The organism is Nocardiopsis sp. N85 (assembly GCF_028882275.1).
In the GTDB taxonomy this organism is placed as follows: Bacteria; Actinomycetota; Actinomycetes; order Streptosporangiales; family Streptosporangiaceae; genus Nocardiopsis; species Nocardiopsis lambiniae.
The window spans coordinates 803911-860553 of record NZ_JARBUT010000001.1; the positions used below are offsets into that span (position 1 = coordinate 803911).

Consider the following 56643-nt stretch of genomic DNA (forward strand, 5'->3'; position numbering starts at 1 on the left):
CGGATGGGCCGAGTACGAGGCCCGCACGAGCGCCTTCGTGCCCCTGCCGCCCCGGCGGTCCTGAGTCCGACGCGCGATCCCCGCCGGAGGCGTCGCGCTCCACCGGGGACGGCACCGGCCGGACGGGGCGGATGTCCGGGGCGGACGGGTCCGCCTCGGTGATCGGGTCCGCGGTGACGCGGGGCACGGGGACGTCTCGGATCCGGGCCGGGGCCGTGGCGGTGTCGACCGGGGCGCGGGTCGGCGCCTGGGGAAGCGGTGCCGACCCGCGCCACCGGGAACTTCCCTGAGGTTAGCCTGCCCTTGTCCTTCGCGGTGATCGTTCGGGAACATCGGCGGATCCCGCCGGGCCCCGGCTCCGCCCGCCGCTGTCCACCCGGCGGTGTCCATTCGGCGGTGTCCATCCCGAAAAGGGGGGACGCGTACGGTCGGGCGGCGCTCACACGTCGACCCCCCGGTCCGAGTGAGCGCCGCCCGGACCGGCCGGGGCGGTCGCCGCCACCCGCGCGCCGACCGCCGGGAGCCCCTGTCGCCCCGGCGGCCGACCCGCTTCGGGGTCAGACGGGGGTGATGCCCTCGACGACCTTCAGCACCTCGTCGTGGTCGCCCACCGGCTCGACGTACTCCTCGGAGTACTCCTCGTCCCACTCCGGGGCCCACAGGAACACGGTCAGCACGACGCCCGGCTCGGGCACCCACAGGGCGTCGGTGTCGGTGTAGAAGCCCGTCCCCGACTCCAGCTCGCGGACGTCCTGGCCCTCGAAGTACTCCTCGACCGTCACGTCCTGGAACTCGGTCAGGTAGGACTCCACGTCCTCGACGCGGTCGTCGCGCTGCACGCTCACGGTCAGCCCACCGCCCCACAGCGCGAACCGGTCGGCCGGATCACCGTTCTGGTCGGGCCAGGTCTCCAGTTCGATGCCGTCGGGGTCGATCCACACCCGGCTCGTTTCGAGGGGCCACTCCTCCTCGTCGTCCTCCCAGACGGAGTCGAACGGCTCACCGCCCGCGAACTCCGGCACGTAGCCGATCTCGAACCCGTCCAGCGGCCCCTCGGCCGGGGTGTACCCCTCGGCCTCCAGGTAGGGCAGGGCCTCCTCCAGGGTGATGCCCTTGACGTAGGGGCCGGTGCACTCGCCCCAGTCCCGCGGGGGGTCGACGGGGTCGGCGAACGCGCCGCTCAGAGGGAGCAGTACCGCGGCCGTCACCGCGCTCGCGGCCATGGCCGATCCCGTGGCGGTCAACAGGGTCCTGGTAGAAGAGCGCATGAGAGTCCTTCCTTCGCCGGCGGGCGTCGCCGTCACCCCTTCTGTCGCTCCCCGACACCCCCTCGGTTCGTGACGGAACGTGAAACCCCGGGTTCTGGCCGGATGCGGACACGCCGCCGCCCGGGGCGCGCGGGCCCCGGGCGGCGAGAAGGCGCGGATCAGACCGTGGGGATCGCCCCGCCGTCCACCCGGATGATCGACCCGGTGATGTAACCGGCCTGCTCGCTCGCCAGGAACGCCGCCACCGCCCCGTACTCCTCGACCCGGCCGTACCGGCCCACCGGGATCGTCGCGGCGGCGTCGCGCTCGACCTCCGCCGCGGTGCGCCCCTCCCGCTCGGCGCGCGCCCGGTCCAGGGCGTCGGTGCGGGCCGTGGCGATCCGGCCCGGGACGATGACGTTCGCCGTCACCCCGTCCGCGGCCACCTCACCGGACACCGTCTTGGACCAGGAGTGCAGGGACGCCCGCAGCGTGTTGGACACCCCCAGGGTCGGGATGGGCGCGATCGGCCCGGACGAGGTGCTCGTGATGATCCGGCCCCAGCCGCGTTCGCGCATGCGGCCGACGACGGCGTCGGTCAACCGGATCACCGGCAGCACCATCGCCCCGTACATCTGCTCCCACAGTTCCGGGTCGCGCCCGAGCGCGGGGGAGGGCGGCGGGCCGCCGGTGTTGTTGACCAGGATGTCCACCGACCCCAGCGTGTCGGCCACGTGCGCGGCCACCTCCTCGGCGCGGCCGTGGTCGGCCAGGTCCCACTCCACCGACATCGCCGACGTCCCGTGGGCGTCGCAGTCCTCCACGACCTTCGTCAGACGCTCCCGGTCACGACCGGTGACCGCCACGTTCACACCCTCGGCGGCCAGGGCCACGGCGATCGCCCGACCCAGTCCCGAACTCGCCGCCGTCACCAACGCGGTCCTGCCCGCGATCCCCAGATCCATTGTGCTCCGTTCCCCTTCCGGGGGTCCCACGCCCCCGCACGACCTTCGCGGCGTTCCGGCATCCTCCCAGCCGTGCGTCCCCAAGGGAACCCGTGGGCGCGCCCCGGCCGCCTCAGCCCACCACGACCCCCTCCCCGTGTTCCGCGACGATCCGCGCCCGGTGCGCCGCCAGGCGGGAGGTGCGGTTCACGGTCACGGCCCCGACCGTGCGACCGTCCCGGTGCTGGGAGATCTCCACACGGCGCCGCTCGGGGTCGTACTCGTGCACCTCGACCCGGTCGGCCGCACCGGGCAGCCCCACCGCCCGCACGCGCACCCCGTACTGGTCGGACCAGAAGGAGGGCGGCGGCACCGGCCCCGGGGGCGGGCCGCCCACCAGGGTCGCCGCCGCCGTGTCGGCGTGGTCCACCGCCCCGCTCCAGTGCCCGATCACCAGGTGGGAGGGCGCCCCCGGGTAGGGGAGGGGGTGCGGCGCGGCCGCCGCGTCCCCCACCACCACGATCCCCTCCACGGGGCGGCCCTCCTCGTCCAGGGCCCTGCGGCGATGGTCGCAGCGCAGCCCGCCGGAGTGCGTTCCCAGACCCGATCCCCGGGTCCAGTCGGTGGCGGGGCGCGCCCCCAGGGCCGTGACCACCGTCCGCGCGCGGATCCGGGTGCCGTCGGACAGTTCGACCCCGGTCACCCGTCGCGACCCGGAGAACCCGGTCACGGTCACCCCGGTGCGCAGCGACACCCCGGCCTCGGTCTGGAGCCGGGCGACCAGCGCGCCCACCTCGGCGCCCACCGTCCGTCGCATCGGAAGTCGGTCCCGGCACACCAGGGCGACCGGTGCCCCCGCCTCCCGGGCGGCCGACGCGATCTCGCACCCCAGGAACCCGCCGCCGACCACCAGCAGGGGGTCGCCCTCGGCCAGGGCCGCGCGCAGCCGGGCGGCGTCGTCGAGTCCCCGCAGGGTGAGCACGCCCTGTGCGGGGGTCGGCCCTGGCCAGGGGACGGCGGTGGCGCCGGTCGCGATGACCAGTCCCTCGTAGGACTGCGCGGAACCGTCGTCCAGGAGCACCCGGCGGGCCGCCCGGTCCAGCCGGACCGCCGCCCGCCCCGACCGCACCTCCACGTCGGCCGGCACGGGCAGGGCGGCGGCCTCGGGCGCGAGTCTCCCGGTCAGCACCTCCTTGGACAGCGGGGGTCGGTCGTAGGGGGCGTGGGGCTCGTTCCCGATGAGGACGAGCCGTCCCGCGAACCCCCGATCGCGCAGCGCCGTCGCGGTCCGCAGACCGGCGATCCCCGCCCCCACGACGACGATGGAGGAGGGGCCGCCGCTCACGCGGGGCCTCCCTCGACCGTGACGGCCCGCACCGGGCAGGCCGCCGCCGCTCGGGCGACCTCGGCGGCCGGGGTCGCCTCCGGTGCCGGGTCGTACACGAGGTTCTCGTCGTCGTCGAAGGAGAAGACGCCCGGGGCGGCGAAGACGCACTGGCCGTGGTTCGCGCAGCGGGTCCGGTCGACGTGGATTCTCACGGGTGCACTTCCTCTGTCCGCGGTTCGTGGAGGGGGACGGGCGGGTTGAAGCGGGAGGGGTCGGGCGGGTCGGGGGCCAGGAGGCCGGCGGCGTCGGTGGCCACGACCCGTTCCACGGTGAACTCGATCGTGCGTCCGGTCCCCTCCGGATCCCCGTCCCACACGATCCGGGCGGCCCCGCTCAGCCGTAGCACCGCGCCGGTCCCCCAGTCGGGGAACAGCAGGCCGGCCCGGGGCCGGACCCACAGGTTGCCCAGGGTGTTGAACATGGCGTTGCCGACGTAGTCGGGCCAGGAGAGCACGGTGGACGAGTGGACCCGGACGAAGCCCGGGGCGCCGCCCCGGTGGTTGGCGTCGGCGTCACCTGTGGCGTCGGCGGTGGCGACGAAGAACGTGTCGGCGCGGCGCACCAGGTCCCGCTGATCCCCGGTCAGCCGTGTCCCGGCGCGGGACGCGACCGGGGGGCCGGAGCCCGCCGGGGCGGGGTCCCGCTTCTGGATGTACTTGGGGCAGTTGGCGTAGACCTGATCGGTGGTCACCCGCAGCCCGTTCCCGTGGGGTCGGGAGACGCCGTTGATCCGCATGCGGCGGCGGGTGGCGGGGTCGATGGCCAGCGCGCCCACCCTGGTCCCGTCCCGGCCCAGGGCGTCGGCGAGCGGGTCGTCGGCGGCGGGTCGGGACGCGACGTCCAGGGTGCGGGGGCCGGGTGCGTCCAGGAACCCGGACGGTCCGGTGAGCAGGGAGCACCACGGGTCTTCGGAGGCGTCGAGGGCCCCGACGACGAGCCAGGTGCGTTCGGCGAGGAAGTCGGCGGCGACCTCCGGGATCTCCCGTCGGCGGGCGCCCTCGGAGAAGAGGGCCTGGTCGGCCAGCCCGGCCCGTTCCTGGACCGCCCGTTCGCCGTGGTGGTAGGGGGACCCCATGGTCCGTCCCCTTTCGTTCGGTGCGGCGGGCGTCGCCCGGCCGGGCGACGCCCGCGACCCGCGATGGGTCTAGAAGAAACCGCAGGTGGGGGCGGAGGCGACGGGGGCCTCGGCGGACTCGGCGCCGCTCGGGGCGTAGATCTCCAGGCGGATGCCGTCGGGGTCGTGGAAGAAGACGCCACCGGAGGCGGCGCCCTCGCCGTGGGGCACGACCCCGTCGTAGGCGAACTCCACGGCCAGTTCCAGCAGCCGCGCCTCGGCGGTGCGGACCTCGTCGATGGTGTCCACCTCGAAGGAGAGGTGGTGCAGGCCTGCGGCGTTCGAGCGGAACCCCTCCTCGGCCTGCCGCCACAGGGTCAGCACCAGGGAGCCGTCGCGGCCGAGGAACGCGGACTCGCGGCCCTCCTCCTCGCCGCGTCCCAGGACCTTCAGGTCCAGGATCCGCACGTAGAAGTCGATCGAACGGTCCAGGTCGGTGACGTTGAGACCGATGTGGCCGGTGGTGGGACGGGGGTAGGTCATGGCACGCCTTTCGTCGAGGGGAGGGGCGATGAGATCTTTTCTAACCCCTGAAAAAGACTTTAGGGGTTAGTCAGCGCGGAGGTCAACCCTCTAAAGTGATTTCAGGGGTTAGGTGGCGGCTGGTAGCATCCCGCCAACGCCCGCGCGCCCGGACCCGCGACGGGAAGGACGGGGGAGTGACGATGACCGTGTCGAGCAGACCGCTCGTGGGCGAACCGATCGCCATGGACCTGATCAACACCAGGTGGGTCTCCGGCGGCACCCGCCACGACCTGCTCGACGGCCCGACCGGTCTGGCCCGGTGGCTGACCGAGGCCGGACTGGGCACCCGGTTCGACGCCGACCCCGCCGCCCTGCCCCCGCTCCTGCGCGCCCGCGACGCCATCGCCGTGCTCGTCGCCGCCCCCGACGACCCCGGGGCCACCGCCGAACTCAACGCGATCCTCGAACACGGCACCGTGCGCAGGACCCTCGCGGAGGGCGCCCCCCGCACCGCCGTCGCCTTCGACGCGCCCGCCTGGGGCCCGGCCTGGACCGCCGCCGACGGCTACCTCGACCTCCTCGCCGCCCCCGACCGCATCCGCCGCTGCGCCCACCCCGACTGCGTCCTGTACTTCTACGACACCTCCAAGAACGGCACCCGCCGCTGGTGCTCCATGGCCGGCTGCGGCAACCGTGCCAAGGCCGCCCGCCACCACGCCCGCGAACGGACCGGCCGCGGCGCCTGAGCACATGAGGAACGCCCGGACCCGACACGGGTCCGGGCGTGCGCGCGGGGCTCAGGCCTCGTTCGGCACCACCACGGCGCGACCGGAGATCTCCCCCGCCTCCAGCCGCCGGTACGCCTCCAGGGCGTCCTCCATGGCGAACCGCTCCACCTCCGGACGGATCCGTCCCGCCCGGTACATGTCCACGACCTCCCAGAGCTCCCCCACCGTGCCCCAGTAGGTGTTGGTGACGTAGGACTCGTACGGGTTCGTGAAGAACGAGAACTCGTGCGTGCCGCCCGCGATGCCCACCACCGACAACCGGCCCCCCTGCGCCATCGCCCCGGCCGCCGCCGCGATCGTCGGCGTGATCCCCACGAAGTCGAACGCCGCGTCCACGCCCCGGCCCCCCGTGATCTCGCGGATCTCCTCCACCTGCCGGTCGCCGCCCCCGACGGTGACCGCCCCGTTCCTCTCCGCCCGCGCCCGCGCCTCCGGCTTGACGTCGGTCGCGATCACCGTCGCCCCCGTCAGCGCCCCGAGGATCTGCACGCCGATCTGCCCCAGACCGCCCAGACCGATCACCAGGGCGTGGCGACCCCCGCCCGCCAGGTGCGGCAGCGCCTGCTTGATCGCGTGGTAGGGCGTGAGCCCGGCGTCCGCCAACGGGGCCGCGTCCACCGGGTCGGCGTCGCCCAACGGCACCAGGTGGTGGGCGGGCACCGTCATGTACTCCGCCATGCCGCCGTCGCGCCCCAGGCCCACCGCCAGGTAGGGCATCGTCGCGGCGTTCTCGCAGTAGGTGTCCCGGCCCCGCGCGCACATGCGACAGTGACCGCAGCCGATCGGCCCGTACACCAGGTGGGCCGCGCCGACCTCCACCCGGTCGCTCACGCCCTCGCCGAGTTCCTCGACCCACCCGGCGTTCTCGTGACCCAGCACGAACGGGGGCCTCTGCGCCCCCGGGGAGCCCTCCTTGAAATGCCGGTAGACGCTCACGTCGGAGTGGCAGGCGCCCGCGCCCGCCACCCGCAACAGCACCTCGCCCGGTCCGGGCCTCGGCTCGGGCGCGTCGGTGAGCGAGGGGAACCGTTCGTAGTTCTCGAAGACCACGGCTCGCATCGGGTGCCCTCCTGGCTGTCGATGACGCCGGGCCCATCGACGGGACTCTCGGTACCCGGCCGAACACCCGACGCTATCAACGCGGTCCACGGGCGTCCGTCAACGCGGATCCCGGAATCGGTCCGCACTTCTTGACCCGTTCCACCCGAACGCGCGATGAGTCCGGCCGCCCGCCCGGGTCCGTACACGTGAACGAATCCACGAGGCCGGAGGACACCGTGACCGCACCCCCGCACACCACCCGACCCGACCGGCGCGCCCTGGTCGGCCTGGCCGTGCTCGCCCTGCCCACCCTGCTGCTGTCCATCGACATGAGCGTGCTCCACCTGGCGCTGCCGCACATGGTCGCCGACCTGAGCCCCACCGGCCCCCAACTGCTGTGGGCCGTGGACGTGTACGGGTTCATGATCGCCGGCCTCCTCGTCACGATGGGCACCCTGGGCGACCGCATCGGCCGCAGGAGACTGCTCCTCATCGGCGCCGCCGTCTTCGGCGCGGCCTCCGCCCTCGCCGCGTTCTCGCCCACCGTGGAGGTCCTCATCGCGACCCGCGCCCTCATGGGCGTCGCCGGGGCCACCCTCATGCCCTCCACCCTCGGCCTGATCAGCGGCATGTTCCCCGACCCGCGCCACCGGGCCGCCGCCATCGCCGTCTGGACGAGCTGCTTCATGGGCGGCACCGCCCTGGGTCCGATGGTCGGCGGCGTACTGCTCCACTGGTTCTGGTGGGGATCGGTGTTCCTGCTCGGCGTGCCCGTCATGGCGCTGCTTCTGGTGTGCGGACCGCTCCTGCTGCCCGAACAGCGCGCCGACCACCCCGGCCGCCTCGACCTCGTCAGCGTCGTCCTGTCCCTGGCCGCCGTCCTCCCCGCCGTCTACGGACTCAAGGTCCTCGCCGACGGCGCCCCGCCCACCCTCCCCCTCCTCGCCATCGCCGCCGGCCTGATCGCGGGCGTCGTGTTCGTCCGCCGCCAACTCCACCTGGCCGACCCGCTCCTGGACCTGCGCCTGTTCCGGGCGCCCGCCTTCGGAACCGCCCTGGCCGTGATGATGGGCGGCGCCGTCGCCATGGGCGGCACGTTCCTGCTCATCAGCCAGTACTTCCAGCTCGTCGCCGGGTACCCGCCGCTCATCGCCGGACTGTGGCTGGTGCCCCCGTCGGCGGCGATGATCGTCGCCACCCTCCTGGCCCCGCCGCTGGCCGCCCGGGTCGGCCGCGCCACCGTCATCGGCGGCGGCATGTTCGTCACCGCCGCCGGATTCGTCGTCCTGTCCCTGGCGCCCGTCCAGGACGGGGCGTTCGTCGTCATGATCGGCCTGCTCCTGGCGTCGATCGGGCTCGGGCCCGGTGCCGCGCTCATCGCCGACATCGTCGTGGGATCGGCGCCCCCCGAACGGGCCGGCGCCGCCGCCTCCCTGTCCGAGACCAGCGGCGAACTCGGCATCGCCCTGGGCGTGGCCCTGATGGGCAGCCTCTCCGCCGCCGTCTACCGCGCCGGAGTCGAGCCGCCGGCGGGGGTCCCCGAGGAGGCGGGGCACACCCTCGCCGGGGCCGTCGCCGTCGCCCGGGACCTGCCCGCCGACCTCGCCGCCGCCCTGCTCGGCCCGGCCCGGGAGGCGTTCACCGCCGGGCTCAACCTCGCCGGGGTCCTCGGCGCGATCGCCATGGCCCTGGGCGGCGCGGCCGCCCTGGTCCTGCTGCGCACCGCGGAAGAACCGGCCGAGACCGATGAGTCCGGGGACGCCGCCGGGTCGGTACGGGTGAACGAATGAGATCCGATCCCCGAGGAGGGACCATGGCCAATCTCGACAGCATGCTCCTGGCCAGCACCGACCCCGACCGACTCCACGACTGGTACGCGGCCGTCCTGGAGCCCCACTCCGACGACGACGTCGACTCCTACCGGGTGCTCCGCTTCGGCCACTTCCACCTGCTCATCGACCGGCGGGACGACATCGGCCCCAAGGCGACCGACGCCACCCGCATGATCATCAACTTCGACGTGGAGGACGCCCGGGCCGTCGCCGCCCGCATGGACGCGCGCGGCACCGAGTGGCTGGCCCCGCTGGAGGACCGCGACGGCAGCCTGTTCGCCACCGCGATCGACCCGGACGGCAACCACGTCCAGATCATCCAGCTCGGCGAAGCCCACCGCGCGGCCATGGCCGCGTCCGACTCCTAGGAGGGGACATGTTCGACGGGAACCGGGCCTTCGGGTCCTTCGCGGTACCGGACACCGACACGGCGCGCGAGTTCTACGGCGCGACCCTGGGGCTGACCGTGCGACCGGTCGAGGGCATGGAGGAGGAAGGGCTGATCCGGATCCACCTCGCCGGGGAGCAGTCCGTCCTCGTCTACCCCAAGCCCGACCACGTGCCCGCCACGTACACCGTCCTCAACCTCGTCGTCGACGACATCGTCGCCGCGGTCGACGGGCTCGCCCGTCGCGGCGTCGGGACGCTGCGCTACGAGGGCTTCGATCAGGACGAGAGGGGGATCGCGCACGGCAGGCCGTCGGTCGCCTGGTTCACCGACCCGGCCGGGAACGTGTGTTCTGTCATACAGGAGGCGTAACGTGTCGGCCGTGATGGAACAGCAGACCGACCAGGAATTCGTCCGGCTCGCCGACCCCTACCGGCGCGAGCTGTACGCCCACTGCTACCGGATGCTCGGCTCGGTGCACGACGCCGAGGACCTGGTGCAGGAGACGTACCTGCGCGCGTGGAAGGCCTACGACGGGTTCGAGGGCAGATCCAGTCTGCGCACCTGGTTGCACCGCATCGCCACCACGGCCTGCCTCACCGCGCTGGAACGGCGTCGTCGGCGGCCCCTGCCCACCGGGCTGGGCGGGCCCGCCGACGACCCGTCGGCCCAACTGGCCGACGGGCCCGAGGTGCCCTGGCTCGAACCCGTGCCCGACGCCCTCGTGGGCGCCGACGACCCGGGCACCGTGGTCGCCACCCGCACCGGCGTGCGCCTCGCCCTGATCGCCGCCCTCCAGTACCTCCAGCCCCGCCAGCGCGCGGTGCTGGTGCTGCGCGACGTGCTGCGGCTGAGCGCCGCCGAGGTCGCCGACATCCTCGACACCTCCGTGCCGGCGGTCAACAGCCTGCTCCAGCGGGCCCGGGCGCAGCTGTCCCGCAACGCCCCGGTGGAGGAGGAGATCGTGGAGCCGGCCGAGGGCAAGGCGATCCTGGCCCGGTACGTGGCGGCCTTCGAGACCTACGACGTCTCGGCGATCACGGCGGTGTTCACCGAGGACGCGGTGTTCGAGATGCCGCCGTTCCGCACCTGGGTCCAGGGCGGCGCGCACATCGCGGAGCTGATCTCCACGCACTGCCCGGCCGAGCGGGCCGGCGACATGGTGCTGGTGCCGACCTCGGCCAACGGGCAGCCGGCGTTCGGGCTGTACATGCGCGACCGGGAGGGTGTGCACCGGGCCTTCGGGATCCAGGTCCTGGACCTGGCGCCCACCGGCGTGCGGCACACGGCGATGTTCTTCGACACCGCCCTCTTCCCGCACTTCGGCCTGGCCGACCGCCTGTAGACCGTGTTCCCCGCGCTTCGGAGGCCTTCGCGGCACCGGTGGGGCGCGCGGTACGCGGGGGCGGAGCGTCCCCGGGTCTTCGCCCCCGGCCTCGTGGGACGGGGGAGTCCGCGGACGGCCCCGGCGCGCGGTGGCGGTGAAGCCGACGCCCTCCTCGACCGGTCCGGGGTGACCCTCGGTGCGGGTCCGGTGCTCCGGGCGGGGGCCACCGTCCGCCCGGCGGGGAGCGCGCGGCCGGTATCGGGACGTTCGCGCGGGTGGACCCGGACGGCGTCCGGGAGAGGTCGCCCGCCTCCCGCGCGGGGCCGGGTCCGCGCGGGAGAAGGGGGGTTCCCCGGATCGGGTGCGCGGGGTAGCGTGCCCCCGTCTGGGAGCGCTCCCAGATCCCCCGAAAGGAGCGAGCACGTGTTCCGTCCCCTCCTGTGCGCGGCCCTGATCGCCGCGCTCGCCCTGACCGCCACGCCGGTTCTCCCGGCCGCCGCCGAGTCCGAGGACTGTGCGGCCGAGGCCACCGTGACCTCCTCGTGGGGGAGCGGGTTCACCGCCCGGATCGAGGTGACCAACCGGGGCGACGCCCCGATCTCGGGGTGGACCGCCACCTGGACGCATCCGACCGGTCAGGCCACCACGGCCGGATGGAACGCCGACTTCGAACACCGCGAGGGCACGGTCGTCGCCCGTAACGTGGGATGGAACGCAGACCTGGCCCCGGGCGGCACCGCCGAGTTCGGCGTCCAGGGGACCACCACCGGTGGGGCGGTCGAGTTCACCGGACTCGACTGCGGATTCGACACGGAAGACGAAGGCGGGGACGCGGTGCGGATCATGGCGTTGGGCGATTCGATCACGGGGTCCCCGGGGTGCTGGCGGGCCCTGTTGTGGCGGGACCTGGTGGACGCGGGGCGGAAGGTCGACTTCGTGGGCACGCTGCCGGGCGACGGGTGCGGGTTCGCCTACGACGGGGACCACGAGGGGCACGGGGGATACCTGGTCACGAACGTCGCCTCGCAGGGGCTGCTCGTGGACTGGTTGCGGCGTAGCGACCCGGACACGGTGCTCATGCACTTCGGCACCAACGACGTGTGGAACGGGATCCCGGCGGCCGACATCCTCGCCGCGTACGACACCCTGCTGGCGCAGATGCGCGCGCACGACCCGAACGTCCACCTGCTGGTCGCGCAGATCATCCCGATGGACTCCGACCGCAGCTGCGCGACCTGTGGGCAGGGGGTGCGGGACCTCAACGCGGCCATCCCGGGCTGGGCGGAGGCCAACGCGACGCCGGAGTCGCCGATCACCGTGGTGGACCAGTGGACGGGGTTCGACACGGACGCGGACACCTACGACGGGGTGCACCCGTCGGCGAGCGGCGACCGCAGGATCGCGGACCGCTGGTTCGCGGCACTGGCCCCGTGACCGGCGGCGGGCCCGGACCGTTGCCGCGATCCGCACTCCGACCGTTTCCCCGGTCCGGGCCCGCCGCTAGGCTCCCGTGCGTGACCCTCCCGGCTCGCACCGTCGCGGTCGTCCGCCGCCGCTCCCATCGGTCCGACGGCCGAGAGTCCGCGCGGGCCGGGGTCATCGATCCATGAGCGCGGTGCCCTCCGGTGCCCGTCTCGTATCGCAGCGACCCGTGAAGGAGTCCGAGATGCGCGTTTCCCTTGTGACCGGTCTGGCAGCGTCAGCGGTGGCGGCGGTGGTGGCCGGGTGCGCGCCGACGGCGGAGCTCTCCGCGCACGCGGAACCGGAGGGTCTGCCCAACGGCGGGTTCGACTATCAGCTCGGTGGGGGATACCCGCCGCCCGAGGACGTGGGGATCGTGGTCCGGGACTCCACCGATGAACCGGAGCCGGGCATGTACTCCATCTGCTACGTCAACGGGTTCCAGACGCAGCCGGGGGAGGAACGGGAGTGGCTCGATGAGGGTCTGGTCCTGCTCGACGAGGCGGGGGAGCCCGTGATCGACCCGGGGTGGCCGGACGAACGGCTTCTGGACACCTCCACGGACGAGAAGCGCGGCCGGATCGCCGCACTCCTCGGCGCGACCATCGAGGGATGCGCGGACGACGGGTTCGCGGCGGTCGAGTTCGACAACCTGGACTCCTACCTGCGGTCCCAGGGGTGGTTGACCGTGGAGGACAACTTCGCCCTTGCGGAGGAGTTGGTCGCCATCGTCCACGATCACGGATTGCTCGCCGCCCAGAAGAACGCGGCGGAGGAGACCGAGCGGGGACTTGCGGCGGGGTTCGACTTCGCGATCACCGAATCCTGCGCGGCCTGGTTCGAGTGCGACGCCTATACCTCCGCGTACGGGGACGAAGGTGTGCTCGACATCGAATACCCGGACACGCTGGAGAACGCGGGTCTGACGTTCGAGGACGTGTGCGCGGATTCGGAGAGCCCGTCCAGGACGATCCTGCGCGACCTCGATCTGGTTTCCGAGGGCGCGGAGGGATACCTGTACGAGCGCTGTTGATCACGGATCGTAGGTGACCGCTATGGTCACGGTTCCGTCGCCGTTCCGGGCTTGAAAGGTGCCGTCATGTGCGGACATTCCGCTCAGACGTGTTGGTGGTGTCGGGCTCCGGCCATCCGGAAACGGCGAGGATCGCTACTGAACGTATGCGGAGAGTCTCCGAGTGGTGCACAATGAAGGCGTCGGTGTTCCCTTCCTGGAACTTTCACGCACCGACGGACCCCGGGGGTGCTCAGCGCTTCCGGGGTTTTTGCTTTCCAGGGATTATGGGGAAGTGGGAACTTTGGTCATTATTTGTGTATGAAGTGTCTTTTTGGGGCCTGTGTCTGATTTCCGAGAAGTTGCAAAATCGCTTGGTTTCCGCTGGAATCTTCCCAGGTCATTTACTCTGCTCCCCGCGCACGCGGGGATGGTCCCATGCTGTTCAGGGACACGTACCTGAACTCGTACTGCTCCCCGCGCACGCGGGGATGGTCCCGACGAACAGGGACGTACCCAGGGGGAAGCACCCTGCTCCCCGCGCACGCGGGGATGGTCCCCTGCTCGACGGTGGCGGGTTCGGTCTGGAGTCCTGCTCCCCGCGCACGCGGGGATGGTCCCGGCCCCGGGCGGACGATCCTCCGCCCGTACCGCTGCTCCCCGCGCACGCGGGGATGGTCCCGATTCCATATAGTGAAATAGCAGCGTTGCAGACTGCTCCCCGCGCACGCGGGGATGGTCCCCGGTGGCGCTGGCCAGAGGGCCGCCAGGGGCACTGCTCCCCGCGCACGCGGGGATGGTCCCCTGTGGGTCGTGTGGATGCGGGGGTACGCGACCTGCTCCCCGCGCACGCGGGGATGGTCCCGCGGCGCGCTCGCGATCGACGTCGATCACCGGCTGCTCCCCGCGCACGCGGGGATGGTCCCGGGTGGGCCTACGGCGCCTATTCGGAGATCGTCTGCTCCCCGCGCACGCGGGGATGGTCCCCATCCGGCTCCCCCACAGACTCCGCACGCCAGCTGCTCCCCGCGCACGCGGGGATGGTCCCCACCCCCGCATGATCTCCTCGGTCGTCACTTCCTGCTCCCCGCGCACGCGGGGATGGTCCCCGGGTGGTCTTGGAGTAGTAGCGGCGGGCGGGCTGCTCCCCGCGCACGCGGGGATGGTCCCCCCGGGGAGTCCACCGCCGAAGCGGCCAGTTGCTGCTCCCCGCGCACGCGGGGATGGTCCCGTGGCCGCGCTCACTTCGGTATCGGTTTGTGGCTGCTCCCCGCGCACGCGGGGATGGTCCCAGCGGCAGGCCTACCTCGCCGACGCCCCGCCCCTGCTCCCCGCGCACGCGGGGATGGTCCCGTCGAAGCCAAGGTGGAATTGGTCGGTCGCGTCTGCTCCCCGCGCACGCGGGGATGGTCCCGCCGCCTCACAGGTGCGCCGGGACCTGGTCGTCTGCTCCCCGCGCACGCGGGGATGGTCCCGGGTTCGCCCAGTCGTGCGACCAGATGAAGGGCTGCTCCCCGCGCACACGGGGATGGTCCCCCTGCTCCAAATGCGCAAGGGCGAGCCGGTCGCTGCTCCCCGCGCACGCGGGGATGGTCCCACAGCATCGCCGGTGTCCGCGTCCACAGCGAACTGCTCCCCGCGCACGCGGGGATGGTCCCAGCGCCCTGGCCAGCGCTTTCTCCTTCGCGGGCTGCTCCCCGCGCACGCGGGGATGGTCCCTCCTCCTGGGAGTCCGTGAGGTCACCGGTGGCCTGCTCCCCGCGCACGCGGGGATGGTCCCACAAAATACATGCGCGGAGCGCGTGTCAACGCCTGCTCCCCGCGCACGCGGGGATGGTCCCTGGTGGCCACCGTCACGGCGAACGGTTTGGTGCTGCTCCCCGCGCACGCGGGGATAGTCCCACTGCGGAGGTGAGGAACTGGCGTATGCAGTTCGCGGCCTTGCAGGGCATGGCCGCCGGCCCGGATGACACCCTCGCGAGGATGCAAGCCGAGCTTAGGAAGTTGAGAAGCGATGACTAACCCCGCCGTGTGGCACAAGAGCACTTACTCGGACGGCGGCGCCAACTGCGTCGAGGCGCGTGAGTCCGTCGCAGGTGCGGACGTCCGTGACACACAGAACCGTTCTGCCGGGCACCTGAGCTTCGATCGGGTGGAATGGGCCGCCTTGGTGCGGGCCGTCGGTCGCTGACCTCGCCTCCGTACTCGACCCCCGCGCTTCGCGCGGGGGTTCCCCACACCCGGAGGGCCATCCGGGCGTGGGGCGGACACGGCTGCGCGAAGCGGGCCATGTCGGTCTGCTCGGGCGCTTTACCACATTCATGCTCATCGCGCAGAGAGACCAATGGGTAATGATGTGGCCAGCCCTGGTCAGCACAGACTTTCGAATTCTCCTGCGGGGAAGGGCCGAAAGGGGCTATCAATGTCCGCATGACGAATGAGGGGCACCTCGAACCCTGGGTGGCCGGCCTTTCCTCCGCCGCGCGCGTCGTGTGGGCCAAGCACGACTTCGACACCAACGACTGGCTCCCGCTGTACCGCCACATGGCCGACAGCGCCGCCGTCGCCACCCTGCTCTGGGACGAATGGCTCCCTCCCCAGGTCCGCCGCCTCATCGCGGACGCCCTCCCCGGCGGTGAAGACGATGCCCGTCTCCTGACCGTCTGGCTCTGCTGCGTCCACGACATCGGCAAGGCCACCCCCGCCTTCGCCGGCCAGGTCGACGTCCTCGCCGACGACATGCGAGCGAACGGCCTCGCCACACCCTCGCGCAAGCAGCTCCCCGACCACTCCTACGCCCCCCACGGCCTGGCCGGACAGCTCATCCTCCGGGACTGGCTCGTCACCCGCCACGGCTGGACCGAACGCGCCACCCATCAGCTCACCGTCGTCGTCGGCGGTCACCACGGCGTCCAGCCCACCAACACCGGCATCCTCGCCGCCGACAAACGCCCCGGTCTCCTGCGCACCCCCGGCAACGAGCAGGCCTGGCTCGACGTCCAGAACGAGCTCCTCGACGTCGCCGCCGACCGCACCGGCGTCACCCCCCGCCTCGCCGCCTGGCGGGACGCCAAGCTCCCCCAACCCGTGCAGGTCCTGCTCTCCTCCCTCGTCATCACCGCCGACTGGATCGCCAGCAATCCCGACCTCTTCCCCCTCTTCCCCAACGCCGGAACCCGCTCCCGGGACCCCGTCCGCACCCGCGAGGCCTGGCGTCTCCTCGATCTCCCCGCCCAGTGGCGTCCCCGGGAACCCCGAGGAACCCCCGCCGAACTCTTCGCCACCCGCTTCGCCCTCCCCCCGGGCGCCAACCCCCGCCCCGTCCAGGAACAGGCCGTCGAAGCCGCCCGCGCCATGCCCGCCCCCGGCCTGATGATCCTCGAAGCCCCCATGGGAGAGGGAAAGACCGAGGCGGCCCTCACCGTCGCCGAGGTCTTCGCCGCCCGTTCCGGCGCCGGTGGCTGCTTCGTCGCCCTCCCCACCATGGCCACGAGCAACGCCATGTTCGACCGCTTCCTCAACTGGCTGGCCCACGTCCCCGGCATGCCCCAAGAGGCCGCCTCCGTCTTCCTCGCCCACTCCAAGGCCCACCTCAACGAGGACTACCTCGCCCTCATGGGCGGCGGCGTCACCCTCGACCTCGACCGGGACGGGGGCGACGACCGGGACTCGACCTCGCTCATCGCCCACCGCTGGCTGCGCGGCCGCAAGAAGGGCATGCTCGCCTCCTTCGCCGTCGGCACCGTCGACCAGCTCCTCTTCATGGGCCTCAAGACCCGCCACCTGGTCCTGCGCCACCTCGCCCTCGCCGGAAAGACCGTGGTCGTCGACGAGGCCCACGCCTACGACACGTTCATGAACACCTACCTGGACCGGGCCCTGACCTGGCTCGGTGAGTACGGCGTCCCCGTCGTCGTCCTCACCGCCACCCTCCCCGCCCGGCGCCGCCGCGAACTCGTCGCGGCCTACACCGGCGACCACGGTGGCCACGACCACGTCGAACAGGCCCGCGCCCACCCCCTCATCACCACCGCGACCCCCGGCGCCCCGGCGAACGTCCTCGCGCCCCCCGCCTCCGGCCGCGGGACCGACGTCCTCGTCGAACCCCTCGCCGACGACCTCGACACCCTCGGGGCCCGTCTCACCGCCGAACTCGTCGACGGCGGCTGCGCCCTGGTCATCCGCAACACCGTCGCCCGCGTCCACGAGGCCGCCGCCCACCTGCGGGACATCTTCGGCGAGGGCACGGTGACCGTCGCCCACTCCCGCTTCCTCGACCTGGACCGCGCCGCCAACGACGCCGACCTCGTCGCCGCCTACGGTCCTCCCGGCCGAGGCGCGGACCGCCCCGCCAGGCACATCGTGGTCGCCACCCAGGTCGTCGAGCAGTCGCTGGACGTCGACTTCGACCTCCTCGTCACCGACCTGGCCCCCATCGACCTCGTCCTCCAGCGCATGGGTCGCCTCCACCGCCACCCCAGGGGCGACGACCAGGCCGAACGCCCCGAACGCCTGCGCCGCGCCCGCTGCCTGATCACCGGCGTGGACTGGACCACCACACCGCCCGAACCCGTTCGCGGTTCGCGCACGATCTACGGCGCGCACGTCCTCCTGCGCTCCCTCGCCGTCCTGCGCTCCCGCCTGGAAGCGCGCACCGACGCCGAGCGCACCGTCCGTCTCCCCGACGACATCAGCCCCCTGGTCCAGGACGCCTACGCCGATGACGACGCGCTCATCCCGCCCACCTGGAAGGACGAGGCCGAGGAGGCGCGCACCGCGCACGAGGTCACCCACGTGGTCCGACAGGAGAAGGCCGACGTCTTCCTGCTCGACGAGCCGAAACGCCCCGGCCGCGCTCTCATCGGCTGGGTGGACGCCGGTGTCGGTGACGCCGACGACTCGCACAAGGGCCGTGCCCAGGTCCGCGACACCACCGAGAGCCTGGAGGTCCTGGTCGCCCGTCGTTCCACCGACGGCACCGTCACCACCGTCCCCTGGCTCCCCGACGAGCGTGGCGGCCTGGAACTGCCGACCCACACGGCCCCGCCCTCCGACGCGGCCCGCGCCCTGCTCGCCTCCGCGCTGCGCCTGCCCTACCAGTTCACCGTCGGCGCCGCCATCGACCGGGCCATCGAGGAACTCGAAGCCGACATGGTCCCCGCCTGGCAGACCAAGGACGCCCACTGGATCGCCGGGGAACTCGTCCTGTTCCTCGACGAGAACGACCGGGCCGAACTGGCCGGACACCACCTGCACTACACCCGGACCGACGGATTGAAGGCCACCCGTGCCGAATGACGCCGACACCGCACCGCCCACCTTCGACCTCACCCTGCGCCCCTGGATCCCGGTCCTGCGCGCGAACGGCACCGAGACCGAACTCTCCCTCACCGAGGTGTTCGCCCAGGCCACCGATCTGCGCCGACTGGTCGGCGACGTGCCCACGCAGGACTTCGCGCTGCTGCGACTGCTGCTGGCGATCCTGCACGACGCCCTCGACGGCCCGGCGGACCTCGACGCCTGGGAGGAACTCTGGGAGGAGGGGATCCCGGCCGACACGGTCGCCGACTACCTGCACAAGCACCGCGAACGCTTCGACCTGCTGCACCCTTTCACCCCGTTCCTCCAGGTCGCCGATCTGCGTACCGGTAGAGACGAGTACTCCTCACCGGACCCGATCGTCGCCGACGTCCCCAACAACGCCCGGTTCTTCACCATGCGCGCCCTCGGGGCCACGCGTCTGACCTTCGCCGAAGCGGCACGCTGGCTGGTGCACGCCCACGCCTACGACACCTCCGGCATCAAGTCCGGCGCGGTCGGCGATCCCCGGCTCAAGGGCGGAAAGGTCTACCCGCAAGGCGTGGGATGGGCCGGGAACCTCGGCGGGGTACACGTCGAAGGGGACACCCTTCAAGAGACCCTGCTGTTCAACCTGGTCACCTTCGACACCGGCAAGTCGCACCGCAAACCCCACCTGGACCGGCCCGCCTGGCGCCTGGACCCCGATACCGCCGAACCCCTCACCGGGACCGATGCCGCGGCCCGCCCGCACGGCCTGCGGGATCTCTACACCTGGCAGGCCCGCCGCCTGCGCCTGCATCACGACGGCGCGTCCGTGAACGGTGTCCTCCTCGCCTATGGGAACCCGCTCACCCCGCGCAACCTGCACCAACGCGAGCCCATGACCGCCTGGCGGCGCAGCCCCGCCCAGGAGAAGAAGCTCAAGGAGGCCATCGTCTACCTGCCTCGCGACCACGATCCCTCCCGTGCCGCCTGGCGCGGTCTGGGAGCGCTGGTCACCGGGGAGACCCGGGGGCGAGAGCAGCGCAACGAGGCGGCGGGCGAGGTGATCCCCCGCATCCTCGACTGGTTCGCCCGCTTGGCGTGGGAAGGGCCGTTGAGCAAGGACTCCCTGGTCAGGGTCCATCTCGTCGGAGTCGCCTACGGCACCCAGCAGTCCGTCATCGACGAGATCGTGGACGACGCCGTCGCCATGCCGGTCGTCCTCCTCTGCGAACGGGACGGGGCGCTCGGGCGGACGGCCGTCGACGCGGTCACGGACGCCGAGAACGCCGTCACCGTCCTGGGCGACCTGGCCACCGACCTCGCTCGGGCCGCGGGCAGGGAGACCGATCCGTCGCGGAGCGCCGCCCGTGACCAGGGGTTCGACGCACTCGACGAGCCCTTCCGCGCCTGGCTCCGTGGTCTGAAGCCGTCGGACGACCCCGGCCACCCCATGGAGCAGCGCCGACGATGGCAGGTCCGGGCGTACCGGATCCTCTCCGAGATCGGCGACGACCTGGTCCGGGCCTGCGGAGAGGCCGCCTGGCAGGGCAGGGTCGTCAGCACGTCCCGGGGCGACCTGTGGCTCAACACCTCCCGAGCCGACCTGCTGTTCCGTGCCGGTCTGCGCAAGGTGCTCCCCCTGTCCACCTCCGAGGACCCGGATCCGGGCCCGGACGCCCCCGAACCCTCCAACAGCCCCGGCGACGACGCCTGAAACGGACAACGGAGACACAGCGGTGACCACCACGACCACCACCGAGTACATCCACGACCTCCACGACCTCGGGGCCTTCGTCGATGAGCGCATCCGCCCGATCCAGGGCGGCTACATGAAGGACCGGCCCGAGGCGGTGGCGATCCTCGCCAAACTGCGCCGGGGCGCGGGCAAATCCCTCACCGCCGTGCCCGAACTGCTCGGCCTCACCCTCGACCACGACTTCTACGAGAAGTTCCCGCCGGGCCACCCCCACATCGACGCCGCCGAGGCCGCCGCGCACGAGGCCCTGACCCTGTACGCCCTGCACCAGCAGTCCAAGCGGGAGCAGGGCATGCACAAGCGCGGACGCGACCTGGGCGGTGCGGTGCGGCGCCTCATGCCGGGCGGCACCATCGACGAGCCCCTGCGCAAGCGCTTCGTCCAGGCCGGGAGCGCGCTGGACGACGGTGTCCGCCTGGACCGGCTCCGGGGCATCGTCAAGCTTCTGCGCGCCTCCGACGTCCCCCTCGACTACGGCCTGCTCGCCGACCAGCTCTACCGGATCCGGGCCTTCAAGACCGGGCCCGCTCGCGTCCGCGCGGAGTGGGGACGCGGGTTCCAGTCCTACCGCCCGCCGGCCGCCGATCGGGAGGGCGAGGCCGGACCGGCGACGGCCCCGACGGACGACTGACGGGACCGCGCCCCCTCCCTGCCTCTCCCGAGATCCCCTCTGCCTTCCGCGCGCCGCGCCCCCTGCCCGCACTCGGCGCGGCAGAGCGGAACACGACAGCACCACACCGACGAGACCACGAGGAACCGACGACCATGAGCCGCACCATTCTCGACGTGCACGTGTTGCAGACCGTGCCGCCCAGCAACCTCAACCGGGACGACACCGGAACCCCCAAGACCGCCGTCTACGGCGGTGTCCGCCGGGCCCGTGTCTCCAGCCAGGCGTGGAAGCGCGCCACCCGCCTCGCCTTCGACGCCCTCCTCGACCCCCAGGACCTGGGCACCCGCACCAAGCGCGTCGCCGAGCTGGTCGCCGCCCGCATCGTCGCACTCGAACCCGACGTGTCCCAGGAGGAGGCCCTCGCCCTCGCCGCCGAGACCGTGCAGGTCGCCACCGGCTCCAAGATCGAGGTGCCCAAGCGCAAGGCCGACGCCGCCAAGAAGAAGGGTGAGAAGGAGCCCGCCCCGGAGTCCTCCTACCTCATGTTCCTCAGCGCCCGCCAGCGCGACGGCCTGGCCGCCCTGGCCCTCGAAGGGCGCGAGGACATCAAGGCGTTCCTCAAGGACAAGGACGCCAAGGCCCGCGCCAAGTCCGTCGCCGACACCCACCACTCGGTGGACATCGCCCTGTTCGGCCGCATGGTCGCCGACGGCGCGGACATCAACGTGGACGCCGCCGCCCAGGTGGCCCACGCCATCAGCGTCCACGCGGTGGAGAACGAGTCCGACTACTACACCGCCGTCGACGACCGCAATGAGGACTCCGAGCCCGGCGCGGGCATGATCGGCACCGTCGAGTTCAACTCCGCCACCCTCTACCGCTACGCGGCCGTCGACGTCGACCTGCTGCGCAAGAACCTGGGGGAGGGGCTGCGAGAGGACGAACCCGCCACGGAGCCGCTGCGCCGCGCGGTGCAGGCGTTCGTGCGCGGGTTCGTGGAGTCGTTGCCGACCGGCAAGATCAACACCTTCGGCAACCACACCCTCCCGGACGTGGTGATCGTCAAGCTGCGCGGGTCGCGGCCGATCAGCTTCGTCGGGGCCTTCGAGGAGCCCATCGAGGCCGAGAAGGGCTACATCGGGGAGGCCTGCGAGAACCTCGCGAACCACATCCGCGATGTCGAGAGCGCCTACGGGGCCGACGAGGACGTGGACAGCTGGGTGGTCCGCGTGGGAACGCGCACCGCCAAGCTCGCCGACGTCGGCGCTTCCGTCACCCTTCCCGAACTGGTCGAGCAGGTCGGCGAGGCGGTCGTCCGGCGGCAGGTGTCCGGCGCATGAGCGTGCTGCCCCTCGTCCTGGCGGGACCGCTCCAGTCCTGGGGGGCGGCGTCCCGGTTCGCCCGGCGCACCACGGAGAACGCGCCCACCAAGAGCGGGGTGATCGGACTGCTGGCCGCCGCCCTGGGGCGGGAGCGCACCGCGGACCCGTCCGACCTGGCGGCGCTCCGTTTCGGGGTGCGCGTCGACCAGCCCGGGGTGCGGGTGCGCGACTACCAGACGGCCCGGCACCTGGTCACCGACGTGTCGATGCCGGTGTCGGAGCGCTTCTACCTGGCGGACGCGGTGTTCGTCGCGGCGGTCGAAGGCGACCCGGAACTGATCGACGCCCTGTACGACGCCGTTCGGGCCCCGGTGTTCCTGCCCTACCTGGGACGGCGCTCCTGCCCGCCGTCCCGGCCCCTGGACCTGGGCCGGCCTTCGCCCGGCCGGGTGGAGGACGTGCTGAGGGAGCAACCGTGGCAGGCCGCCCCCTGGTACCGGCGGCGTTCGCGTGACCGGTCGCAGGTGGAACTCACCACGCTGGTGGACGCCGAGGGGGGAACGGACGGGGATCTGCTGCGCGATCTCCCCGTGAGCTTCGATCCCGCGCACCGGCGTTACGCGATGCGCGCGGTGACCGCCGATGCGGTGAGGGTGCCCGACCCGGACGCGCGCCGCGAGCGGACACCCGACCACGAACCCCTGCTCGCGCTGGGAGGAGACTGATGTACCTCACCCGATTCCGCTTCAACACCAACAGCCCGGGAGGGCGCAGACTGCTGTCCTCACCGCAGGTCCTGCACGCCGCCGTGATGGGGTGCTTTCCCGAGATGCTGCCCTCCGAGCCGGGCGGGCCGCGCGTGCTGTGGCGGGTGGACCGCAACGCGCGGGCGGAGGTGTTCCTGTACGTGGTGAGCCCGACCCGGCCACTCATGGACCATTTGGCCGGGCAGGCCGGATGGAAAGACCTGGACGACCCGGAACGGGTGTGGAAGAGCCACGACTACGCGGGGTTCCTCGACCGGCTCGCCGAGGGGCAGACGTGGGGGTTCCGGCTCACCGCCAACCCGGTGCACAGCATTCGGCGCAAGGACGGGGAACCCACCAAGGTCACCGCGCACGTCACCCCGCGCCACCAGGCCGGGTGGTTGTTGCAGCGGCAGGACGCGTGCGGGTTCGCGATCGTGCGCAAGAACCCGGATCAGCGGCTGCTGCCGGGTGAGGACGAGTACGAGCTGACCGTGCACGACCGGAACGCGGCGGGGTTCGACAAGCCCGACCCCCGCTCGGAGCGCCAGGGGAAGCGGATGCGGGTGCCGATCGTCAGGGCGACCTTCGACGGGCGGCTCACCGTCACCGACCCCGACGCGCTCCGTCGGGTGCTGTCCTCCGGCCTCGGCCGGGCCAAGGCGTACGGGTGCGGGCTGATGACCCTTGCCCCGGTGGGGGATCAGCGGTGACCGCCACGGCGGGACGGCGCGGGGTCTCGACGCCGTGGGAACTGACGAGGGTCGATGAGCGCATTTCGTTCGTGTACCTGGAGAAGTGCCTGGTGCATCGGGAGGACAACGCCATCACGGCGCAGGACGGCGAAGGCGTGCGCCATCTGCCGTCGGCGACCATCGGGGCCCTGCTGTTGGGTCCGGGCACCCGGGTCACCGACGGTGCGATGAAGCTGCTGGGGGAGTGCGGGGCGACCGTCGTGTGGGTGGGCGAGTACGGGGTGCGCTTCTACGCGGCGGGGCGGGCGCTGACACGGTCGTCGCGGTTGGTGGAGGCCCAGGCCACGGAGTGGGCCAACCCGCAGAAACGGTTGGCCGTGGCACGGGCGATGTACCGGAAGCGGTTCCCGGACCTGGACGTCGAACGGTACGGCCGCCGACAGCTCCTCGGGCATGAGGGCAAGCGTGTTCAGGCCGCTTACCGCGCGGAGGCGGAACGAACGGGGGTGCCCTGGCACGGAAGGCGTTATGTGCCGGGGGACCACGACCGATCGGATACGCCGAACAAGGCGATCACCTCTGCGGCGCAGTGCTTCTACGGGGTGGCGCACGCGGTGACGGCGGCGTTGGGGTGCAGCCCGGCTCTGGGGTTCGTGCACTCGGGTCACGAGCGCGGGTTCGTCATGGACATCGCGGATCTCTACAAGGTGGGGATCGGGATTCCGGTGGCCTTCGAGGCGGCGGCGCAGGGGGACGAGGACGTCGACGGGGTGACCCGTCGGCTGCTGCGGGACCACATCAACAGGAAGGGGCTGCTGAAGCGTTGCGTGGAGGACGTGAAGGAGCTGCTCTTGGGGGATGCGGGAGCGGCCGTGGAGGAGAAGGACGAGGTGGGTCTCGTCGGTGACCGAGGGCTGCTGTTGGAGGCGGGACACAACTATGAGTACGAGGTCGTGTGGTGACGGTTCTGGTACTGACCAACTGCCCGAAGGGGCTGCGGGGGTTGCTGACCCGGTGGCTGTTGGAGATCTCTTCGGGGGTGTTCGTGGGGAGACCGTCCCGGCGGGTGCGTGACCTCCTGTGGGAGGAGGTGCGGCAGTACGCGGGGCAGGGGCGGGCGTTGCTGGTGTACGCGAACGATTCCGAGCAGGGGTTCGGATTCAAGACCTTCGAGCATCACTGGGAGCCGGTCGAGCATGAGGGACTGACCCTCATGAACCGCCCGTCCGAGGCCTCGTCGTCGCCTTCGGTGACTCCGCCGAAGAAGGGCTGGAGCAAGGCCTCGAAGCGCCGCAGGTTCGGCCGCTGATCAGCACTTGAGTCATATGGGCTTTTTGTTCTCGGTGTCTGAATTTCGAGAAGTTGCAAAATCGCTTGGTTTCCATTGGAATCCGCGCAGGTCATTTACTGTGCTCCCCGCGCATGCGGGGATGGTCCCAGATTTCGGTAGCGCGTCGTCTCGTCTGGCTCGTGCTCCCCGCGCATGCGGGGATGGTCCCTCGGGCTTCGTGAGGAAACCGTGCGCGTGTGGGTGCTCCCCGCGCATGCGGGGATGGTCCCACGTGTGTCACGTCCAAGGAATGGAACATCTTGTGCTCCCCGCGCATGCGGGGATGGTCCCGACACCACCCGCGCGATGGGAGGAGAGGCGTGGTGCTCCCCGCGCATGCGGGGATGGTCCCGGCTCAGCCCGCACCGCGACCGGCTGGGAGGAGTGCTCCCCGCGCATGCGGGGATGGTCCCGAGTCCCTACGCCATCGGCAGGGGCAGCGGATGTGCTCCCCGCGCATGCGGGGATGGTCCCGCCCGTGGTCAGCAACGTCGACACGGGCGAGAGTGCTCCCCGCGCATGCGGGGATGGTCCCAGGACGGTGAGCAGCACGGCTAGGAGGCTGGTGTGCTCCCCGCGCATGCGGGGATGGTCCCGGGATGGGGATCTCCAGCACTCGGGCAGCGATGTGCTCCCCGCGCATGCGGGGATGGTCCCGATGCCTGACCAGTGGCGTAACGCCATCCCCGGTGCTCCCCGCGCATGCGGGGATGGTCCCGCCACCGCCGTCCGTAGCCAGAAGACCAACGAGTGCTCCCCGCGCATGCGGGGATGGTCCCTCCGCGATCGTTGGGGTGGTGAGCTCTTCGCCGTGCTCCCCGCGCATGCGGGGATGGTCCCACCCCTGTCAGGACTACGACGTGACCGGGTTCGTGCTCCCCGCGCATGCGGGGATGGTCCCGACCTCACCCCCGGCACCCGCGTCACCACCCCGTGCTCCCCGCGCATGCGGGGATGGTCCCCATGGCCTACGGAGACGACCGCACCCAGCACGGTGCTCCCCGCGCATGCGGGGATGGTCCCCATGGCCTACGGAGACGACCGCACCCAGCACGGTGCTCCCCGCGCATGCGGGGATGGTCCCCATGGCCTACGGAGACGACCGCACCCAGCACGGTGCTCCCCGCGCATGCGGGGATGGTCCTCAGGCGACCACCACCCACATACCCGGCGACGTGTGCTCCCCGCGCATGCGGGGATGGTCCCCGGGCCCGAGGAGTGAAGTCAGGTCAGGATGGGTGCTCCCCGCGCATGCGGGGATGGTCCCGTTCAGCACGGGGAGATCGGTGGTCCCGGACGGTGCTCCCCGCGCATGCGGGGATGGTCCCCGGGGGGGACCGGCCCGGGGCTTGAGCAGATGTGCTCCCCGCGCATGCGGGGATGGTCCGCACACCGGCACATCCGCCTTCACCACGGTCTGGTGCTCCCCGCGCATGCGGGGATGGTCCCGGCTCTGAGATCGACGCTAAGCCGTCGGAGCTGTGCTCCCCGCGCATGCGGGGATGGTCCCCAGGCGAGGCGGAGAGCGACGATGACGAGGGCGTGCTCCCCGCGCATGCGGGGATGGTCCCCTGGAGGGGGTAGCCGTCGAACGGGCCACCGAGTGCTCCCCGCGCATGCGGGGATGGTCCCCCCCGCTCCTCCTCCTCCTTGGGAGCCGCGCCGTGCTCCCCGCGCATGCGGGGATGGTCCCGGCATGGGCTAGAACCCATGGCGGGACGTATCGTGCTCCCCGCGCATGCGGGGATGGTCCCCGGGGCGGCCTTCTCGCGCGGCGTTTCGGCCCGTGCTCCCCGCGCATGCGGGGATGGTCCCCTGATGGCGATCCTCGCCGCCCAGGACGTGCCGTGCTCCCCGCGCATGCGGGGATGGTCCCAGTCCCACCAGTTTCGACAGGTGTGGAACGTCGTGCTCCCCGCGCATGCGGGGATGGTCCCTGGGTCCGGGTGGCCCAGGTGATCGCCGGGATGTGCTCCCCGCGCATGCGGGGATGGTCCCACCGCGCACCGCACCTGCCCGTGGGTCGGCAGGTGCTCCCCGCGCACGCGGGGATGGTCCCGCGCTTGAGGTCGGCCTCGGAATCCCGCCTCAGTGCTCCCCGCGCATGCGGGGATGGTCCCGATCCGGCGACCGGTCGAGCGTGCGAGCCGATGTGCTCCCCGCGCACGCGGGGTGGTCCCCCGGGAGGGGCTCCGTCACCCGTGGGGTGCCCTCGGCGGAGTCCGGGCGATCCGGGAACGGTCCCCGCCCGTTTCCGGGCGGGGACCGTCGGTGCGGGTCAGACACCGCCCCGTTGGCCGGGCGGGCCTTCCTCGTCGTCCGGGTTGAGCGACTCGCCGGTGCTCCGGTTCCAACCGGTCGGGTACTTCCTCCGTTCCTCGGTCGGCTCATCGGAGCGGGGGACCCTCCGATCGTCCGCCAGGTTGCGGCGGACCACGAAGATCACCAACAGGACCACCGCCACCAGCAGAACCGCGGCGATCACCCATGCCCATTCCATCCTCGTCACCTCTCTCATCTCACGTGCGTCGGGGGCTCACCCGAGGTGGGCCCCTCCGATTCCGTTCACGGTGCCCCTTGGGGCGAGAACCGCAGGGCGGTGTGGTCCAGCAACGCCGGTACGTACGCCGACACCAGCGGGGCGGCGTCGAGGCGCGTCGGTTTCCCCCTCCGGGTCAGGGCCCGCAGGAACAGCGACGTCGTCGCCAGCACCACGTCCCGGCCCGGACACTCGGCGGGGCCGTGGCTGAACGGCACGAGCCCCGGTTCGGCCTCGGCGCGTCCGTCCAGCCAGATCTCCGGGGTGAACGCGTCGGCGTACGGCAGCCGGGGGTCGCGGTGGAAGTACGAGCTCACCACCACGAACGCCGTCCCCTCCTCGAACGTCATCCCCCGCCACTCCGTCGGCCGAACGCCCTCCCGCAGGATGGCCAGCGTGGTCGGCCACAACCGCACCGACTCCTGGACCGTGGCCGCCAACCGGGCCGGGTCCGCCACGATCCCCTCGAAGTCCGTGCTCTCCGCGTTCAGCAACGCCAAGGCGCGGAACGAGGCGATGGCCGTGGCGTCGAAGGCGAACAGCCAGTGCGCGACCTGGTCCTCCGGCCGCACCCGATCGTCGTCGGGGAGTCGCGCGGCCAGGCTCCCCGGCTCGGCGTGGTCGATCCCCTCGCGGACCCGGTGCAGGAACTCCTCGCGGGCCTTGCGGTCGATCGGCATGGCGTAGGACCAGTCGGCGCGAGAGCGCAGATGCCGCAGCAGGGCGGTGGTGAGGTGGTCCGTGGCCGCCCACGAACCGAAGATCACCCGCCGGGCCAGGGCGTCGAACGACGCCGAGAACCGCGGCCAGTCCAGCGCGTTCACGTCCCCGAGCGCGTGGAGGAGGACCTCGGCCTCCTCCTCGACGTGGGCGGACAGGGTGTCGATGTCGGGGTGGACCCGTCCCGTCGCCAGCGCCTGCTCGTTGGCCTCCCGCCGGGGCTCGCGGGCGTCCGAGTCGGACGCCAGGACCCCGTGCGGCTGGAAGTGCGCCAGTGCCCCCCGTTTCTCCCGGCCCGCCGGTGAGAACGGGTCCGGTGTCCCCTCCAGGAGTCGGCGCACGTCCTCGGGCGCCAGCACGATCGCCATCCGTCGACCCGCGATGTTCAGCGGCAACGGCCCGTCGCCGTGTCGTTCGCGCAACTCCCGCAGGAGCGCACTCAGCCTGTGGTCGGTTTCGAGGGCGGCGGCCGCCGCCTCCCACCGGGGTCTGCGGATGATGACCCCTCTGGCCACCAGGGTCGACAGCAGCGGGAGTAAGCGCATCATCTCCATCGGGGCGGGTGCCCGGTTCGTGGCCATCGTCTTCCTCACCTTCCGCACGTGTTCGTGCACGAGGCGACTACCCCGAAGCCCGGAGAGCGAACATGCCCGCGCTCGGGCTCCGGTCCGCTACGCGTCCGCCCGACTTCTCGTCCCCTCACCTGGTCGGGGGGTCACCTCCCTCCGGGGGCGGCCCGTCGTCGCCCGCCGGTCCTTCCCCGGGTTCCTTCCGGGCGCTGCCCGCGCCCGGGCTCTGATCCCAGCCGGTCGGGTACCTGCGGCCGTCCGGACGCTCCTTCCAGTAGTCCGGCGAACGCACCGCCCGCTGTTTGCGGATGGTGTCCCGGCGGATCACCCAGATCACGAAAAGGATCACCAGGACCGCGATCGCCACGGTCGCGAGGACCCCCAGGGGTCCGGCCGGCACCGATGTCTCCATGGGTTCCTCCCGCCCTCGACGTGCCGTTCAGAGTGCCGCGAGGAGATCGCGGCACGCGTCCTCGCAGCGGCGGCACACCTCGGCGCACACCCGGCAGTGCTCGTGGTGTCCGGCGTGCCGCTCGCATTCGTTGCCGCACCTGCGACAGGCCTGGGCGCAGGCCTCCAGGACCGTCTTCAGGAGTGCGTTGTCCCGTGCGGTGCGGCGGGACAGCAGGCGGTGGGTGGTCTCGCACAGGTCCGCGCAGTCCAGGTCCGAGCGGACGCACGCGACGAGGTCGGCCACGCCCTCCTCGCCCAGACAGGCGTCCGCGCACAGGGTGCAGGCCTGTGCGCACTCGCCGCACGCCTCGATGCAGGCCCGCACCTTCTCCCCGACCCCCTCGGGGTCGTTCGGGTGGGTGCGTGCCATCTGTTCGATCGTGTTCATGTCTTCCCCCTCGGAACGTGAACGGTGATCGTGGTGCGGGTCGGTCCGGGTCGGTCCGGGCCGGGGCGGCCCCGGGCGGCCCCGGCCCGGTGGGTTCACAGCAGGTCGCGCGGGATCGTCTCCGTCCATTGACGGGAGAAGATCCGCTCCTCGTCCTCGTAGGCGTCGAGCGTGGCGTGGACCCGGAACACGGTCTCGGTGCACTCCAGCGAGGTGTGTGTCTCGGTCCGGGTGCGCCAGTCCCCCCGCGCGAACCGCATGGTCCAGGTGGACTCGCCCTTGGTCGAGGTGAAGTCGCCGGCCACCGATTCGTAGTGCTCGTAGGCGCGCCGTCCCACGTCCAGGTCGATGCCGTCGAAGTGCAGGATGCCCCCGTCCTTGACGATCTCCAGCGACGACCGGGTGTCCACCATGTCCCGGTGCACCGACCAGCTGTGTTCGGGCGTCTCATGCCGGGAGGTCGCGATCTCCGGGGTCGACTCGGGCTCCTCGAAGGGCCGGGGGTCCGGCTCCTCCCCGGTGGGCACGGGACGGACCGGCAGGGTCAGGGTGCTGTTCTCGGGGTGGACGGTCAACAGGAACGGTCGCGGCGGCGGCCAGGCCAGCGGCCAGTACGAGGTGGACACCGACAGTCGGATCCGATGGCCTGCGGGGAACGCCTGCGCGACCCCGTTGAGGACGACCCGTACCCGTTGGCGTTCGCCGGGCGGCATCGGTTCGGGTTCCGCGTGCCCGTTCCGGTGGGTGAGGTTGAGCAGGCCGTAGGTGACGCGGGTCGCGGCGCCGTCGGGCGCGACGTCGCACAGTCGGGCCGCGACCATCGCCACGGGCTCGTCGACGGACACGTCCAGTTCCACCTCGGCGGCACCGAGGATCTCGACGGGTTCCCGCAGCACGGCGGTCTCGAAGACGAGGGATCCCCCGTCCTCCTCGCGCTGGTCGTAGGGCAGGTCGGGCGGGGCGTTGTAGGAGGCCCACTTGCCCGCGAACTGGCCGACGGTCAGGGGTGAGGACACGCTCAGCGGCCCTCTGGGCACCTCATTCCCGTTCGGGGTGAGTTCGTCGGAGGTGAGCAGCCGGTACGCCCCCAGCCCGAGCCCGGTGCGCTCGATCCCGGGGGAGGGCCACCGGTCCTCGCGCACCCATCGGCCGGGCCGTTCCTCGTAGGAGGTGGCGGGGCGGACGCTGTCCTGCATCCAGGCCCACAGGGAGGGCCCCTCGTCCACGCCGTTCTCCACCCCCTTGAGCCAGTGGTCCAGCCAGCGCACCACCTCTTGGAGGTAGCCGATGGCCGGTCCGGGGCGGCCCATGTGGGGGTAGCGGTGCGACCAGGGGCCGATGAGGCCCCGGCGCGGGACCCGGAGGTTCTCCAGGACGCGCAGGACCGCGTTGGAGTAGCCGTCCGCCCAGCCGCTGGCGGCCAGCACGGGGCACTCCACCCGTTCGGGGTCCTCGCCCACCGAGGCGTGCCGCCAGTATTCGTCCCTGCGTTGGTGGCGCAGCCATTCCAGGACCCAGGGGCGGTTGGCCTCCAACCGTTCGAGCCACATGTCCCGCCACCGGTCGCCCGTGGTCATGGGGTCGGGCGGGCAGGTGCCGGCCGCGAACGTGGTCCCGGCCTCGGCGAGGTTGTCCGACAGCAGACAGCCGCCCATGTAGTGGAAGTCGTCGTCGTAGCGGTCGTCGGTGAAGGACGTGATGACGATGGCGCCCAGGCTCGGCGGCCGGCGGGCCGCCACCTGGAGCGCGGCGAACCCGCCCCAGGACAGGCCGATCATGCCGGTCGTGCCGTCGCACCAGGGCTGTTCGGCCAGCCAGGCCAGGACCTCCTCGGCGTCCTGCTGCTCGCGTTCCAGGTACTCGTCGGTGAGCACGCCCTCGGAGTCCCCGGTCCCCCTCAGGTCCACGCGCACGCACGCGTAGCCGTGACCGGCGATGTAGGGGTGGTGCATCGAGTCGCGCACGGCGGTGAGATCACGCCTGCGGTAGGGGAGGTACTCCAGGACCGCCGGGACCGGGCCGATCTCGCTGGAGACCGGGAGCCAGGCGCGTCCGGCCAGGCGCACCCCGTCGGACATGGGTATCCAGAAGTGTTCTTCCGTTCGGATCTCGTACGGCAGGGTTTCGACCACCCGCATCGAAGCTCCTTTCGTCGATGTCCTCAGCGTTCGTCGGCGGCGGGCGACTCCTCGAACTCGAAGGTCAGTTCCTCCACGCATCGCTCGTACTTGGCGAGCATCTCGTTCTCGTCGGCCCCGCCGATGACGATCTTGGCCAGCTCGTAGCTGTAGCTGTCCTGGGCCCACAGTTCGGAGAGCCGCAGTCCTTCGCGGGGGATCACCCGGATCCGCACCCCGGGGACGGTCTTCTCCACCAACGCGATCTCCTCCGGCGTGGGCACACGGCTCACGAAGCCGTCGGAGAACCGGCGCAGGTACCACTCGGCGGCCACGGGGTACTCTCCCGAGATCCCCTCGGGCAGGACGGGCGCCTCACCGAGGCCGAGTCGGAGCATGCGCTCGTGGTCGGCGGCACCGTCGACCAGCTCGAACAGCGGCGCGTGCGTCTGCGAGTGGCGGGGGTTGACCTCCAGGACCCGCAGGTCGTCCTCCACGGGGTCGTAGAAGAACTCGACGCTGAACAGCGAGTCGTCCAGTCCCAGCTTCTCCATCACCCGGGTGGCCACCGACGCCATGCGTCGCCGCACCCCCTCGGGAAGGGTGGAGGGGTACTGGTGGCGCAGGAACACCGAGCTTCCGGGGTAGTCGACCGAGTCGAGGGTGGCGTAGACGACGGCCTCGCCGTTGTACGTGTACCCCTCGACGGCCGCCTGGAGTCCGTGGAGCGCGCCTTCGGCCAGGCAGGAGTTGCCGCCGGCCTCGGCGATCTCGGACGGCAGGTCGATGCGCTGGAGGATCTGCTCGAAGGGACGTCCCATCTTGCCGACGCCCTCGCGCAGCGACTCGATCGCCTCGTCGAAGTCCTTGTCGTTCTCGATCCGGAAGGCGAGTTCGGAGGAGGCGGACTTCACGGGCTTGAGCCAGAAGGGATAGCCGGGCTCGGTGGGAGGGGTGGGGTCGTTCAGGTCCACGAGGGAGAAGGCGGGGTACTCGTCGACGACCTCGCTCTGGAGCAGGCGGCTCCAGTACTTGTGCTCGCATCGGACGACGGATTCGAGGGTGGCGGAGGGCAGGCCCCGCGGAGCGCACAGGATCGGCACCAGGAGGGTCACGGGGAAGTCCCAGTAGCCCACGATGGCGTCGACGGTCCCGTCGAACTCGTTCAGGGTCCGTTCGGCGTCGGCGATGATCTTCTCGATGTCCAGCCGCTCGGAGCGGAGGTCTTCCAGCGTCGACAAGGCGTGGAAGTCGCATTGGCTGCCGGTGGGGGTCCGGCGGAGGATCTCATGATTGTGGTCGTCCAGTCCGAGGACGAACACGTTCTTCCGCTTCATGGTCATCTTTCTGTTCGTTTCATGGTCGCCGGCTCCTCGCGAGGGGGCGTCCGGTCCTGGGACCGTGGGACGACCACTACCCGAAGGTCGCCGACCCAATCGCCGATAACGGATTGATATCGGAGGAAGAGTCGGTTTCCGCGTCCGGGCGTTCGTGCAGGCCGGAGAGGCCGGCCCTTGTGGGGGAGTGGAGGGCGGACGGGAAGCGCACGAGCGGGGCGTCGCGGGTGGCGGGGGCCAGGCCGTCGAGGAGGGTGTTCACCGCCGGGACCGCCGGGACCGCCGGGACCGCCGGGACCGCCGGGACCGTCCGGGGTGACTCCGACGGTGGCCGGCGGCTCAACGAACGCGCGGTCGTCGAGGGTGGCCGGGTCCGGCTCTCCCGTCCTCCCGGCGGGCCTGTCCGGGAGGGCGGCGGTGGCGGGCTTGACGCGTCGTGCGCGCCCGACGCCCGCCCTCCCGGCCGCCGGCACCTCCACGATGTGGTCGATCCGGTCCGGGTGAAGAACGTTGCGTGCGGCGTTGCCCGACCAACCGCAGGAGGGCTTCTTCTCGCCCTTGACCTCCGTTTTCGTACGGAGTGAACTCATATCGACGTCTTCGGGCTTGGAGGGGGAGGCATCCCTCCAAGGTCGGCCACCCGCGTTCCCCCTGCGGCCGCTCCGAGTGGCCGGACCCGTGGGGTCGACCGGGGAGTCGGTGGACATGCATCGGATCTTTCCTCCGCTGGAGGGCTACGAAGGGCTCTCCCTCGGAGAGCTGGAACGGCGGGTCCGCTCCTTGGACGCCGAGCGCGTACGGGAGCTGATCGGTTACGAGCGCAGCCATGAGGACCGCGCCGACGTGATGGAGTTGCTGGAAGATCGCCTCGCGGAGTACGAGGGAGGACGCGAGAGGCCGCTGGAGCCCCGGATGCCCGTGGACGACGCGGCACCCCGGTCCCCGGGGCGCGATGCGCTTCGAGTTCCGCGAGCACCGAACACCACGGGGCACGGGGACGGCGCCCGTCGATCCGGGGCCCTTCCGTGACGGCGTCCCGGACCCGGCGGTAGGCCTTTCCGTGCCCGTGGCTCGAACCCTGCGGACGGCCCTTCCTCGACGACGCCCCGCACCCGACCGGCGGCCTTTCGAGGGCAGTCGTGTCGTGCTCGGCCCGCCGACCAACCCGGGGCATGGGTTCGCCCATATGTTCCCGCTCGCGGTTTCCGCCGCGTGACGCCGGGTAGCCGTACTCCCACGCCCTTCGGGGCGGACCGGCGGACCGACCGGGGGGCGGACCCGCGGGAGGGACGGCGTCCCGTGCCGGAGGTCGTGACGGACGGAGGATGCGCATGACCCGAGAAAGAACGTCCTCGATCCCGACCCCGACCAGGGCGGGCCGGAGACGGAGGGCCGGCCCCGCGCGACGCGGCCCGGCGCACCCGCTCCGCGCGGTCGCCCTCGGCGCAGCCGCGGCCGCCCTCGCCGGGGGCACCGCCCTCGCGGGCCGTCGGGCCCGGTCGGGGCACGAACCCGGGCTGGTCGGACGCACCGCGCTGATCACCGGCGGTTCCCGAGGACTCGGACTGCAACTGGCCCGGGAGTTCGGCGCGCGCGGTGCCTCCGTGGTCGTCTGCGCCCGCGACGTCGAGGAGGTGGACCGGGCCGTCGAGGACCTGCGTGGGCGGGGTGTCACCGCCCACGGCGAACGGTGCGACCTCACGGACCCCGAACAGGCCCGAGCGCTGGTCGGACGCGCCGTCGAACACCTCGGCCGCCTGGACTTCGTGGTGAACAACGCCGGCATCATCCAGGTCGGCCCCTACGAGGTGTTCTCCGAACGCCATTTCCGCGAGGCGATGGACACGATGTTCTGGGCGCCCCTGCGGGTCTCCCTGGCCGCGCTGGAACCGCTGCGGCACAGCGGCGGCCGGCTGGTCACCATCACCTCCATCGGCGGTCATCTGAGCGTGCCCCACCTCCTGCCCTACAGTTGCGCGAAGTTCGCCGAGGTGGCGCTCTCCGAAGGGCTGGCCGCCGAGGTGGCGCGCACGGGCGTCGGCGTCACCACGGTGGTGCCGGGGCTCATGCGCACGGGCTCCCACCGGGCCGCCGTGTTCGTCGGCCGCCCCGAGCGCGAGTACGCGTGGTTCTCCCTCGGCGCGGGGCTGCCGCTGGTGTCGGTGGGCGCCGAGCGCGCCGCCGCCCGCATCGTGGAGGCCGCCGCGCGAGGGCGGGGCCACGTGGTCCTCACCCCGTTGGCCCGCCTGGTCGTCCTGGCCCGGGGGATCTCCCCGGCCTTCGTCCAAGGGGTGACCCGTCTCATGGCGGCCGTACTGCCCGCGGCCCCGGCCCACCCGGAGGAGCGCAAGGGCGCGCAAGCCGACCACGGGGCGTTGAACACGCTGATCAAGGCACCGACGGTGCTCAACGAACGCGCCAGGCGGCGTCTCCACCAGGACCGCCCGGCATCGCGCCGATGACCCGCCGTCCGGCGGTCGTCGCACGGGCCGCGGCCGCGTCGGCGAGGACCGGGAGGGTCCCCCGGCGCGCGAACGCACCACCGCCCCGGTTCCGGGGCCGAACCCATGGGGTGGCGCGCGCGGTCGCGCCGCCCTCCCGACAGCACGGAGAAGACATGCACACGGTGAGCCCGCATCGATCGCGCTATCCCGACCCGGTACCCGAGCGGCCCATGCCCCCGGACCCGTTTCCGCCCGTCCCCGCGCCCCCGCCCGGACCGCCTCGGCCGGGGCCGGATCCCGAGCCTCCGGGTCCCGGTCCCCTCCCCGAGCCGCCCGGCCCCGAGCCCGAGCCCGAACCCGCGCCGGTCTGACCCGCGCCGGGGCGTCCGCGAGCGCGCCCCGGCCGCCCCGGTGCCCCGTCGGTGGTGCGGGAGCGCCCGCCGGGGCGGGTGCCATCTGCGGTGAATTCGTTCGGTAAGGGGGATTGACCCGAACGTGACGGCGTTCTAGGTTTCCGGAACAGGAAGGATTCCTTCTGGTTCGGTGCGGCCCCGGCCCCGGTCGCATCGGGCCGCCATCCCCGCCGGAGGACGCCGTGCCCCACCATGCCCATGCCCCGAGTCCCCAGGCCGGCCGCACGGCCAAGGCCGCGATCCTGCTCCTCGGCCTGGCCCTCACCGCGGCCGTCATGAGCGTCGCGCGCGGCCCCGCCGCCACCGACCTCACCGCCGCCGCGGACCCCGCCCCCGCCGCCGCGACCCCCGTCGGAGAGCACGGACGACTCCAGGTGTGCGGTCTCAAGCTCTGCGACGAGGACGGCCGGCGGGTCCGGCTCACCGGCATGAGCTCCCACGGCCTGCAATGGTTCGACCACTGCCTCACCGACTCCTCCCTGGACACCCTGGCCTACGACTGGCAGGCCGACGTCCTGCGCGTGTCGATGTACATCCAGGAGGGCGGCTACGAGACCGACCCGCGCCGGTTCACCGACCGGGTCCACGAACTCATCGAAGAGGCCACCGAACGCGGCATGTACGTCATCGTCGACTGGCACATGCTCAGCCCGGGAGACCCGAACCACAACCTCGACCGGGCCCGCACCTTCTTCGCCGAGATCGCCGACGCGCACGCCGACAAGGACAACGTCCTCTACGAGATCGCCAACGAGCCCAGCGGCGTGCCCTGGTCCTCCATCAAGGGCTACGCCGAACAGGTCATCCCGGTGATCCGGGCCGAGGACCCCGAGGCGGTCGTGCTGGTCGGCACCCGCGGCTGGTCCTCCCTGGGGTTGTCGGAGGGCTCCGACCACACCGAGATCACCGCGGACCCGGTCGACGCCGACAACATCATGTACGTCTTCCACTTCTACGCGGCCTCGCACACCTCCTTCCACCGGGAGGGCTTCCGGTCCGCCGCGCGGGAGCTGCCGCTGTTCGTCACCGAGTTCGGCACCCAGGAGTACACCGGCGACGGCCCCGACGACTTCGCCTCCGCCCAGGCCTACCTCGACCTCATGGAGGAGGAGGGGATCAGCTGGGTCAACTGGAACTTCTCCGACGACTTCCGCTCCGGCGCGGTCTTTCGGACCGGCTCGTGCGACGCCGGATCCTGGAACGCGCTCAAGCCCGCGGGGGAGTGGATCCGGGACCGCATCCGCGAGAGCGGTACCTCCGCCGCCTGACCACGGACCCCGGGAACGAGGACGGGGCGCGCCCACCACGGGCGCGCCCCGTCCTCGTCGTCCCCGCCCCTTCCCGGTACGGAGCGTCCCGGGACTCGGACGGGGTCGCCCGCGTGCCCCCGGCGGTCCGGCCCCGGCGGCGGTCGTGGCACCGGGCCGCGCCCCGTCCCGGGTGCTCGGGGGCCGGCCGTCGTGGGCCTCGGTCGGCGGGGCGGCGGAGTCGGCGTCCGGCACCAGGGAACCGACCGGGAGCAGATCCGCCGGCCGCTCCGGATTCCGGGCGTCGGTCGGCGCCGAGGCGACCGACGGGCGGTCGGCCAGGCCGGCGGCGCACCGCCTCGGGGGGTGGTGCCGCCCGAGCGCACCGCCCTCCAGGAGCACGTCGCCCCGGCCGATGGCCGGTGCGAACCGGGAGGGGATCCGGGTCAGACGCCGTGGGCCGCCCGGCGGGTCTCGGCGTAGCGTTCGCGCACGTGCGGGGCGGGCACCGGGGCGGCCCGCACCTCCGTCCCGCTCACCCCCCACGTCGGCGGCTCGGCGGTGCCCGCCAGCGCCCAGGCCGCCTGGCGGGCGGCGCCGAGCGCCACGTACTCGGCGGGCGGCGGTACCACCAAGGGCACGTCCAGCACGGTCGTCGCGACCGCCCGCACCGCCGCCGACCGGGCCGCGCCCCCGACCAGTAGCACCCGGCGCACCGGCACACCGTGGTCGGTCAGCGCCGACAGCCCGTCGGCCAGCCCGCACAGCATCCCCTCCACGGCCGCCCGCGCCAGGTTCGCCGGCGTCATGTTCTCCCGCCGCAGTCCGTGCAGCGAACCGGTCGCGGTGGGCAGCGCCGGGGTGCGCTCACCGTCCAGGTAGGGCAGCATCACCAGCCCGTCCGCACCCGGCTCCGCCGTCAACGCGAGCGCGTCCAGCCCGGCCAGGTCGGTGTCCAGCATCGCGGCGGTCGCCGTCAGCACCCGGGCGGCGTTCAACGTGCACACGAGCGGCAGGTACCGCCCGGTGGCGTCGGCGAACCCGCACACGATCCCCGACGCGTCGCGCACCGGGGTGTCGCTCACTGCGAACACCGTGCCGCTGGTGCCCAGCGAGAGCACCGCGTCGCCCGGCCGCAGCCCCAGGCCCAGGGCCGCGCCCATGTTGTCCCCGGTGCCCGGCGCGATCGCCGCGCCCTCCCGGGTGCGCCCCACGATCTCGGCCGGGGCGGCCACCCGGGGCGTGCGCGGTTCCCGTCCGAACGCCCGCTTCAGCAGGTCCGTGCGGTACTCCCCGCCGCTCGCCGACCAGTACCCGGTACCGGAGGCGTCGCCCCGGTCGGTGACCGGCCCGTCCTCGCCGCCGGCCAGCCGCCAGGTGAGCCAGTCGTGGGGCAGCATCACCCCGGTGACCCGGGCCGCCGTCTCCGGTTCGTGCTCGGCGAACCAGCGCAGCTTGGACACCGTCAGCGAGGCGCCGGGGACGTTGTCCACGGCCTCCGCCCAGGCCCCGGCCCCGCCCAGTTCCGCGATGAGGTCGTTCGCCGCGTCGGCCGAGCGGGTGTCGTTCCACAGCAGCGCCTCGCGCACCACCGCGCCGTCGTCGTCCACGGCGACCATGCCGTGCTGCTGTCCGGCGACGGCGATCGCCGCCACCCCGTCGAGCAGCCCCGAGGAGGCCTCCTCCAGCGCCGCCCACCAGGCGCGCGGGTGGACCTCGGTGCCGTCGGGGTGGGGCGCGCGGGCCTCGCGCACCACGCTCCCGTCGTCGGCGTCACAGACGACGATCTTGCAGGACTGGGTCGAACTGTCGATTCCGGCCACGAGGGGCATCGGTGTACTCCACGGTGAGGGGATTAGTCGAGGTCCCCAACGAACTTAGTCCGCGTCGCCCGTTCTGTCACGGGCTCCGGGCGGGGTCGGTCGCCGGCGGCCTCGATGGGGGGCACGGTGGCGGGTCCCCGGTCGGCCCACGGGGGATGTGGCGTGTGCGACCCCCGGGGTCCGGGGCATCTACCCACTAAACATGTAGGGAATATGGTTTACTCTGATGCATGACAGTCGGCACCTCGGCACGCCTCCCGGTCCGGCGGAGAACGTTCACCTTCGACGAGCGCTGTCGGTGAGCGACCGGCCGGACGCCGGTCGCACCCCGCCACGTCCCGGACCACCACGGCAGCGAAGAAGAAGACCATGACCGTCGACGCCACCGTCACCACCGCCCCGACCCCGCTCACCCCGGACCGCCTGGCCGCACTGGCCGCAGAGGTGGCCGAAGAGGTCCGCCAGGGGCTCCACGAGATCCACTTCGACGCGGAGGACCGCTGGTCGGTGCGCCTGCACGCCGACGACCACACCGACGTCTGGCTCATCTCCTGGACCCCCGAGCAGTCGACGCGCCTGCACGACCACGCGGGCTCCCTGGGCTCGCTCACCGTCGTCACCGGTGAACTCGTCGAGCGTTACTGGGCCGGCGAACTGCGCGAGCGCACCCTGGCCGACGGCGAGGGCGGTCGCTTCCCGCTCGGCCACGTCCACGACGTCGTCAACGCCTCCGACGCGCCCGCCGTCAGCGTGCACGCCTACTCCCCGCCGCTGACCGCCATGCACTACTACGAGGTCGGCGGCGACGGCGCGCTGCGCCGTACCGGCAGCGTCCTCACCACCGACCCCGAGCCGGACGTCCCCACCCTGGACGACGTGCCGACCCGCGAGGAGGTCGGCCGATGAGCGCCATCGAACGCCTCCTCGGCAGCAGGCGCGCCCGCCTGGAGCGGCTCTCGCCCACCGAGGCGCTGGCCGCCCGGGAGAACGGCGCCCTGCTCGTGGACACCCGACCCGTGGTCGACCGGATGGCCGAGGGGGAGATCCCCGGAGCCCTGGTCATCGACCGCAACGTCCTGGAATGGCGACTGGACCCCACCAGTCCGGACCGGGTCCCCGAGGCCGACTCCGTCGACCTGCGCATCGTGCTGTTCTGCAACGAGGGATACGCCTCCAGCCTGGCCGCCGTCCAGCTCCAGGAGCTGGGCCTGAGCCGGGCCACCGACCTCATCGGCGGTTTCCGGGCCTGGCGGGCCCAGGGGCTCCCGGTCGTCGACTCCCGGGGCTGACCTCTCCGGATCCCCCCGTGCGACGCCCCGGACCCGGGTCGCCCCGTTCTCCGCCACGGTCCCCGTCGCGGGTCGGCGCCGACGCGCGCCCGCGTGCGCGCCCTCCGGTCCGGCCCCGTGTGGCCGATGCCACGTGTCACGGGAACGGGAAAGGCGTATTTCCTACCAAGCAGGTTGGGTAGTCTTTGGTCAGGTCATCGGATGTCCTACCGGGCACGTCGATCCCTTCCGAGGCCCGGTGGGTCCCACCGGAGCCGAGGAGCCCCCCGCGATCCTCCACCCTCACGATCACGAAGGAGCACACATGCGCACGACCTCAGCCGTCATCGGTGCCGCCGCCGTCACCCTGGCGCTCACCGCCTGCGGCGCCCCCAGCGAGCAGCAGGCCGGGGGAGAGGGCGCGGGCGAGGTGCTGCGAGTGGGCGTCAGCCCCGTGCCGCACGGTGACATCCTCGCCTTCATCGACGAGAACCTCGCCGAGGAGGCCGGGCTGGAGCTGGAGATCGTGGAGATCTCCGACTACAACACCCCCAACACCCTGTTGGTCGAGGGCGAGCTGGACGCCAACTACTTCCAGCACCGCACCTACCTGAACGAGTGGGCGGCCAACGGCCCGGACGCCGACTTCGCGTACATCACCGACGTGCACATCGAGCGACTCGGCCTGTACTCCGAGAGCGTCGAGAACATCGCCGACCTGCCCGAGGGCGCCGAGATCGCCGTCCCCAACGACCCGGCCAACCTCAACCGCGCCCTGGGGATCCTCCAGACCGAGGGCCTCATCGAGGTCGACCCGGAGGCCGGCGGGCTGGCCACCGAGAAGGACATCACCGACAACCCCAAGGACATCACCGTCACGCCGCTGGAGGCCGCGCAGCTGCCGCGCGCCATCGCCGACGTCGACGCGGCCGTCGTCAACGGCAACTACGCCATCGAGGCCGACCTGCCGACGGAGAGCAACGTTCTGGCCTGGGAGCCCGAGGGCGACGACTACGTCGAGGCCTACGCCAACGGCCTGGTGGCCCTGGAGGAGAACGCCGACGACGAGCGGGTCCGACTGCTCGCCGAGCTGCTGCACGACGAGCGCGTCCTGGAGTTCGTCAAGGAGTCCTGGAAGGGCGTCGTCCTGGCCGTGGACGCCGACGGCGAGGTCATCGAGACCGCCGCGGAGTAGTCACCGCGTCCAGGGGACTCCGCGCCACATCCGGCTCCGTCGTTCGGGGGCGCGCGGAACACACGCACACCGTGAGGGCGGTGGGGCCTCGGCCCCGCCGCCCTTCGGCGTCCCCCCGGTCCGTGCGGGGGCGCGGCCCGTGGCCTTCGGGGCTCCTCGCGCGCCCGGCGAGGGGCCGAACGGAAGGGATCCCCCGAACGCCCCGATTTATGTGATCTGGATCACTATTTGCCATATTCCCATAAATCCTACCTATTAAGTATAGTTTTTCTGTCGCTCCGACCTCCCCCTGCATCGTGAAGAGGAACCCGAGATGAGCAAACGCACCGTGCTCCCCACCGTCGCCGTGGCCCTGACGCTGGGCCTGGTCGCGTGCGGGGGATCGGCGGGCGACGGCGGTGGAGCCGGCGATGGCGTCGACACGCTGACCCTGGGCTACTTCCCGAACCTCACCCACGCCCCCGCCCTGGTGGGGGTGGAGAACGGGATCTTCGCCGAGGCCCTGGGCGACGTCGAACTCCGGACCCAGACCTTCAACGCCGGACCGGACGCGATCAACGCCCTGTTCGCCGGTGAGGTCGACGCCACCTTCATCGGTCCCAGCCCGGCCGTCAACGGTTGGTCGCAGTCCGACGGGACCGCGCTGCGCATCATCGCCGGCTCGACCTCGGGCGGTGCCGGCCTGGTGGTCCGCGAGGGCATCGACGGCGTCGACGACCTGCCCGGCACCACACTCTCCACGCCCCAGCTCGGCAACACCCAGGACGTGGCGCTGCGCTGGTTCGCCCGGGAACAGGGCTGGGAGGTCGACACCGAGGGCGGTGGCGACCTGTCGGTCCTGCCGCAGGACAACGCCGAGATCATCGACGCCTTCCTGCTCGGCGAGATCGACGGCGCGTGGGTCCCCGAGCCCCACCTGAGCCGGTTGATCAAGGAGGGCGACGGTCGCCTTCTGGTGGACGAGGCCGACCTGTGGCCCGAGACCGGCGGCGAGTTCGTCACCACGCACCTCGTCGTCCGGGCCGAACTCCTGGAGGAGGACCCCGGGGCGGTCGAGGACCTGCTGCGCGGGCACATCGAGACGATCGACCGGATCAACGAGGACTCCGAGGAGGCCCAGGAGGTGGCCATCGCCCACCTGGAGGGGCTGACCGGAGGCCGACTCGACCCCGAGGTGGTCGCCTCGGCCTTCGAGAACGTGACGTTCACCGTCGACCCGATCTCCGGGTCCCTGCGCGGCGGCGCCGAGCACGCCGAGGCGGTCGGTCTGCTGGACCCGGTCGACCTGGAGGGCGTCTACGCGCTCGACCCGCTCAACGGACTGCTGGCCGAACGGGGGCGCGACGAGGTCGCCGGTTTCTGACCCCGGCGGGGCGGTCGGCGGGGTCCGGGTGATTCCGCCGACCGGCGCGCCGTGCGGGGTGACCTGGATCACCATCGGTGTCCGCGTGGGGCTCCGACGGGCCCCGAGGTGGGGATTCGCGGCCGTGCGACGTCCTGAACTGCGCTTTTCCCCACGGTGCCTCTCGGGGGTCGGTGAGGTGGGCCGGCCCCCGGGATCCCGCCGCCGACCCGGGGTGGCGCGCTGACTTTCACAAATCCTACTTATTAAGTAGAGTTTCCATCGTCCTCAGACCGCGCTCGAAAGGGTCCCCTCCCATGTGTGTGCCCTCCCCACCGAAGCGGATCGCCCCGGCGGCCCTGGTCCTGGGCCTGGCACTCGCCGTCACCGGGTGCGCCGCCGACGCGGCGGAGGACGACACGCTGACCCTGGGCTACTTCCCCAACCTCACCCACGCCCCCGCCCTGGTGGGGGTGGAGAACGGGATCTTCGCCGAGGCCCTGGGCGACACCGCGTTCGACACCCGCACCTTCAACGGCGGCCCCGACGCGATCAACGCCCTGTTCTCCGGCGAGATCGACGCCGCCTACCTGGGCCCCAGCCCCGCCGTCAACGGCTGGTTCCAGTCCGAGGGGCGGGCCCTGCACATCGTCGCCGGCGCCGCCACCCGCGGCACCGGGCTCGTGGTCCGGGACGACATCACCGCCGTCGAGGACCTGGTCGGCACCACCCTGGCCACCCCGCAACTCGGCGGTACCCAGGACGTGGCGCTGCGCTGGTTCGTCCGGGAACAGGGCTGGGAGGTCGACACCGCCGGCGGCGGAGACCTGTCCATCGTCCCCCAGGCCAACCCCGAGACCGTCGACGCCTTCGCGATCGGCGAGATCGACGGCGCCTGGGTCCCCGAGCCCTACCTCGGTCGCCTGCTGGCCGAGGACGACGCCCACCTGCTGGTCGACGAGGCCGACCTGTGGCCCGGCGGCGAGTTCGTCACCACCCACCTGGTCGTCTCCGCCGCCCTCCTGCGCGATCACCCCGAACGGGTCGAGGATCTGCTGCGCGGACACGTCGAAGCGGTCGACCTGGTCGAGGCCGACCCGGACACCGCGCTGCGGTCCGTCTCCGCCCACCTGGAAACGCTCACCGGGGGCGCGCCCGACCCCGACCTCACCGCCGCGGGGCTCGACAACATCACGTTCACCGTCGATCCCGCCGCGCACTCACTGCTCGTCGGAGCCGACAGAGCCGAGGCCATCGGACTGCTCGAACCCGTCGACCTGACCGGAATCTACGCCCTGGACCCGCTCAACGCCCTCCTCGCCGAGGACGGCCGCGAGCGCGTCGCCGGGCTGGAAGGGTAGGGGCCCAATGACCACCATCACCGACACGCCCCGGCGGACCACCGCCGTCGAGATCGCCGACATCTCCAAGGTGTTCGGCCACGGCAAGGGGGCCGTGACCGCCATCGACGGAATGTCGGTCACCGTCGGCACGGGGGAGTTCCTGGCCATCGTGGGCGCCTCCGGCTGCGGCAAGAGCACCCTGCTCTCCCTCGTCGCCGGACTCGACGGACCCACCACCGGGGCCGTGGACGTCGGCGGGCACCGTGTCGCCATGATGTTCCAGGAGGCCGCGCTGTTCCCGTGGCTGAGCGTCGGCGCCAACATCGAGGTGCCGATGAAGGTCAACAAGGTGCCCAAGGCCGAACGCAGGAGGAGGGTCGGCGAACTCCTCGACCTGGTGCGCCTGACCGGGTTCGAGCGCAAGCAGCCCCACGAGCTGTCCGGCGGCATGCGCCAGCGCGTCGCCCTGGCCCGCGCCCTGGCCCAGGACGCCGACGTGCTGCTCATGGACGAGCCCTTCGGCGCCCTGGACGCCATGACCCGCGACATCCTCCACGACGAGCTGGAGCGGATCTGGCAGGAGAAGGGACTGACCGTCCTCTTCGTCACCCACAACGTGCGCGAGGCCGTGCGCCTGGGCGACCGGGTCGTGCTGCTGTCCAGCCGCCCCGGCCGGGTCATCGACGAGTTCCCGGTGGAGGGCGAGCGCCCCCGCCGCATCGACTCCGCCCTCATCGCGACCCAGGCCGCCGTCATCACCGACCGGCTCCGCCAGGAGGTCTCCCGCCATGCCTGAAGCCGACGTGAGGGACCGGGACCGCGAGGTCCACGGGCTCGACGCCCTCGAACTCCAGCCCAAGCGGGGGGTCGCCGAACGCGGATTCGGGGAGACCGTCCGCAAGGTGTGGTCGGGCACCTGGCCCAAGCTCGTCGCCGTCATCCTGGTGCTGGCGGCCTGGCAGGCCGTCGTGTGGTCGGGGTGGCGCAGCGATTTCGTGTTCCCCGGCCCCGACAAGGTGCTGCCCACCCTGGTCCAGGAGATCACCACCCCCGAGTTCTGGGTGGCGGTGCAGGTGACCATGCGCCGGGCCCTGACGGGGTTCGCGCTGGCACTGGTCGTGGGCGTGGTCATCGGGCTGGCGGTGTCGCGGTTCACGCCGCTGCGGACGGCGATCGGGTCGCTCATCACCGGACTCCAGACCATGCCGTCGATCGTCTGGTTCCCGTTCGCGATGCTGCTGTACGGCATCAGCGAGTCGGCGATCATGTTCGTCATCGTGCTGGGCGCCGCCCCCTCCATCGCGGGCGGGCTGGTGTCGGGCATCGACTACGTGTCGCCCACGCTGCTGCGGGCCGGCCAGGTGATGGGGCTGCGCGGGGTGCAGCGGTACTCCCTGCTGATCATCCCGGCGGCGCTGCCGATGTTCGTCACCGGCCTCAAGCAGGGATGGGCGTTCGCGTGGCGCTCGCTCATGGCCGGTGAGCTGCTGGTCGTCATCAACCAGCAGAACTCCATCGGTTGGGCGCTCAGCCAGGCCCGCCAGCTCAACGACGCCGACCGGCTGTTGAGCTACATCATCATCGTGCTGGTCATCGGCATCGTCATCGACGTGTTCTTCAACTGGGCCGACCGGGCGCTGCGCCACCGCTGGGGCATCACCTCCTGAGCACGCGGCGGGCCGCCCCGTGGAGGGGCGGCCCGCCGCGTGCTCCGGGACCCGGCCTCCTCCGGGGCGGGCCGATGCCGCCCACCGCTCCGCCCCGGTCGTCCGCCGCGACGGCCGGAGGCGCGCTCCCGCCCCGATGATCGGGTCATGCGAAGACAAGTGCGAGAAGCCCTGGGCGGGACGGGGCCGGCCGTAGGACCTCCGAACGGGCCGGCGAATCCCCTGAAGGGCAGCCGGTGGGCGTCGGTCGCTCCGTGGGTCGGACCCGCCGGAGAGGCGAACGCACACCCTCACGGTCACTCCTCGGGCGGGGCCGGAGGAGTGCCGCCCTCGGGCGGTGATCCACCGTCGGGCCCGCCCTCGGGCGGGGTCCCACCGCCTTCGCCCCCACCCTCCGGGGCGCCCCCGCCCCCGCCCCCGGCGGACTCGTCCATGGTCACCCCGACCACCACCGTCAGCGTGTACCCGTCCTCGGGCGTCCCCTCGGTCACCGCCACCGGCGTGACCACCATGCTGTCCGGATCCCCCTCCACCGACTGCGCCTCCTGGAACACCTGGTCCTCCTCGACCGGCGTCAGCTCCAGCACGTGCTCGGAGTACGGCTCCCGCTCGGCCACCTCCGCGCAGAACGCGTCGGCGAACAGCAGTTGACCCGTGTGCACCGTCGTCCCGCCCTCGTAGGTGGTGTCGATCTCCCCCTCGGTGTGCACCTTGAGGTGGACGTGGGTCACGCGCGGGCTGTACCACCCGGGCACGATCGTGGTGAACCGCGCCGTCCCCTCCTCGTCCACCGGCTGGATCCCCCGCAGGAACGACTGCTCGTCGCCCTCCCCGTCCTCGGCCGGGACCTCGCCACCCGGGCTCGCGTCGGTGTAGCCCGAGTAGTACCCCCAGGCGTCGCAGTGCCAGATCTCCACCGCCACGCCCTCACCGGTCAGCGGCGCGCACCCGTTCTCGAAGTCCACGACCGTGATCGCGAGCTCCAACGGGAACCCCTGCTTGCCCTCGGTGATGTCCTCTCGGACCAGCATGCCGTCCAGGTGGTAGGGCCCCTCGGTGACCTCCGGCGACAGCACGCACACCTGATCGGTGGCACCCGGCGAGGGCGTGCTCCCGCCCGCCGCCGTCCCCCCGCCCTCGGCGGTGTCGCCCGCGCACCCCGCCACCCCGACGGCGACGGCCCCGCCGCCCAGGACGATCGCCCGCCGCCGGTCCAGCACCGGGCCCCGGAACGCTTCCTCCGCCATGTGACGCCCTTCCCCCGGGCCCCGATGTCCGGGGCCGTTCACCACGGAAAGTTACGGGCCGCGGGTGAGAGGGGCACGTGGACACGGTGGGGGGCCGGTGAGAACGTGTTCCCTTCGCGCGGATCCGACCGTTCGCCGAGGATCCACGTCCGGGCCGCCGCGCACCGTGGGCCCGGGTCGAACACGGAGGACACGGCCCCGGAGCAGGCGCCGGGGCGACCCGGGCGTGAGCCGTCGGCGCCGACGCGGGCCCCCGGGCCTCGCCGGAACGCGCCATCGGCCGCCGACGTCGCGGAGGTCGTCCCGGACGCCGCCGGGAGTCGTTCGCGCGCCGGCGGCCACGGCGCACGTCAACCGCGGACGGCGCCCTCGGGCCAGATCACGTGCACGGGCACCCCGGCGCGCCGGGCCGCCGCCACCGCGTCGGCGGTACCGCCCCTGCCGTGGCCCGGCCGTCCGTCCCAGACCGCGAACAGGCGCCGCACCCGGGCGAGCACGGCGGTGTTGGCGGCCGCGTAGGCCTCCTTGCCGGCGGTGCGGAACGGCATGAACCGCACCGCGGCGGCGCGCATGAGCAGACCGTCGAACCGGTGCAGGTTCTCGGCGGAGACCCTCGTCTCCCGGTAGTCGACCGAGGGGAGGACGACCTCCAGGGTCCCGCGCGCGTCCCAGACCGCCTCCGCGAAGATCTGGTCGGCGCCCTTGGCCAGGCACGACACCCCCACCAGGTCGGGGCCGCCGGCGAATCCCGCCAGTTCGCGGTCCAGTGCCCGCCGTACCAGGGCGGTGGTGTCCTCACCGAGGTCACAGTGGCCGGTGATGCCGATGCGGGTCATGGGGGACCTCCCAGGAGGGGGCGGGGGCGGGGCACCCAATCTAAGGCGTGTCCCGGGGCAGTGGATCCACGGGCAGGGACGCCCGCTCGTCGTAGCGTTCGCGGGCGGCCTCCACCTCCTCCATGTGCTCCTCGGCCCAGCCCAGGATCGAGTCCATCAACCCGCACAGGCTCTCGCCCAGCGGCGTCAACGCGTACTCCACCTGCGGCGGCGTCGTCGGGTACACGGTGCGCTCCACCACTCCGGCCCGCTCCAGGTCGCGCAGGGTCCGGGTGAGCATCTTCTGGGTGATCCCGTCCAGACGGCGACGCAGCGCGCCGAACCGCATCGGGCCGGGGCTGAGCGCCCCGACGACCAGGCACACCCACTTGTTCGCGAGCAGGTCCAGCGCGCTCCGGGACGCGCAACCGCGCAGGTAGGCGTTGGCGCCACCGCGTTCTGCCAGGTCGGGGGTGGTGTACACGGGGTACCTACCGATCTTTCAAGTGCCTTCTGTACAAGGGATACCGTAACCGGAAGGCTGGTCCCATGACAGAGCAGATGCGCGCCGTCCGACAGGACTCCCTCGGTGGGGCCGAGGTCCTCCGACTCGTCGAGACGCCCCTCCCCGAACCGGGGCCGATCCAGATCCGTGTCCGGGTGCACGCCGCCGGGGTCAACCCCACCGACTGGAAGATGCGCGAGACCGGCTACTGGCACACGCCCCCGTTCGGCCAGGGATGGGACGTCTCGGGCGTGGTCACCGCCATCGCCCCGGGGGTCAGCCGGTTCGCCGTCGGCGACGAGGTGTACGGGATGCCGAACTTCCCCACCACCCCCGGCGCCTACGCCGACCAGGTCGTCGCCCCCGCCCAGCACTTCTCCCGCAAGCCCGCCGGTCTCGACCACGTACGGGCCGCCGCGTTGCCGCTGGCCGCGCTCACCGCCTGGCAGTCGCTGGTGGACGCCGCCCGCCTGGAGGCCGGGCAGCGGGTCCTGATCCACGCGGCCGCCGGGGGAGTGGGGCACCTGGCCGTGCAGATCGCCAAGGCGCGCGGCGCCCACGTCATCGGCACCGCCAGGGCCGCCAAGCACGCGCTGCTGCGCGACCTGGGCGCGGACGAACTCGTCGACCACACCGCCGTCGACTTCGCGGAGGTCCTCGACGGCGTCGACGTCGTCCTGGACGGGATCGGCGGCGACTACCTGGAACGTTCGCTGCGCACCCTGCGCCCCGACGGCCTCTACATCGGCCTGACGAACCCCTTCGCCATGACCGAGGTCGCCGAGGCGGCGAGGTCCCACGGGAGGCGCGGCACCACCGTGATGGTCGCCCCCGACCACGCCGCCCTGGAGGCGATCACCGACCTCGTCGAACAGGGCCGGGTGCGGCCGCTGGTCGAGGAGACCTTCCCCTTGGAGAAGGTCGCCGACGCCCACGCCCTGGGGGAGGCGGGGCGCACCACCGGCAAGATCGTCCTCACCCTCGTCTGAACCCGCGCACGGAAGAGGCCGGGCGACCATGGTCGCCCGGCCTGCGCGTGCCGCGTGTCAGCTGCGGACCAGCGGGGTGTCCACCAGGTGCTCGGCGACGAACCACGCCTCCAGCTCGTTCTTGCGGATCACCTCCGACACCAGCAGGTCGTTGGTGCCGTCGTCACCCGTCTCCTGGACCCGGGTCGCCGCGTCGTGGGCGTCCTCCAGGATGGTCTCGTGCGCCTCCAGCAGACGCGAGAGCATCGCCGGGACCTCTTCGACGCCGTTCGGCGGGCGCGGGATGTTGGTGATCTCCGCGACGTGCCGGGGGTCGCCGACCGCCACACCGCCCAGGGTCTGCACGCGCTCGGCGAGCGCGTCGATGAGCTCCAACTGCTCCTCGGCGTGCTTGTCCATGAGCAGGTGCAGCTGGTAGAAGGTCTGGCCGCGCATCAGCCAGTGGTGCTTCTTGTACAGGTCGTGCAGGATGCGCGTGTCGCACAGCACCTGGTTGAGGCGCTGGCACGAGTACATGCGTGCGTCGTAGGACAACCCCACCGGGATCTGGCGGACCGTGCCGAACTCCTGGATCTCCCGACCCTTCTGGTGCAGCCACGGCTGGCTGCTCCCGGGCTTGGACTCCGTGTCGGGCTTGTGGTCTGCGGTCGTCACGTCTGGTCCCCCTCCAGTCGATGTGACTCGTGGTCGCGGCGCGGAGTCCGCCCACGGGCGGGCTCCGCCTGTCAGTCTCCGTCACCGGAGACCGATGTCCTCCTCACCCCGGACCAACCGGGAGTAAGTTTTCCGTGCTTTCCCCCGGAGCGCCCGGAGGGTTCGATGGGAAACAGGGCCCGCTCCCCTCAAGCCCTCCGGCCGTCATCGGGGGTCGAACCGCACCGGGAGATCGAACAGGCCGTGCATGATCATGCTCGGCCACCGGCGCGGTTCGGCCGGGTCGACGGCCAGGCGCAGTCCGGGCAGGCGGTCCAGCGCCGCGTTCACGGCGACCTTCGCCTCCATCCGCGCCAGGTGCGCGCCGACGCAGAAATGGGCGCCGTGCCCGAACGACAGGTGCGGGTCACCGCGTTCGGGGTCGAACGCGTCGGGGTCGGCATAACGTTCCGGGTCGCGCCCGGCGGCCAGCAGCGACACCAGGACGGGTTCGCCGGCGGCCAGCCCCACCCCGCCCACGGTGGTCGCCGCGCGCGGGAACCGCCAGGTGGCGTTCTGCAACGGGCTCTCCAACCGCAGCGCCTCCTCGATGGCCGGACCCACCAGGGCGCGATCGGTGTTCAGGCGCTCCCACCGCTCGGGCCGGCGCAACAGGATGTGGAAGAGGTTGCCGATGAGCGCCACCGTGGTCTCGTGCCCGGCCACCAGCAGCAGGAACGCCGCGGAGGTGACCTCGTCGCGGCTCATCTCCCCGCGCCGGTGCGCCTCCACCAGGTCACCGAGCAGGTCGTCCGTCGGTTCGGCCAGCCGGGCCTCCACCAACGACCCCAGGTAGGCGTCGAACCAGTCGGTGGTGGCGGCGATCGCCGCCATCTCCTCGTAGGACGACGAGTCGATCACCGCGGCCCGTCGATGGAACTCCTCCCGGTCCGCCTCGGGGACGCCGAGGATGTCGCAGATGATCGCGATGGGCAGCGGGTAGGCCAGGTCCCGCACCAGGTCGGCCTCGCCGGTCCCGGCATCGACGATCCGGTCCAGCAGGTCGGCGGTGATCCGCTCGGCCCGTTCCACCAGCGTCCGCACCCGGCGCGGGGTGAACGCCGTGCCCGCGACCCGCCGCAGCCGGGTGTGATCGGGGGCGTCCACGTTGACCATGCTGAGCATCAGCGAGGGCCGGTGGTCGTAGGGCAGGCCGAGTCCGGCCTCACGCCAGACCTCGTTGCCCGCGTGCGGGCTCTTGAGCATGTCCGGGTCGGCGAGCACCGCCTTGGCGTCCTCGTGGCGGGTGACGATCCACGCCCACGCCCCGCCGGGCAGGTCCACGCGGTGCACGGGGGAGTGCTCGCGCAGCCACCGGTAGGCGGGGTGCGGGTCGGCCTCGAACTCGGGGCCGTGCAACTGCGGAGGGGAGGCGGACATGCGGGACCTTTCCGGCGGGGGACCGTTCCGGGGGAGTCCTACCCATCCGGCCGGCCCGCCCACGGCCGGTTCCGGACACCCGTGTCCGTCGTCCCCGCCCGCTACGCTTGCTCCGCGCACGGCTATTCTCAGGAGGCCCGAATGAGCTGGGACGTCGTACTGGCACCCCTTCCCGAGGACATCGCCTCGGTGTCCGATCTGCCCCGCGACCACGAACCGACGCCGATCGGCCCGGTCGCCGAGGTCCTGGACCGCATCCGCGGGGGGTTCCCCGACGCGGACCTGTCCGACCCCGCCTGGGGCTTCCTGTACGACGCGGACGGCGCGTGGTCGATGGAGCTGAACATCGGCGCGAAGGACCCGGTCGAGACCGTCATGTTGCACATCCGGGGCGGCGGCGACGTCGTCCCCACCGCGCTGCTCCTGGCCGAGCTGCTGGGATGCCGGGCCGTCGACTGTTCCGACGGGGGGTTCCTCACCCTCGACGGCGGATCCCGGGAGGCCTTCCAGGCCTACCGGGACCGCGTCATCCGGCGTCCGGGGGACTGACCGTCGTTCAGGGGGCGATGGCGCAGGCGGTCTCCAGGACGAACCGCGACCACGGCCGGTGCGGGTCGTGGCCGGTCAGCTCCCGCGCCCGGCGCAGCCGGTAGCGCAGGGTCTGGGCGTGGACGTGCAGCGACTCGGCCGCCGAGGTGGCCGCGCCCTCCCGGAAGTAGGCCCGCAACGTCTCCAGCAGGTGGGCGTTGGACTCGGTCAGCAGGGGACCGAGGACGGCGCGGCGCACCGCGTCCGGGGTCACCGGGCCGCCGTTGAGCAGGGCCAGCACACAGGCGTCGGCCTCGCCCAGCAGTCCGCCCGACCCGAACGCGTGCGGCGGCGCGGTCTCCAGGGCTCCGTCGGCCAGCCGGTAGGCCGACGACACGTCCGTCAGCGGCCGCGGCGCGGACACGCACCCGCGCCAGGCACGGCCGTCCAGGGCCCGTGCGGCCCGGTCGGCGTCGTCGGGGGACGACAACAGCACCACCCGCCCCGACCGGGTCGTCGACAGCGGGTCGGCGGCGGCGGGTTCCAGCCGGGCGACCAGCTCCAGGGCGTTCGACACCGTCACCGGGGACGGATCGCCCGTGCTCACGGGTTCGGCCACCACCAGCACCGCCGGGTCGGGCGGGGTGATGCCCAGGGTGCGGGCCCGGTCGCGGATCGCGCCCCGGGAGGCCTGTCGGCCGATGAGCAGATCGTCCAGGAACGTCCGCCGTGCCCGCTCCAGGTCGGCGTCCATCCGGCGGGCGGTCTCGGCGTGCCCGGCCGAGAGGCCCTCGGAGATCTGGTCGATCGAGGTCATCCACAGTTCGCTCAGAGCGAACACGTCGGCGGTCTCCAGCCGGTCGCCCGCGTAGGCGGAGATCAGACGTATCGCGGCCACCGACCCGACCCGGTGCGCGCGCACGACCGCGCCGATCGAGCGGCCGTCGGCCGCCCGGGTGCGGCCGATGCCCCGCAACCGTTCCACGTCCTCCGCCGCGAGCCGGGTCTCCCCGGCCACCCACAGCTCCAGCGACCGGGTCACCAGCCACGCGGTGATCGCCCGTACCTCCGCCAGTTGCGATCCGTGCAGGGCCCGGTAGGCGGGCACCTCCGCGTGCACCTCGGCCACGATCCGCTCCACCAGAGCGGTGCGGTCCCGCATCAGCTCCGCGCCGACCGCGGCCCGACGTTCCCGACCCACGACGCCCCCTTCTCCGGCCCGGGCAGCCTACCGCCCGGCCCCGGGCCCGGCACGGGGGCCGACGCCGCGACCGGAACCGGGCCCGGGGAGGTCGATACGGCCGATCGGGGCGGCGGTATCCGGTCTCCCGGGTAAAAAGCCCGTACGTGGCGGTGCAGTGACCGGTCACCGCCGGGTCGCCGTGGCAGTATGCCAAGTGGGCGACCTGGGGGAGGTCGCGGGCCCGCCGACGGCCCTTCGGCGGGCGACGACGGCGTTGCGGGCCGACGGGGGATGACAGGGATGAGAACCATGACGGTTCCCGAGCTCACGCTGAACAACGGATTGCGGATCCCACAGTTGGGCCTGGGTGTGTGGCAGGTGCCCGACGAACAGGTCGTCGACGTGGTCACCACCGCGTTGGAGGTGGGCTACCGCAGTATCGACACGGCCGCCGCCTACGGCAACGAACGCGGAGTGGGGGAGGCGCTGCGTCGTTCGGGGATCGACCGCGACGACGTGTTCGTCACCTCCAAGCTGGCCAACCCCGACCAGGGGTACGACCACACCCTGCGCGCCTTCGACGCGAGCCTCGAACGCCTGGGCCTGGAGACCCTGGACCTGTACCTGATCCACTGGCCGCTGCCCGCCCGCGACCTGTACGTTCCCACCTGGAAGGCGTTGGAGCACCTGTACGCCGAGGGTCGGGCCCGTGCCATCGGCGTGTCCAACTTCCAGATCCCGCACCTGCAACGGGTCATGGAGGAGGGCGGGATCGCGCCCATGGTCAACCAGATCGAGCTGCACCCCCGACTCTCGCAGCGGCAGCTGCGCGAGTTCGGCGCGAGGCACAACATCGTCACCGAGGCGTGGAGCCCGCTCGGCCACGGTCGACTGCTCGACGACGTGGTGGTCGTCTCGATCGCCGAGGAACACGAGCGGACCCCCGCCCAGGTACTGCTGCGCTGGCATGTCCAGCTCGGTGACGTGGTCATCCCCAAGTCGGTGACGCCCGAGCGCATCCGCGCCAACTTCGACATCTTCGACTTCGAGCTGAGCGAGGACGACATGGAGCGCATCGGCCGGCTCGACGCCGGTGTCAGGTTCGGGCCCGACCCCGACCGGTTCGACGGGGACTGACGGACCCCGGCGGGCTCAGGTCCGCAGGTCGCGGCGCTTGCGCGCGCCGACCAGGGTCGCTTCGGTGCCCTGGCGGCGCATCCGCACCACGTAGACGATGCCGCCGATGAAGATGGCGACGATCAGGGCGAGCACCGCGACGAGGGCGACGAGGGACAACAAGAAAGTGATCGACATGGGCTCATCGTAGCCGCACGTCCGGGGATCCCTCCGGGGGAGTCCGCCGGGGCGCGGCCGATGGGCACGACCACAACCGGGAGGGGTTCCGCCGGTGGACCGCACACCGCACCAGATCGTCAACCCGCTCACCCTGTCCGAACCCGTGGGGTTCTCCCACGCCCTGGTGGTGTCACCGGGCCGGATCGTCCATGTCGGCGGCCAGGCGGCCCGTCGCCACGACGGCAAGGTGATGGGCGACGGCGTCGCAGAACAGTTCGACCGGGCCCTCGGCAACGTGATCGAGGCGCTGCGCGCCGCCCACGCGGAACCGTTCCACGTGGTCGACATGCGCATCTACACGACCACCATGCACGCCTACCGGGTCAGCAGCAACACCATCGGATCGGTGTACCGCCGCCACATGGGCCGCCACTACCCGCCGATGACGGTGATCGGGATCGACGAGCTGATGGATCCCGACGCCCTGGTGGAGATCGTGTGCACCGCGGTGGTCCCCGAGGTGAGCGAGGAGGCCGCCCTGGAGGACGAGGAGACCCGGGAACTGCTGGAGGAGATCGAGGAGTCCGCCGACGACACCGTCGTCACCGGCCATCCCGGCGCGGAGGGGCCGGGGGAGTTCCCGGAACGCTCTCCGGCCTGAGCCCGCGACCTCGGCGGGCCGGGGGCACCGGTCGGCGGTCCACCACCAGGGCCACCGCCGCCGCGCACACCGCCATGCCCGCGACGGCCTCCACGCCGACCGGTCGGCCGAACATCACCAGCGCCCACACCAGGGTCGTCGGCGGGGTCAGGTACAGCAGCGCCGACACCCGGGCCACCCCGATCCTCTCCAGGTTCGCCCAGTACAGGCCGTAACCGCCCACGGTCGACAGCACCACCACCCACGCCACCGCCGTCCAGAACCCGGGATCGGCGGGCGGGGCGAGCGTCCCGGTCCCCGCCGCCAGGGCGGTGAACAGCACCGCGCTCACGGAGCACTGCACGGCCATCGCGGCCATCGCCGACCCGCCCGGACGCCACCGCCGTTCCACCAGGGTCGCGGTGACCAGCGACAGCATCGCCCCGAACGGCAGCGCGTACCCCCACCCCGGGGCCGCGCCCGGAGCGCGCAGTTCGGCGCCCACCACCAGCGCCACCCCGAACAGTCCCACCGCGAGGCCCACGACCTGGCGCGCCCGCACGCGCTCGCCGAGCAGCGGCACCGCCAACGCCGTCGCCGCCAGCGGTTGCAGCGCCGCGATCAGCGCGACCGTTCCCGCCGCCACCCCGGCCTCGGCGGCGGCGAAGACCCCGTACAGGTATCCGGCCTGGGCGAGCGCCCCCACCACCGCGTGCCCGGCCAGGTCGCGCCCCGACATCCGCGCGCCCCGCCACAGGCACCAGGCGGCCAAGGGGATGACCACGATCACGAACCGCCAGGCCAGCAGGGTCGTGGCCGGGGCGTGGCGGGTGCCGAGTTCGGCACCCACGAACCCCGAACTCCACATCACCACCAGACCGGCCGCGAGCAGTACCGGCATCGGGGAACGGCGCATCGGTCGACCTCCGGGATTCCTCGTCCGCTTCCTTCGCCTCCGAGGTAAACACACCGGTCGGTATACTCGCGATGGAGTACCCGCACCCAAGGAGGGACCATGACCGCCACCCGGAGGTCCGCGACCGATCGCGCGGAACGACCGCTCACCCCGGCCGCACGGCGGATCCTCGACGTCGCCGAGGAACTGTTCTACGCGCGCGGCATCAACACCGTCGGCATGGAGCTCATCGCCGAACGCGCCGAGGTCACCAAGAAGACGATCTACGACCGGTTCGGCTCCAAGGGCGACCTGGTCGCCCGCTACCTGTGCGCCCGCGATGCCCGCTGGCGCACCCACCTGGAATCACGCCTGGCCGGGGAGACCACCGCGCGGGGCCGGATCGCCGCCACCTTCGACGCGCTGGAGGAATGGGTCGGCGAGGAGAGCCCGCGCGGCTGCGCCATGGTCAACGCCTACGCCGAACTCGCCGACCCCGAACACCCCGGCCGGGCCGTCGCCGAAGGGCAGAAACGGTGGCTGCGCGCCCTGTACGCCCAACTCGCCGCCGAGGCCGGCGCCCGCGATCCCGGCACGCTCGGCGACGCGCTGACCATGCTGCACGAGGGGGCGGTCCTCACCCGCACCGTCACCGGCGTCACCGACGCGATCCGCACCGCCCGCGCCACCGCCGACACCCTGCTCACCGCGTCCGGGGCGCCCTGAGGCGGGCCCGGCGCGGGGCGGCGGGCCCGCCTCACAGGTAACCCAGGCGGGACAGCTCCAGCCCGGCCGCCTCCACCACGTCGGCGTGCTGTTCGCGGGTGAGCCGGTCCCGCCAGGCCCCCACCCG

55 protein-coding genes and 2 CRISPR repeat arrays (2 of these 57 cut by a window edge) are annotated in these 56643 nt (G+C 72.4%); of the genes, 32 read left to right on the top strand and 23 right to left on the bottom strand.

The features are described 5' to 3' along the window. A protein-coding gene (locus tag PWG71_RS03440) for a DUF1295 domain-containing protein (RefSeq protein WP_446724973.1) crosses the window boundary here: on the top strand, positions 1–64 show its end. 665 nt of this gene lie to the left of the window's left edge; 64 of the gene's 729 nt are visible here — the last part of the coding sequence; its start codon lies beyond the left edge, outside the window; the stop codon is at positions 62–64. A 493-nt stretch (positions 65–557) separates the two neighbouring features. On the opposite strand, the gene PWG71_RS03445 is transcribed toward PWG71_RS03440, so the two are convergent. The 6 genes from PWG71_RS03445 to PWG71_RS03470 form a co-directional block, all read right to left on the bottom strand. Further along, complete coding sequence (locus tag PWG71_RS03445; RefSeq protein WP_274807975.1) at positions 558–1268, bottom strand: hypothetical protein; 711 nt, start codon at positions 1266–1268, stop codon at positions 558–560. Between the two features lie 158 nt (positions 1269–1426). After that, on the bottom strand, positions 1427–2212 hold the full coding sequence (locus PWG71_RS03450; protein ID WP_274807976.1) for an SDR family oxidoreductase: 786 nt from the start codon (positions 2210–2212) through the stop codon (positions 1427–1429). 112 nt (positions 2213–2324) lie between these two features. Beyond that, positions 2325–3536 carry an NAD(P)/FAD-dependent oxidoreductase gene (locus tag PWG71_RS03455; RefSeq protein WP_274807977.1) on the bottom strand — a complete coding sequence of 404 codons (1212 nt, stop codon included), beginning with the start codon at positions 3534–3536 and terminating at the stop codon, positions 2325–2327. Beyond that, positions 3533–3730 carry a ferredoxin gene (locus PWG71_RS03460; protein WP_274807978.1) on the bottom strand — a complete coding sequence of 66 codons (198 nt, stop codon included), beginning with the start codon at positions 3728–3730 and terminating at the stop codon, positions 3533–3535. The genes PWG71_RS03455 and PWG71_RS03460 overlap by 4 nt, the downstream gene beginning before the upstream one ends. Next, positions 3727–4653: a pyridoxamine 5'-phosphate oxidase family protein gene (locus PWG71_RS03465; protein WP_274807979.1), complete on the bottom strand. Its 927-nt coding sequence runs from the start codon at positions 4651–4653 to the stop codon at positions 3727–3729. The genes PWG71_RS03460 and PWG71_RS03465 overlap by 4 nt, the downstream gene beginning before the upstream one ends. 69 nt (positions 4654–4722) lie before the next feature. Then, a complete protein-coding gene (locus PWG71_RS03470) occupies positions 4723–5175 on the bottom strand; it encodes a VOC family protein (protein WP_274807980.1) in 453 nt (150 codons plus the stop codon). Between the two features lie 182 nt (positions 5176–5357). Here PWG71_RS03470 and PWG71_RS03475 point away from each other — a divergent pair, with 182 nt between their 5' ends. Continuing rightward, positions 5358–5903, top strand: a complete 546-nt coding sequence (locus tag PWG71_RS03475; protein ID WP_274807981.1) for a CGNR zinc finger domain-containing protein — start codon at positions 5358–5360, stop codon at positions 5901–5903. A 51-nt stretch (positions 5904–5954) separates the two neighbouring features. On the opposite strand, the gene PWG71_RS03480 is transcribed toward PWG71_RS03475, so the two are convergent. Next, positions 5955–7004: an NAD(P)-dependent alcohol dehydrogenase gene (locus PWG71_RS03480; RefSeq protein WP_274807982.1), complete on the bottom strand. Its 1050-nt coding sequence runs from the start codon at positions 7002–7004 to the stop codon at positions 5955–5957. Between the two features lie 218 nt (positions 7005–7222). On the opposite strand from PWG71_RS03480, the gene PWG71_RS03485 reads away from it, so the two are divergent. From PWG71_RS03485 to cas2e, 15 genes are all read left to right on the top strand, one after another. Continuing rightward, positions 7223–8776 (top strand): MFS transporter, encoded by a 1554-nt coding sequence (locus PWG71_RS03485; protein WP_274807983.1) that lies wholly within the window; start codon positions 7223–7225, stop codon positions 8774–8776. A gap of 23 nt (positions 8777–8799) precedes the next feature. Beyond that, positions 8800–9186, top strand: coding sequence for a VOC family protein (locus PWG71_RS03490; protein ID WP_274807984.1), 387 nt, complete (start codon positions 8800–8802; stop codon positions 9184–9186). 8 nt (positions 9187–9194) lie between these two features. Next, a complete protein-coding gene (locus PWG71_RS03495; RefSeq protein ID WP_274807985.1) occupies positions 9195–9578 on the top strand; it encodes a VOC family protein in 384 nt (127 codons plus the stop codon). Position 9579: 1 nt separating this feature from the next. Next, positions 9580–10551 (top strand): sigma-70 family RNA polymerase sigma factor, encoded by a 972-nt coding sequence (locus PWG71_RS03500; protein ID WP_274807986.1) that lies wholly within the window; start codon positions 9580–9582, stop codon positions 10549–10551. Positions 10552–10956: 405 nt separating this feature from the next. Next, complete coding sequence (locus tag PWG71_RS03505) at positions 10957–11967, top strand: cellulose binding domain-containing protein (protein WP_274807987.1); 1011 nt, start codon at positions 10957–10959, stop codon at positions 11965–11967. A gap of 232 nt (positions 11968–12199) precedes the next feature. Then, entirely contained in the window at positions 12200–13027 is an 828-nt protein-coding gene (locus PWG71_RS03510; protein ID WP_274807988.1) for an endo alpha-1,4 polygalactosaminidase, read from the top strand. 388 nt (positions 13028–13415) lie between these two features. Next, a CRISPR array of direct repeats spans positions 13416–14908; the repeat unit is 29 nt; unit sequence CTGCTCCCCGCGCACGCGGGGATGGTCCC. Between the two features lie 112 nt (positions 14909–15020). Then, positions 15021–15197: a DUF397 domain-containing protein gene (locus tag PWG71_RS03515; RefSeq protein ID WP_274807989.1), complete on the top strand. Its 177-nt coding sequence runs from the start codon at positions 15021–15023 to the stop codon at positions 15195–15197. A 239-nt stretch (positions 15198–15436) separates the two neighbouring features. Next, the gene (gene cas3 / locus PWG71_RS03520) at positions 15437–18304 is read left to right on the top strand and encodes a CRISPR-associated helicase Cas3' (protein WP_274807990.1); all 2868 of its coding nucleotides are present in this window, start codon (positions 15437–15439) and stop codon (positions 18302–18304) included. Next, complete coding sequence (gene casA, locus PWG71_RS03525) at positions 18294–20006, top strand: type I-E CRISPR-associated protein Cse1/CasA (RefSeq protein ID WP_274807991.1); 1713 nt, start codon at positions 18294–18296, stop codon at positions 20004–20006. Before cas3 ends, casA begins: the two co-directional genes overlap by 11 nt. A gap of 22 nt (positions 20007–20028) precedes the next feature. After that, entirely contained in the window at positions 20029–20679 is a 651-nt protein-coding gene (gene casB, locus PWG71_RS03530; protein WP_274807992.1) for a type I-E CRISPR-associated protein Cse2/CasB, read from the top strand. Positions 20680–20813: 134 nt separating this feature from the next. Continuing rightward, positions 20814–22001 (top strand): type I-E CRISPR-associated protein Cas7/Cse4/CasC, encoded by a 1188-nt coding sequence (gene cas7e / locus PWG71_RS03535; protein ID WP_274807993.1) that lies wholly within the window; start codon positions 20814–20816, stop codon positions 21999–22001. Further along, the gene (gene cas5e / locus PWG71_RS03540) at positions 21998–22708 is read left to right on the top strand and encodes a type I-E CRISPR-associated protein Cas5/CasD (protein WP_274807994.1); all 711 of its coding nucleotides are present in this window, start codon (positions 21998–22000) and stop codon (positions 22706–22708) included. The genes cas7e and cas5e overlap by 4 nt, the downstream gene beginning before the upstream one ends. Further along, entirely contained in the window at positions 22708–23442 is a 735-nt protein-coding gene (gene cas6e / locus PWG71_RS03545) for a type I-E CRISPR-associated protein Cas6/Cse3/CasE (protein WP_274807995.1), read from the top strand. The genes cas5e and cas6e overlap by 1 nt, the downstream gene beginning before the upstream one ends. Then, positions 23439–24386: a type I-E CRISPR-associated endonuclease Cas1e gene (cas1e, locus tag PWG71_RS03550; protein WP_274807996.1), complete on the top strand. Its 948-nt coding sequence runs from the start codon at positions 23439–23441 to the stop codon at positions 24384–24386. Before cas6e ends, cas1e begins: the two co-directional genes overlap by 4 nt. Then, entirely contained in the window at positions 24383–24733 is a 351-nt protein-coding gene (gene cas2e / locus PWG71_RS03555; RefSeq protein WP_274807997.1) for a type I-E CRISPR-associated endoribonuclease Cas2e, read from the top strand. The genes cas1e and cas2e overlap by 4 nt, the downstream gene beginning before the upstream one ends. A 100-nt stretch (positions 24734–24833) precedes the next feature. Further along, a CRISPR array of direct repeats spans positions 24834–26935; the repeat unit is 29 nt; unit sequence GTGCTCCCCGCGCATGCGGGGATGGTCCC. 97 nt (positions 26936–27032) lie between these two features. Here cas2e and PWG71_RS03560 read toward each other — a convergent pair. The 6 genes from PWG71_RS03560 to PWG71_RS03585 form a co-directional block, all read right to left on the bottom strand. Next, on the bottom strand, positions 27033–27254 hold the full coding sequence (locus PWG71_RS03560; RefSeq protein ID WP_274807998.1) for a hypothetical protein: 222 nt from the start codon (positions 27252–27254) through the stop codon (positions 27033–27035). 65 nt (positions 27255–27319) lie between these two features. Continuing rightward, on the bottom strand, positions 27320–28594 hold the full coding sequence (locus PWG71_RS03565; protein WP_274807999.1) for a cytochrome P450: 1275 nt from the start codon (positions 28592–28594) through the stop codon (positions 27320–27322). Between the two features lie 118 nt (positions 28595–28712). Next, positions 28713–28994: a hypothetical protein gene (locus PWG71_RS03570; RefSeq protein ID WP_274808000.1), complete on the bottom strand. Its 282-nt coding sequence runs from the start codon at positions 28992–28994 to the stop codon at positions 28713–28715. A 27-nt stretch (positions 28995–29021) separates the two neighbouring features. Further along, complete coding sequence (locus PWG71_RS03575; protein ID WP_274808001.1) at positions 29022–29423, bottom strand: four-helix bundle copper-binding protein; 402 nt, start codon at positions 29421–29423, stop codon at positions 29022–29024. A 95-nt stretch (positions 29424–29518) separates the two neighbouring features. After that, positions 29519–31561 (bottom strand): CocE/NonD family hydrolase, encoded by a 2043-nt coding sequence (locus PWG71_RS03580; RefSeq protein WP_274808002.1) that lies wholly within the window; start codon positions 31559–31561, stop codon positions 29519–29521. A gap of 23 nt (positions 31562–31584) precedes the next feature. Beyond that, the gene (locus PWG71_RS03585; protein ID WP_342455936.1) at positions 31585–32877 is read right to left on the bottom strand and encodes an ATP-grasp domain-containing protein; all 1293 of its coding nucleotides are present in this window, start codon (positions 32875–32877) and stop codon (positions 31585–31587) included. Between the two features lie 705 nt (positions 32878–33582). On the opposite strand from PWG71_RS03585, the gene PWG71_RS03590 reads away from it, so the two are divergent. The 3 genes from PWG71_RS03590 to PWG71_RS03600 all read left to right on the top strand — a co-directional run bounded on the left by PWG71_RS03590 (position 33583) and on the right by PWG71_RS03600 (position 37002). Next, positions 33583–33906 (top strand): hypothetical protein, encoded by a 324-nt coding sequence (locus PWG71_RS03590; RefSeq protein WP_274808004.1) that lies wholly within the window; start codon positions 33583–33585, stop codon positions 33904–33906. 302 nt (positions 33907–34208) lie between these two features. Next, a complete protein-coding gene (locus tag PWG71_RS03595) occupies positions 34209–35339 on the top strand; it encodes an SDR family NAD(P)-dependent oxidoreductase (protein WP_274808005.1) in 1131 nt (376 codons plus the stop codon). Between the two features lie 577 nt (positions 35340–35916). Continuing rightward, positions 35917–37002, top strand: coding sequence for a glycoside hydrolase family 5 protein (locus tag PWG71_RS03600; RefSeq protein ID WP_446724967.1), 1086 nt, complete (start codon positions 35917–35919; stop codon positions 37000–37002). Between the two features lie 425 nt (positions 37003–37427). On the opposite strand, the gene xylB is transcribed toward PWG71_RS03600, so the two are convergent. After that, positions 37428–38813 carry a xylulokinase gene (xylB, locus tag PWG71_RS03605; RefSeq protein WP_274808006.1) on the bottom strand — a complete coding sequence of 462 codons (1386 nt, stop codon included), beginning with the start codon at positions 38811–38813 and terminating at the stop codon, positions 37428–37430. Between the two features lie 360 nt (positions 38814–39173). On the opposite strand from xylB, the gene PWG71_RS03610 reads away from it, so the two are divergent. The 7 genes from PWG71_RS03610 (at position 39174) to PWG71_RS03640 (ending at position 45619) form a co-directional block, all read left to right on the top strand. Continuing rightward, positions 39174–39710, top strand: a complete 537-nt coding sequence (locus PWG71_RS03610) for a cysteine dioxygenase (protein ID WP_274808007.1) — start codon at positions 39174–39176, stop codon at positions 39708–39710. Further along, positions 39707–40093 carry a rhodanese-like domain-containing protein gene (locus PWG71_RS03615; protein ID WP_274808008.1) on the top strand — a complete coding sequence of 129 codons (387 nt, stop codon included), beginning with the start codon at positions 39707–39709 and terminating at the stop codon, positions 40091–40093. The genes PWG71_RS03610 and PWG71_RS03615 overlap by 4 nt, the downstream gene beginning before the upstream one ends. Positions 40094–40397: 304 nt before the next feature. Then, positions 40398–41267, top strand: coding sequence for a MetQ/NlpA family ABC transporter substrate-binding protein (locus PWG71_RS03620; protein ID WP_274808009.1), 870 nt, complete (start codon positions 40398–40400; stop codon positions 41265–41267). A 313-nt stretch (positions 41268–41580) separates the two neighbouring features. Then, on the top strand, positions 41581–42630 hold the full coding sequence (locus PWG71_RS03625) for an ABC transporter substrate-binding protein (protein WP_274808010.1): 1050 nt from the start codon (positions 41581–41583) through the stop codon (positions 42628–42630). A 296-nt stretch (positions 42631–42926) separates the two neighbouring features. Next, on the top strand, positions 42927–43970 hold the full coding sequence (locus PWG71_RS03630; protein ID WP_274808011.1) for an ABC transporter substrate-binding protein: 1044 nt from the start codon (positions 42927–42929) through the stop codon (positions 43968–43970). Between the two features lie 7 nt (positions 43971–43977). Further along, positions 43978–44748, top strand: a complete 771-nt coding sequence (locus tag PWG71_RS03635; protein ID WP_274808012.1) for an ABC transporter ATP-binding protein — start codon at positions 43978–43980, stop codon at positions 44746–44748. After that, positions 44741–45619, top strand: coding sequence for an ABC transporter permease (locus PWG71_RS03640; RefSeq protein ID WP_274808013.1), 879 nt, complete (start codon positions 44741–44743; stop codon positions 45617–45619). The genes PWG71_RS03635 and PWG71_RS03640 overlap by 8 nt, the downstream gene beginning before the upstream one ends. Positions 45620–45915: 296 nt before the next feature. Here PWG71_RS03640 and PWG71_RS03645 read toward each other — a convergent pair whose 3' ends face one another. The 3 genes from PWG71_RS03645 to PWG71_RS03655 all read right to left on the bottom strand — a co-directional run bounded on the left by PWG71_RS03645 (position 45916) and on the right by PWG71_RS03655 (position 48165). After that, the gene (locus tag PWG71_RS03645) at positions 45916–46866 is read right to left on the bottom strand and encodes an intradiol ring-cleavage dioxygenase (protein WP_274808014.1); all 951 of its coding nucleotides are present in this window, start codon (positions 46864–46866) and stop codon (positions 45916–45918) included. Positions 46867–47216: 350 nt separating this feature from the next. Beyond that, on the bottom strand, positions 47217–47702 hold the full coding sequence (locus tag PWG71_RS03650) for a hypothetical protein (protein ID WP_274808015.1): 486 nt from the start codon (positions 47700–47702) through the stop codon (positions 47217–47219). A 40-nt stretch (positions 47703–47742) separates the two neighbouring features. Then, positions 47743–48165: a winged helix-turn-helix transcriptional regulator gene (locus PWG71_RS03655; RefSeq protein ID WP_274808016.1), complete on the bottom strand. Its 423-nt coding sequence runs from the start codon at positions 48163–48165 to the stop codon at positions 47743–47745. A gap of 65 nt (positions 48166–48230) precedes the next feature. Here PWG71_RS03655 and PWG71_RS03660 point away from each other — a divergent pair, with 65 nt between their 5' ends. After that, on the top strand, positions 48231–49175 hold the full coding sequence (locus PWG71_RS03660; RefSeq protein WP_274808017.1) for an NADP-dependent oxidoreductase: 945 nt from the start codon (positions 48231–48233) through the stop codon (positions 49173–49175). A gap of 57 nt (positions 49176–49232) precedes the next feature. Here the strand turns inward: PWG71_RS03660 and PWG71_RS03665 are convergent, their stop codons facing one another. Further along, positions 49233–49829, bottom strand: a complete 597-nt coding sequence (locus tag PWG71_RS03665; RefSeq protein ID WP_274808018.1) for a Dps family protein — start codon at positions 49827–49829, stop codon at positions 49233–49235. Positions 49830–50033: 204 nt separating this feature from the next. Next, positions 50034–51248: a cytochrome P450 family protein gene (locus tag PWG71_RS03670; protein ID WP_274808019.1), complete on the bottom strand. Its 1215-nt coding sequence runs from the start codon at positions 51246–51248 to the stop codon at positions 50034–50036. 141 nt (positions 51249–51389) lie between these two features. Between PWG71_RS03670 and PWG71_RS03675 the strand changes: the two genes are divergently transcribed. Then, positions 51390–51797, top strand: coding sequence for a hypothetical protein (locus tag PWG71_RS03675; RefSeq protein WP_274808020.1), 408 nt, complete (start codon positions 51390–51392; stop codon positions 51795–51797). A 7-nt stretch (positions 51798–51804) separates the two neighbouring features. Here PWG71_RS03675 and PWG71_RS03680 read toward each other — a convergent pair whose 3' ends face one another. Next, positions 51805–52977, bottom strand: coding sequence for a PucR family transcriptional regulator (locus tag PWG71_RS03680; RefSeq protein WP_274808021.1), 1173 nt, complete (start codon positions 52975–52977; stop codon positions 51805–51807). Between the two features lie 291 nt (positions 52978–53268). Here PWG71_RS03680 and PWG71_RS03685 point away from each other — a divergent pair, with 291 nt between their 5' ends. Beyond that, positions 53269–54096: an aldo/keto reductase gene (locus tag PWG71_RS03685; RefSeq protein ID WP_274808022.1), complete on the top strand. Its 828-nt coding sequence runs from the start codon at positions 53269–53271 to the stop codon at positions 54094–54096. A 15-nt stretch (positions 54097–54111) separates the two neighbouring features. Here the strand turns inward: PWG71_RS03685 and PWG71_RS03690 are convergent, their stop codons facing one another. Continuing rightward, positions 54112–54273, bottom strand: coding sequence for a hypothetical protein (locus tag PWG71_RS03690; protein WP_274808023.1), 162 nt, complete (start codon positions 54271–54273; stop codon positions 54112–54114). Between the two features lie 94 nt (positions 54274–54367). Here PWG71_RS03690 and PWG71_RS03695 point away from each other — a divergent pair, with 94 nt between their 5' ends. Continuing rightward, positions 54368–54916: a RidA family protein gene (locus PWG71_RS03695; protein ID WP_274808024.1), complete on the top strand. Its 549-nt coding sequence runs from the start codon at positions 54368–54370 to the stop codon at positions 54914–54916. Here PWG71_RS03695 and PWG71_RS03700 read toward each other — a convergent pair. Next, the gene (locus PWG71_RS03700; RefSeq protein ID WP_274808025.1) at positions 54858–55811 is read right to left on the bottom strand and encodes a DMT family transporter; all 954 of its coding nucleotides are present in this window, start codon (positions 55809–55811) and stop codon (positions 54858–54860) included. The two genes, PWG71_RS03695 and PWG71_RS03700, sit on opposite strands and share 59 nt — an antisense overlap. A 99-nt stretch (positions 55812–55910) precedes the next feature. Here PWG71_RS03700 and PWG71_RS03705 point away from each other — a divergent pair, with 99 nt between their 5' ends. Further along, positions 55911–56516: a TetR/AcrR family transcriptional regulator gene (locus tag PWG71_RS03705; RefSeq protein WP_274808026.1), complete on the top strand. Its 606-nt coding sequence runs from the start codon at positions 55911–55913 to the stop codon at positions 56514–56516. 31 nt (positions 56517–56547) lie between these two features. On the opposite strand, the gene PWG71_RS03710 is transcribed toward PWG71_RS03705, so the two are convergent. After that, on the bottom strand, positions 56548–56643 hold the final stretch of the coding sequence (locus PWG71_RS03710) for a sulfotransferase family protein (protein ID WP_274808027.1). The gene runs 789 nt beyond the window's last position; the window shows 96 of its 885 coding nt (coding positions 790–885); its start codon lies beyond the right edge, outside the window; its stop codon occupies positions 56548–56550.

Coding starts and splice junctions, on each gene's coding strand:
- PWG71_RS03445 (WP_274807975.1), bottom strand. CDS start 1,268: ATGCGCTCTTCTACCAGGACCCTGTTGACCGCCACGGGATCGGCCATG.
- PWG71_RS03450 (WP_274807976.1), bottom strand. CDS start 2,212: ATGGATCTGGGGATCGCGGGCAGGACCGCGTTGGTGACGGCGGCGAGT.
- PWG71_RS03465 (WP_274807979.1), bottom strand. CDS start 4,653: ATGGGGTCCCCCTACCACCACGGCGAACGGGCGGTCCAGGAACGGGCC.
- PWG71_RS03470 (WP_274807980.1), bottom strand. CDS start 5,175: ATGACCTACCCCCGTCCCACCACCGGCCACATCGGTCTCAACGTCACC.
- PWG71_RS03475 (WP_274807981.1), top strand. CDS start 5,358: ATGACCGTGTCGAGCAGACCGCTCGTGGGCGAACCGATCGCCATGGAC.
- PWG71_RS03480 (WP_274807982.1), bottom strand. CDS start 7,004: ATGCGAGCCGTGGTCTTCGAGAACTACGAACGGTTCCCCTCGCTCACC.
- PWG71_RS03490 (WP_274807984.1), top strand. CDS start 8,800: ATGGCCAATCTCGACAGCATGCTCCTGGCCAGCACCGACCCCGACCGA.
- PWG71_RS03495 (WP_274807985.1), top strand. CDS start 9,195: ATGTTCGACGGGAACCGGGCCTTCGGGTCCTTCGCGGTACCGGACACC.
- PWG71_RS03510 (WP_274807988.1), top strand. CDS start 12,200: ATGCGCGTTTCCCTTGTGACCGGTCTGGCAGCGTCAGCGGTGGCGGCG.
- PWG71_RS03515 (WP_274807989.1), top strand. CDS start 15,021: ATGACTAACCCCGCCGTGTGGCACAAGAGCACTTACTCGGACGGCGGC.
- cas3 (WP_274807990.1), top strand. CDS start 15,437: ATGACGAATGAGGGGCACCTCGAACCCTGGGTGGCCGGCCTTTCCTCC.
- cas7e (WP_274807993.1), top strand. CDS start 20,814: ATGAGCCGCACCATTCTCGACGTGCACGTGTTGCAGACCGTGCCGCCC.
- cas5e (WP_274807994.1), top strand. CDS start 21,998: ATGAGCGTGCTGCCCCTCGTCCTGGCGGGACCGCTCCAGTCCTGGGGG.
- cas6e (WP_274807995.1), top strand. CDS start 22,708: ATGTACCTCACCCGATTCCGCTTCAACACCAACAGCCCGGGAGGGCGC.
- PWG71_RS03560 (WP_274807998.1), bottom strand. CDS start 27,254: ATGGAATGGGCATGGGTGATCGCCGCGGTTCTGCTGGTGGCGGTGGTC.
- PWG71_RS03565 (WP_274807999.1), bottom strand. CDS start 28,594: ATGGCCACGAACCGGGCACCCGCCCCGATGGAGATGATGCGCTTACTC.
- PWG71_RS03570 (WP_274808000.1), bottom strand. CDS start 28,994: ATGGAGACATCGGTGCCGGCCGGACCCCTGGGGGTCCTCGCGACCGTG.
- PWG71_RS03575 (WP_274808001.1), bottom strand. CDS start 29,423: ATGAACACGATCGAACAGATGGCACGCACCCACCCGAACGACCCCGAG.
- PWG71_RS03580 (WP_274808002.1), bottom strand. CDS start 31,561: ATGCGGGTGGTCGAAACCCTGCCGTACGAGATCCGAACGGAAGAACAC.
- PWG71_RS03585 (WP_342455936.1), bottom strand. CDS start 32,877: ATGAAGCGGAAGAACGTGTTCGTCCTCGGACTGGACGACCACAATCAT.
- PWG71_RS03590 (WP_274808004.1), top strand. CDS start 33,583: ATGCATCGGATCTTTCCTCCGCTGGAGGGCTACGAAGGGCTCTCCCTC.
- PWG71_RS03595 (WP_274808005.1), top strand. CDS start 34,209: ATGACCCGAGAAAGAACGTCCTCGATCCCGACCCCGACCAGGGCGGGC.
- xylB (WP_274808006.1), bottom strand. CDS start 38,813: ATGCCCCTCGTGGCCGGAATCGACAGTTCGACCCAGTCCTGCAAGATC.
- PWG71_RS03610 (WP_274808007.1), top strand. CDS start 39,174: ATGACCGTCGACGCCACCGTCACCACCGCCCCGACCCCGCTCACCCCG.
- PWG71_RS03615 (WP_274808008.1), top strand. CDS start 39,707: ATGAGCGCCATCGAACGCCTCCTCGGCAGCAGGCGCGCCCGCCTGGAG.
- PWG71_RS03620 (WP_274808009.1), top strand. CDS start 40,398: ATGCGCACGACCTCAGCCGTCATCGGTGCCGCCGCCGTCACCCTGGCG.
- PWG71_RS03625 (WP_274808010.1), top strand. CDS start 41,581: ATGAGCAAACGCACCGTGCTCCCCACCGTCGCCGTGGCCCTGACGCTG.
- PWG71_RS03630 (WP_274808011.1), top strand. CDS start 42,927: ATGTGTGTGCCCTCCCCACCGAAGCGGATCGCCCCGGCGGCCCTGGTC.
- PWG71_RS03635 (WP_274808012.1), top strand. CDS start 43,978: ATGACCACCATCACCGACACGCCCCGGCGGACCACCGCCGTCGAGATC.
- PWG71_RS03640 (WP_274808013.1), top strand. CDS start 44,741: ATGCCTGAAGCCGACGTGAGGGACCGGGACCGCGAGGTCCACGGGCTC.
- PWG71_RS03645 (WP_274808014.1), bottom strand. CDS start 46,866: ATGGCGGAGGAAGCGTTCCGGGGCCCGGTGCTGGACCGGCGGCGGGCG.
- PWG71_RS03650 (WP_274808015.1), bottom strand. CDS start 47,702: ATGACCCGCATCGGCATCACCGGCCACTGTGACCTCGGTGAGGACACC.
- PWG71_RS03660 (WP_274808017.1), top strand. CDS start 48,231: ATGACAGAGCAGATGCGCGCCGTCCGACAGGACTCCCTCGGTGGGGCC.
- PWG71_RS03670 (WP_274808019.1), bottom strand. CDS start 51,248: ATGTCCGCCTCCCCTCCGCAGTTGCACGGCCCCGAGTTCGAGGCCGAC.
- PWG71_RS03675 (WP_274808020.1), top strand. CDS start 51,390: ATGAGCTGGGACGTCGTACTGGCACCCCTTCCCGAGGACATCGCCTCG.
- PWG71_RS03685 (WP_274808022.1), top strand. CDS start 53,269: ATGACGGTTCCCGAGCTCACGCTGAACAACGGATTGCGGATCCCACAG.
- PWG71_RS03690 (WP_274808023.1), bottom strand. CDS start 54,273: ATGTCGATCACTTTCTTGTTGTCCCTCGTCGCCCTCGTCGCGGTGCTC.
- PWG71_RS03700 (WP_274808025.1), bottom strand. CDS start 55,811: ATGCGCCGTTCCCCGATGCCGGTACTGCTCGCGGCCGGTCTGGTGGTG.
- PWG71_RS03705 (WP_274808026.1), top strand. CDS start 55,911: ATGACCGCCACCCGGAGGTCCGCGACCGATCGCGCGGAACGACCGCTC.